Annotated in this window: 55 protein-coding genes (1 of these 55 running past the window's edge); 32 read left to right on the top strand and 23 right to left on the bottom strand. The window is 41.7% G+C overall.

Going from position 1 to position 57,671, the window contains the following annotated elements:
- Positions 1–217 precede the first annotated feature (217 nt).
- Positions 218–940 carry a helix-turn-helix transcriptional regulator gene (locus EXT43_RS11920; protein WP_130167057.1) on the top strand — a complete coding sequence of 241 codons (723 nt, stop codon included), beginning with the start codon at positions 218–220 and terminating at the stop codon, positions 938–940.
- A gap of 23 nt (positions 941–963) precedes the next feature.
- Here the strand turns inward: EXT43_RS11920 and EXT43_RS11925 are convergent, their stop codons facing one another.
- Positions 964–1,428: a sel1 repeat family protein gene (locus EXT43_RS11925; RefSeq protein ID WP_054551621.1), complete on the bottom strand. Its 465-nt coding sequence runs from the start codon at positions 1,426–1,428 to the stop codon at positions 964–966.
- A 121-nt stretch (positions 1,429–1,549) separates the two neighbouring features.
- On the opposite strand from EXT43_RS11925, the gene EXT43_RS11930 reads away from it, so the two are divergent.
- Positions 1,550–2,842 carry an NCS2 family permease gene (locus EXT43_RS11930; RefSeq protein WP_055021512.1) on the top strand — a complete coding sequence of 431 codons (1,293 nt, stop codon included), beginning with the start codon at positions 1,550–1,552 and terminating at the stop codon, positions 2,840–2,842.
- A gap of 26 nt (positions 2,843–2,868) precedes the next feature.
- On the opposite strand, the gene EXT43_RS11935 is transcribed toward EXT43_RS11930, so the two are convergent.
- Positions 2,869–3,627, bottom strand: coding sequence for a hypothetical protein (locus tag EXT43_RS11935; protein WP_130167058.1), 759 nt, complete (start codon positions 3,625–3,627; stop codon positions 2,869–2,871).
- A gap of 297 nt (positions 3,628–3,924) precedes the next feature.
- Between EXT43_RS11935 and cysB the strand changes: the two genes are divergently transcribed.
- Complete coding sequence (cysB, locus tag EXT43_RS11940) at positions 3,925–4,902, top strand: HTH-type transcriptional regulator CysB (RefSeq protein ID WP_054551618.1); 978 nt, start codon at positions 3,925–3,927, stop codon at positions 4,900–4,902.
- Positions 4,903–4,957: 55 nt separating this feature from the next.
- Here the strand turns inward: cysB and EXT43_RS11945 are convergent, their stop codons facing one another.
- The 3 genes from EXT43_RS11945 to pabB form a co-directional block, all read right to left on the bottom strand.
- Positions 4,958–6,334 carry an L-serine ammonia-lyase gene (locus EXT43_RS11945; RefSeq protein ID WP_062566218.1) on the bottom strand — a complete coding sequence of 459 codons (1,377 nt, stop codon included), beginning with the start codon at positions 6,332–6,334 and terminating at the stop codon, positions 4,958–4,960.
- Between the two features lie 101 nt (positions 6,335–6,435).
- Positions 6,436–7,014 (bottom strand): CoA pyrophosphatase, encoded by a 579-nt coding sequence (locus tag EXT43_RS11950; RefSeq protein ID WP_062566219.1) that lies wholly within the window; start codon positions 7,012–7,014, stop codon positions 6,436–6,438.
- A 17-nt stretch (positions 7,015–7,031) separates the two neighbouring features.
- Entirely contained in the window at positions 7,032–8,375 is a 1,344-nt protein-coding gene (gene pabB, locus EXT43_RS11955) for an aminodeoxychorismate synthase component I (protein ID WP_130167059.1), read from the bottom strand.
- A 181-nt stretch (positions 8,376–8,556) separates the two neighbouring features.
- Between pabB and EXT43_RS11960 the strand changes: the two genes are divergently transcribed.
- From EXT43_RS11960 to EXT43_RS11985, 6 genes are all read left to right on the top strand, one after another.
- Entirely contained in the window at positions 8,557–10,083 is a 1,527-nt protein-coding gene (locus EXT43_RS11960; protein WP_054551614.1) for a fumarate hydratase, read from the top strand.
- 400 nt (positions 10,084–10,483) lie between these two features.
- Entirely contained in the window at positions 10,484–11,524 is a 1,041-nt protein-coding gene (locus tag EXT43_RS11965; protein WP_055021514.1) for a Glu/Leu/Phe/Val dehydrogenase, read from the top strand.
- Between the two features lie 154 nt (positions 11,525–11,678).
- Positions 11,679–12,314 (top strand): CatA-like O-acetyltransferase, encoded by a 636-nt coding sequence (locus EXT43_RS11970; RefSeq protein WP_171037147.1) that lies wholly within the window; start codon positions 11,679–11,681, stop codon positions 12,312–12,314.
- Between the two features lie 131 nt (positions 12,315–12,445).
- Entirely contained in the window at positions 12,446–15,352 is a 2,907-nt protein-coding gene (locus EXT43_RS11975) for a ligand-binding sensor domain-containing diguanylate cyclase (protein WP_130167060.1), read from the top strand.
- Positions 15,353–15,442: 90 nt separating this feature from the next.
- Positions 15,443–16,267 (top strand): M90 family metallopeptidase, encoded by an 825-nt coding sequence (locus tag EXT43_RS11980; protein WP_130167061.1) that lies wholly within the window; start codon positions 15,443–15,445, stop codon positions 16,265–16,267.
- A gap of 106 nt (positions 16,268–16,373) precedes the next feature.
- Positions 16,374–19,559: an amidohydrolase family protein gene (locus tag EXT43_RS11985; protein WP_130167062.1), complete on the top strand. Its 3,186-nt coding sequence runs from the start codon at positions 16,374–16,376 to the stop codon at positions 19,557–19,559.
- Between the two features lie 54 nt (positions 19,560–19,613).
- Here the strand turns inward: EXT43_RS11985 and EXT43_RS11990 are convergent, their stop codons facing one another.
- On the bottom strand, positions 19,614–20,156 hold the full coding sequence (locus EXT43_RS11990; RefSeq protein WP_063529263.1) for a TetR/AcrR family transcriptional regulator: 543 nt from the start codon (positions 20,154–20,156) through the stop codon (positions 19,614–19,616).
- Between the two features lie 100 nt (positions 20,157–20,256).
- Between EXT43_RS11990 and EXT43_RS11995 the strand changes: the two genes are divergently transcribed.
- On the top strand, positions 20,257–20,733 hold the full coding sequence (locus tag EXT43_RS11995) for an HPP family protein (RefSeq protein WP_062564238.1): 477 nt from the start codon (positions 20,257–20,259) through the stop codon (positions 20,731–20,733).
- A 30-nt stretch (positions 20,734–20,763) separates the two neighbouring features.
- Here the strand turns inward: EXT43_RS11995 and EXT43_RS12000 are convergent, their stop codons facing one another.
- On the bottom strand, positions 20,764–21,141 hold the full coding sequence (locus EXT43_RS12000; RefSeq protein ID WP_054561783.1) for a hypothetical protein: 378 nt from the start codon (positions 21,139–21,141) through the stop codon (positions 20,764–20,766).
- Between the two features lie 150 nt (positions 21,142–21,291).
- On the opposite strand from EXT43_RS12000, the gene EXT43_RS12005 reads away from it, so the two are divergent.
- Positions 21,292–22,044: a Nif3-like dinuclear metal center hexameric protein gene (locus EXT43_RS12005; protein WP_063529262.1), complete on the top strand. Its 753-nt coding sequence runs from the start codon at positions 21,292–21,294 to the stop codon at positions 22,042–22,044.
- Between the two features lie 5 nt (positions 22,045–22,049).
- On the opposite strand, the gene EXT43_RS12010 is transcribed toward EXT43_RS12005, so the two are convergent.
- Together EXT43_RS12010 and EXT43_RS12015 are read right to left on the bottom strand one after the other, a co-directional pair.
- Complete coding sequence (locus tag EXT43_RS12010; protein WP_063529261.1) at positions 22,050–22,814, bottom strand: YdcF family protein; 765 nt, start codon at positions 22,812–22,814, stop codon at positions 22,050–22,052.
- A 55-nt stretch (positions 22,815–22,869) separates the two neighbouring features.
- Complete coding sequence (locus EXT43_RS12015) at positions 22,870–23,757, bottom strand: LysR substrate-binding domain-containing protein (protein ID WP_054551603.1); 888 nt, start codon at positions 23,755–23,757, stop codon at positions 22,870–22,872.
- Positions 23,758–24,120: 363 nt separating this feature from the next.
- Between EXT43_RS12015 and EXT43_RS12020 the strand changes: the two genes are divergently transcribed.
- The gene (locus EXT43_RS12020) at positions 24,121–24,765 is read left to right on the top strand and encodes an alpha/beta hydrolase (RefSeq protein ID WP_240701496.1); all 645 of its coding nucleotides are present in this window, start codon (positions 24,121–24,123) and stop codon (positions 24,763–24,765) included.
- Positions 24,766–24,907: 142 nt separating this feature from the next.
- A complete protein-coding gene (locus tag EXT43_RS12025) occupies positions 24,908–25,591 on the top strand; it encodes an alpha/beta hydrolase-fold protein (protein WP_205990960.1) in 684 nt (227 codons plus the stop codon).
- Here EXT43_RS12025 and EXT43_RS12030 read toward each other — a convergent pair.
- The 4 genes from EXT43_RS12030 to fadE form a co-directional block, all read right to left on the bottom strand.
- Positions 25,588–26,067 carry a YchJ family protein gene (locus EXT43_RS12030; RefSeq protein ID WP_055196855.1) on the bottom strand — a complete coding sequence of 160 codons (480 nt, stop codon included), beginning with the start codon at positions 26,065–26,067 and terminating at the stop codon, positions 25,588–25,590. The two genes, EXT43_RS12025 and EXT43_RS12030, sit on opposite strands and share 4 nt — an antisense overlap.
- Positions 26,068–26,107: 40 nt before the next feature.
- Positions 26,108–26,545, bottom strand: coding sequence for a SulA-like leucine-rich domain-containing protein (locus EXT43_RS12035; RefSeq protein ID WP_054551944.1), 438 nt, complete (start codon positions 26,543–26,545; stop codon positions 26,108–26,110).
- Between the two features lie 301 nt (positions 26,546–26,846).
- Complete coding sequence (locus EXT43_RS12040; RefSeq protein WP_130167063.1) at positions 26,847–28,772, bottom strand: S9 family peptidase; 1,926 nt, start codon at positions 28,770–28,772, stop codon at positions 26,847–26,849.
- A 199-nt stretch (positions 28,773–28,971) separates the two neighbouring features.
- Positions 28,972–31,428 (bottom strand): acyl-CoA dehydrogenase FadE, encoded by a 2,457-nt coding sequence (gene fadE, locus EXT43_RS12045; protein ID WP_130167064.1) that lies wholly within the window; start codon positions 31,426–31,428, stop codon positions 28,972–28,974.
- 336 nt (positions 31,429–31,764) lie between these two features.
- Between fadE and EXT43_RS12050 the strand changes: the two genes are divergently transcribed.
- A complete protein-coding gene (locus tag EXT43_RS12050; protein ID WP_054561775.1) occupies positions 31,765–32,529 on the top strand; it encodes a class II glutamine amidotransferase in 765 nt (254 codons plus the stop codon).
- Between the two features lie 15 nt (positions 32,530–32,544).
- Here the strand turns inward: EXT43_RS12050 and EXT43_RS12055 are convergent, their stop codons facing one another.
- From EXT43_RS12055 to cmoA, 5 genes are all read right to left on the bottom strand, one after another.
- Positions 32,545–33,360 carry a DUF3108 domain-containing protein gene (locus EXT43_RS12055; protein WP_130167065.1) on the bottom strand — a complete coding sequence of 272 codons (816 nt, stop codon included), beginning with the start codon at positions 33,358–33,360 and terminating at the stop codon, positions 32,545–32,547.
- Positions 33,305–33,952 (bottom strand): phosphoribosylglycinamide formyltransferase, encoded by a 648-nt coding sequence (purN, locus tag EXT43_RS12060; protein ID WP_130167066.1) that lies wholly within the window; start codon positions 33,950–33,952, stop codon positions 33,305–33,307. Before purN ends, EXT43_RS12055 begins: the two co-directional genes overlap by 56 nt.
- The gene (gene purM / locus EXT43_RS12065) at positions 33,952–35,004 is read right to left on the bottom strand and encodes a phosphoribosylformylglycinamidine cyclo-ligase (RefSeq protein WP_054551593.1); all 1,053 of its coding nucleotides are present in this window, start codon (positions 35,002–35,004) and stop codon (positions 33,952–33,954) included. Before purM ends, purN begins: the two co-directional genes overlap by 1 nt.
- Positions 35,005–35,204: 200 nt before the next feature.
- A complete protein-coding gene (gene cmoB / locus EXT43_RS12070; protein ID WP_130167067.1) occupies positions 35,205–36,173 on the bottom strand; it encodes a tRNA 5-methoxyuridine(34)/uridine 5-oxyacetic acid(34) synthase CmoB in 969 nt (322 codons plus the stop codon).
- A 27-nt stretch (positions 36,174–36,200) separates the two neighbouring features.
- Positions 36,201–36,926: a carboxy-S-adenosyl-L-methionine synthase CmoA gene (gene cmoA / locus EXT43_RS12075; RefSeq protein ID WP_130167068.1), complete on the bottom strand. Its 726-nt coding sequence runs from the start codon at positions 36,924–36,926 to the stop codon at positions 36,201–36,203.
- Between the two features lie 118 nt (positions 36,927–37,044).
- Between cmoA and EXT43_RS12080 the strand changes: the two genes are divergently transcribed.
- The 4 genes from EXT43_RS12080 to EXT43_RS12095 all read left to right on the top strand — a co-directional run bounded on the left by EXT43_RS12080 (position 37,045) and on the right by EXT43_RS12095 (position 39,818).
- Positions 37,045–37,725, top strand: coding sequence for a DUF3334 family protein (locus EXT43_RS12080; RefSeq protein ID WP_063705977.1), 681 nt, complete (start codon positions 37,045–37,047; stop codon positions 37,723–37,725).
- A 287-nt stretch (positions 37,726–38,012) separates the two neighbouring features.
- Positions 38,013–38,291: a hypothetical protein gene (locus EXT43_RS12085; protein ID WP_130167069.1), complete on the top strand. Its 279-nt coding sequence runs from the start codon at positions 38,013–38,015 to the stop codon at positions 38,289–38,291.
- Between the two features lie 75 nt (positions 38,292–38,366).
- A complete protein-coding gene (locus EXT43_RS12090) occupies positions 38,367–38,669 on the top strand; it encodes a hypothetical protein (protein ID WP_130167070.1) in 303 nt (100 codons plus the stop codon).
- A gap of 132 nt (positions 38,670–38,801) precedes the next feature.
- Entirely contained in the window at positions 38,802–39,818 is a 1,017-nt protein-coding gene (locus EXT43_RS12095) for a DUF5924 family protein (protein WP_165385102.1), read from the top strand.
- A 79-nt stretch (positions 39,819–39,897) separates the two neighbouring features.
- Here the strand turns inward: EXT43_RS12095 and EXT43_RS12100 are convergent, their stop codons facing one another.
- The gene (locus EXT43_RS12100) at positions 39,898–40,392 is read right to left on the bottom strand and encodes a YgjP-like metallopeptidase domain-containing protein (protein WP_130167071.1); all 495 of its coding nucleotides are present in this window, start codon (positions 40,390–40,392) and stop codon (positions 39,898–39,900) included.
- A 22-nt stretch (positions 40,393–40,414) separates the two neighbouring features.
- Entirely contained in the window at positions 40,415–41,263 is an 849-nt protein-coding gene (locus EXT43_RS12105; protein ID WP_130167072.1) for a DUF72 domain-containing protein, read from the bottom strand.
- Positions 41,264–41,490: 227 nt separating this feature from the next.
- Here EXT43_RS12105 and aspS point away from each other — a divergent pair, with 227 nt between their 5' ends.
- The 5 genes from aspS to EXT43_RS12130 all read left to right on the top strand — a co-directional run bounded on the left by aspS (position 41,491) and on the right by EXT43_RS12130 (position 45,504).
- Positions 41,491–43,260 carry an aspartate--tRNA ligase gene (gene aspS / locus EXT43_RS12110; protein WP_054561766.1) on the top strand — a complete coding sequence of 590 codons (1,770 nt, stop codon included), beginning with the start codon at positions 41,491–41,493 and terminating at the stop codon, positions 43,258–43,260.
- A gap of 109 nt (positions 43,261–43,369) precedes the next feature.
- Positions 43,370–43,576, top strand: coding sequence for a hypothetical protein (locus EXT43_RS12115; RefSeq protein ID WP_058585269.1), 207 nt, complete (start codon positions 43,370–43,372; stop codon positions 43,574–43,576).
- Complete coding sequence (locus EXT43_RS12120) at positions 43,573–44,163, top strand: pentapeptide repeat-containing protein (protein ID WP_240701497.1); 591 nt, start codon at positions 43,573–43,575, stop codon at positions 44,161–44,163. The genes EXT43_RS12115 and EXT43_RS12120 overlap by 4 nt, the downstream gene beginning before the upstream one ends.
- Positions 44,164–44,194: 31 nt before the next feature.
- Positions 44,195–44,779 (top strand): GNAT family protein, encoded by a 585-nt coding sequence (locus EXT43_RS12125; RefSeq protein WP_130167073.1) that lies wholly within the window; start codon positions 44,195–44,197, stop codon positions 44,777–44,779.
- Between the two features lie 20 nt (positions 44,780–44,799).
- Positions 44,800–45,504, top strand: a complete 705-nt coding sequence (locus EXT43_RS12130) for an alpha/beta hydrolase (protein WP_240701498.1) — start codon at positions 44,800–44,802, stop codon at positions 45,502–45,504.
- Between the two features lie 7 nt (positions 45,505–45,511).
- On the opposite strand, the gene EXT43_RS12135 is transcribed toward EXT43_RS12130, so the two are convergent.
- Positions 45,512–46,399, bottom strand: a complete 888-nt coding sequence (locus tag EXT43_RS12135) for an MBL fold metallo-hydrolase (RefSeq protein ID WP_130167075.1) — start codon at positions 46,397–46,399, stop codon at positions 45,512–45,514.
- 238 nt (positions 46,400–46,637) lie between these two features.
- Between EXT43_RS12135 and EXT43_RS12140 the strand changes: the two genes are divergently transcribed.
- Both EXT43_RS12140 and EXT43_RS12145 read left to right on the top strand, forming a co-directional pair.
- Positions 46,638–47,480: a 2OG-Fe(II) oxygenase family protein gene (locus tag EXT43_RS12140; protein WP_054551580.1), complete on the top strand. Its 843-nt coding sequence runs from the start codon at positions 46,638–46,640 to the stop codon at positions 47,478–47,480.
- Positions 47,481–47,654: 174 nt separating this feature from the next.
- Entirely contained in the window at positions 47,655–49,103 is a 1,449-nt protein-coding gene (locus EXT43_RS12145; protein ID WP_062564221.1) for a DEAD/DEAH box helicase, read from the top strand.
- A 53-nt stretch (positions 49,104–49,156) separates the two neighbouring features.
- Here the strand turns inward: EXT43_RS12145 and EXT43_RS12150 are convergent, their stop codons facing one another.
- Complete coding sequence (locus EXT43_RS12150) at positions 49,157–49,909, bottom strand: DUF3307 domain-containing protein (RefSeq protein ID WP_062564220.1); 753 nt, start codon at positions 49,907–49,909, stop codon at positions 49,157–49,159.
- Positions 49,906–50,520 carry a hypothetical protein gene (locus EXT43_RS12155; RefSeq protein WP_062564219.1) on the bottom strand — a complete coding sequence of 205 codons (615 nt, stop codon included), beginning with the start codon at positions 50,518–50,520 and terminating at the stop codon, positions 49,906–49,908. Before EXT43_RS12155 ends, EXT43_RS12150 begins: the two co-directional genes overlap by 4 nt.
- A 155-nt stretch (positions 50,521–50,675) precedes the next feature.
- On the opposite strand from EXT43_RS12155, the gene EXT43_RS12160 reads away from it, so the two are divergent.
- From EXT43_RS12160 to EXT43_RS12190, 7 genes are all read left to right on the top strand, one after another.
- Entirely contained in the window at positions 50,676–51,170 is a 495-nt protein-coding gene (locus tag EXT43_RS12160) for an NYN domain-containing protein (protein WP_062564218.1), read from the top strand.
- A 370-nt stretch (positions 51,171–51,540) separates the two neighbouring features.
- A complete protein-coding gene (locus tag EXT43_RS12165) occupies positions 51,541–52,455 on the top strand; it encodes a BadF/BadG/BcrA/BcrD ATPase family protein (RefSeq protein WP_062564217.1) in 915 nt (304 codons plus the stop codon).
- Complete coding sequence (gene nagA, locus EXT43_RS12170; RefSeq protein ID WP_130167076.1) at positions 52,455–53,567, top strand: N-acetylglucosamine-6-phosphate deacetylase; 1,113 nt, start codon at positions 52,455–52,457, stop codon at positions 53,565–53,567. Before EXT43_RS12165 ends, nagA begins: the two co-directional genes overlap by 1 nt.
- A 63-nt stretch (positions 53,568–53,630) precedes the next feature.
- Positions 53,631–54,761, top strand: coding sequence for a DUF5009 domain-containing protein (locus EXT43_RS12175; RefSeq protein ID WP_054561756.1), 1,131 nt, complete (start codon positions 53,631–53,633; stop codon positions 54,759–54,761).
- A 210-nt stretch (positions 54,762–54,971) separates the two neighbouring features.
- Complete coding sequence (gene nagB, locus EXT43_RS12180; protein WP_130167077.1) at positions 54,972–55,766, top strand: glucosamine-6-phosphate deaminase; 795 nt, start codon at positions 54,972–54,974, stop codon at positions 55,764–55,766.
- 114 nt (positions 55,767–55,880) lie between these two features.
- Positions 55,881–56,798: an NAD(+) diphosphatase gene (gene nudC / locus EXT43_RS12185; RefSeq protein WP_130167078.1), complete on the top strand. Its 918-nt coding sequence runs from the start codon at positions 55,881–55,883 to the stop codon at positions 56,796–56,798.
- A 19-nt stretch (positions 56,799–56,817) separates the two neighbouring features.
- A protein-coding gene (locus EXT43_RS12190) for a cystathionine beta-lyase (RefSeq protein ID WP_054551570.1) crosses the window boundary here: on the top strand, positions 56,818–57,671 show its 5' portion. Its footprint extends 325 nt past the window's final position; 854 of the gene's 1,179 nt are visible here — the first part of the coding sequence; it begins with the start codon at positions 56,818–56,820; its stop codon lies off the right edge, out of view.

The following is a 57,671-nucleotide window of genomic DNA, read 5'->3' on the forward strand; positions in this document are numbered from 1 at the left end:
CGTATCTCGTATCTCGTATCTCGTATCTCGTATCTCGTATCTCGTATCTCGTATCTCGTATCTCGTATCTCGTATCTCGTATCTCGTATCTCGTATCTCGTATCTCGTATCTTTCATCCTATCTTGCTAATATTCTTCATTATTCCTATTTATTCAGCTTTTTATATCTGCATGAATAGCAAAGAATGGCGGCTCCACAACAAAAAGGAAATGCGTTATGAGTACATTCGGAACACAGCTAAAACACTATCGCAGTGAGCTAAAACTGAGCCAACCAGAATTTGCAGAGCAAGTGGGAATAGAGCAAAGTTACCTTTCAAAACTTGAGAACGATAAATCAGTGCCTTCGAATGACACATTTCGTTCAATATTAACGGCGCTCAATCTAACAATCTGCGAATTTATGGAGCCATTAAAACATTCTGTAGATAAAGCTCGGTTGATTAATGTGCCTGACATTGAAGCTTGGTATAAGCAACAAAGTAATAAGCAATTCATTAAACAGCGTTCACTCGTCTATATTGCCATACTGTTAAGTGCGCTAGGCTGTGCCATGTTTTATTTAGGGCATCAAGAAAAGCTATTCAATACAAAGTTCTATGAGTACAAATCATATGGTGTAGTGAAAGATAGTGAACCAGATGGCATTTTTCATGATTGGCGAACGCTACTTGTAGAACAAAGCAGCGAGAAAATAGATGCAAAACGTCGAGAAATGATCAGCAGGCATGATTTTAATTTTATTATCTCAGCGGACTATAAAGGTATTTCGTTTGTAGAATCTGGCGAGCAAGGCAGGCGTTTATATAGCCTTACTTCAAAAACACCAATTATCAAGCCCCATAAAGGCCATGTGTGGCTTGAGTTTATAGGTATCTTATTGTTTGTAGTTGGTGGAGGTCTCATCACATTTGAGAGTAAACTGACAAGACAGCATTAATGAGTTGTAGAACCTGACGCGTGTTAGCTGGCGTCAGGATCTCGAGGAATTAAATGTGCAAATTGCTGCTGGTGGATTTGTTCATATAGGGTAGCTGCATAGCTTTGCGCATCATGTAATCTGCGCGTACTGATGTGTTTTCTAAGATCATCAAGTGCAGCCGTTGCAGGTTCATAACCTTGGCTACTTGCCAGACTTAACCACACCGCGCCATGAAAAACACTGTGCGGTACACCTTGCCCTTTGATGAAAAACAGCCCCATATAAAATTGCGCCCTATGGTTACCTGCCATAGCTGCTAAGCGCATCCATTTTGCAGCAAGGGGAGGCTGTTCATTTTTTAAATAATACAAAGCTTTGTTTAGTACGTTTTCAACAGATTGAGTACTTTTATTTGGCGCCGACCCTTTATCGGGTTGGGTAATAAAGGCAAGTACATTATCAAGCTGTTGCTCTAAATCTAAGCCTACTGGCGAATTATCAGACATAGTTTAGTTATTTTCTTGAAATAAAAGACCTTATTAGTTTAGAACATTGCAAGGTAAAATGTCCTCTTATTGAGATAAAATATGATAAAATTAGTCAATTAATCTCAACTTAAAGTTCAACATGTTCGAAAGACTTTTCAAAATCACTGAAAACAACACCTCTGTGCGCCGCGAGACGATTGCTGGCATCACAACATTCATTACCATGGTTTACATTGTATTTGTTAACCCTGCAATGCTTGCAGAAGCGGGAATGGATCAAGGTGCGGCATTCGTAGCAACTTGTATTGCTGCTGCAATTGGCTGTTTTATTATGGGTTTATGGGCAAACTACCCATTAGCACTGGCTCCGGGTATGGGCTTAAACGCCTTCTTCACTTATGGTGTTGTTTTGGGCATGGGCTATACTTGGGAAGCTGCATTAGGTGCAGTTTTTATGTCTGGCTGTATCTTCTTATTCTTAAGCCTATTTAAGGTGCGTGAGTGGATCATTGATGCCATTCCTCTGGTATTAAAGCGTGCCATTGCCACAGGTATTGGTGCTTTCTTAGCGCTTATTGCATTAAAAAATGCAGGTATTATCGTAGCAAGCCCTGCAACCTTAGTGCAGTTAGGCGATATCACAGCCCCTGGCCCATTACTGGCGATTTTTAGCTTCTTTGTTATTGCAGCACTGTTATACCGCGATATGAAAAGCGGCGTACTTATCAGTATTTTATTAGTAACCGCAATTGCGCTTGGTTTAGACCTTGTGGAGTATCAAGGGATTATTTCAATGCCGCCTTCAATTGCACCAACCTTTATGCAATTGGATTTTGCAGCAGCATTCGAAATCTCAATGCTAACAGTGGTTTTTGCGTTCTTATTTGTTGATTTGTTTGATACTTCAGGCACTTTAGTTGCTGTAACGCAAAAAGCAGGTATTGCTGATGAACAAGGTAAAATGCCTCGTTTAGGTCGCGCACTAAGTGCCGACAGTACAGCTACTATTGCAGGCTCAATGCTTGGTACGTCAACAACAACGTCTTACATTGAATCAGTTGCAGGTGTGTCTGTGGGCGGCCGTACAGGTCTAACTGCTGTGGTTGTAGGCATTTGTTTCTTGTTAATGATGTTCTTTGCGCCACTTGCTGGCATGATCCCAGCTTATGCAACGGCAGGTGCAATTTTATATGTTGCTGTGTTAATGATGCAGAATTTAAAGCTAGTAAATTGGGATGATATGACAGATGCCATTCCAGTGAGCGTTGTATTATTGATGACGCCGTTAACTTTCTCGATTGCGCACGGTATCGCCCTTGGTTTTATCTCGTATACTGCCGTGAAGTTGGTATGTGGTAAAAAAGATGAAATCAGTATTAGTGTGTGGGTATTAACAGCGCTGTTTATTGTTAAGTTTGCGTTTTTATCTTAACTTGCACAAAGCAAAGAAAAAGTGGTTTACCACTTTTTCTTTGGTGCGAATAATACGTCTAAATCGTCCTGCTCTTGTTCTGCTTTCTTCTTTAGTGACGTTGCATTTGATGCTTTCAACTCAGAGCTAATCGTTTCTAAATAGCCTTCAACTTCTTGTCTTTTCGAGTTTACATATTCATCGCTATAGCTAACTGAGGTCAGTGTTGCTAGTGCTTTTTCAAAATACTGTCTGGCAGAGCCCACCATATTTGCTGAGCGAGCTGAAATCCCGCGCTTAATTTGGCTTTCTACATTGATTCTTAACTGCAATTTTTCAAGGCGTTTATCTTCAGCAACAAATACTTGGCTATCTACTTTGCCTTTACCATGCTCTGAGCGAAGTACTGCTCGTAATTTCTTTATACCTTGAATTAGAGCTATTAATTGTTTGTCGTTATCTGGTAGTGCTAATGCATCGCTATTATTTGCTTCGATAGGAGAGGCTAAACGCTCTTTAGATTCTTTTAGTCTGTTTTTTAATTCTTTTGAACTTGGAGAAAGCTCAACCATTGAAACAAGTGCATCATAAATACGGCGCTGAATAATACGCAGAATATTTTCAGACATGGGGATATTGGCACTGTTAAGCAGTACATCTTCTGCCTCTTCAATGATTTTTTTTTGTTTTGTAAGCTCTTTACGGCGCTCTGCTTCTTGTTTTTCTTTATGTTGCTGCACAGCGCTGACCCATAATGCGATCACGATTAATGCAACAATGAGCATGATGATGATAGAAACAATCATTACTAAATCTCAGTTTTAACTATCTAATTTTTTTATCTTACCTTAAAAAGATTAGATCTGAACAGTTTTGCGGTAGTTATCTCGAATAAACTTATTACGATTACTACTTTATAACGAGTATAGCGCTAAACTAGCACCTTTATTGAATATTTTGCGAGTAAACACGGCTACCGAGCAGTAATTTAATGTGTTAGCCTTAGAAACAATCGATATAAATGTATAGCGCGATGAAATATCGCTTGGCATTGCGCTTTGCAGCCTTTATAAATAAACAATAACAACGTTTACAATGCAGCCATGAAACTACAACAACTCAGATATATAGTCGAAGTCCAAAATCATAAACTGAATGTCTCTGCGACAGCCGAAAGTTTATTTACCTCGCAACCGGGGATCTCGAAACAAGTTCGTATGCTTGAAGACGAACTGGGTGTACAGATCTTTGGCCGTAGTGGCAAACACCTTACCCATGTAACCAGTGCCGGTAACGAAATTATTAATATTTCACGAGAAATACTGTCGAAAGTTGAAGGTATTAAAGCGGTTGCCAATGAGCATACCTTGCCTGATCAAGGTAAACTTAACATTGCCACCACTCATACTCAGGCTCGTTACGCATTACCGAATGTTATTCAAGGCTTTATGAAAAAGTACCCGGCAGTGTCTTTGCACATGCATCAGGGTACGCCACAGCAGATTTCTGATGCGGCAGCACGCGGTGATGCTGACTTTGCCATTGCGACTGAGGCGCTGCATTTATATTCTGATTTAGTTATGTTGCCGTGCTATCACTGGAATCGCAGTATTGTTGTGGCAAAAACACACCCGCTTGCGCAAAAGGCTGATAATTTAACGGTTGCCGATGTGGCTAAATACCCACTTATTACTTATGTGTTTGGTTTTACTGGTCGTTCTGAGTTAGATAAGGCCTTCAATGCACATGGTCTTGAGCCGCATATTGTTTTTACTGCAACAGATGCTGATGTAATCAAAACTTATGTTCGTTTAGGGCTAGGTGTGGGTGTTGTTGCGTCAATGGCGATTGATCAAATAACCGATACTGATTTAGTGTGTATTGATGCAAGCCACTTATTTGAAGCGAGCACCACTAAAATTGGTTTCAGAAAGGGCAGCTTTTTACGCAGCTACATGTATGATTTTATAGAGCGTTTTGCACCGCACTTAACGAAAGAGCTGGTTGAGCGAGCAAGCTTATTACGTAACCAAGAAGATGTTGATAAACTCTTCGAAAACATTGAGTTACCAGTAAAATAGAGATAAAAAAGCCGCTTTAAAGCGGCTTTTTATTATGCTGAAAACGTGCTGTAAATTAACACTCGATGATATTAACTGCTAAGCCACCGCGAGCGGTTTCTTTGTATTTCGTTTTCATATCATTACCTGTGTCGAGCATGGTTTTAATTACCTTATCAAGGGTCACTTTTTGCTCGCCAGAACCACGCATTGCAAGGCGTGACGCATTAATTGCTTTAATTGAGCCCATCGCATTACGTTCAATACACGGTACTTGTACAAGGCCGCCAACAGGGTCACAGGTTAGGCCTAGGTTGTGCTCCATGCCGATTTCAGCAGCGTTTTCAACCTGTACAACATTACCACCCATGATTTCAGTTAGTGCACCGGCTGCCATTGAGCAAGCAACGCCCACTTCACCTTGGCAACCTACTTCAGCACCCGAAATTGACGCGTTCTTTTTATATAAAATACCAATTGCTGCCGCCGTTAATAAGTAACGAGTTGCAATATCACGGTCTACTTCTTTAATGAAAGTGTGATAATACATTAATACCGCTGGCAAAATACCTGCAGCACCATTGGTTGGTGCGGTAACAACACGGCCGCCGGCAGCGTTCTCTTCGTTTACTGCAAGGGCAAATAAATCAACCCAATCCATAGCACGTAATGGGTCGTTGTTTACCTCAATATTTAACTTAAGGTGTAAACTAGGGGCGCGACGCTTTACCTTTAACCCGCCTGGTAAGATACCCTCTGTACGCATACCACGTTCAATACAGGCCTTCATTACTTGCCAAATATTAAACAGCTCATCTTTGATGTCTTTCTCACTGCGCAGGGTTTTTTCGTTGTGCATCATAAGCGTTGATACACTAAAACCTGACTCACGGCACAGTTCTAATAACTCTTTTGCCGTGTTAAACGGATAAGGTGCTGGGTTTTCTTCGCGGATTTCGAGTGCTTTTTGCTTTTCGTTCTCGAACTCATCATCACTGACGATAAAGCCGCCACCGATTGAGTAATACACTTTACTGAATAACTTTTCACCATTTTGGCTGGCAATGATTTCCATTGCATTTGAATGTTTTGGTAATGTTTTACGACGATGGAATACAATCGCACCTTGTTTAGGGAAATTGGCTTTATGGCTTTGGTTTAAATAAATAACCTGCTCTTTTTCGATTTTCGCGAGGATATCGTCGACTAAATCAGCATCAATGGTTTCTGGATCATAACCGGCAAGGCCTAAGATCACAGCTTTACCAGAGCCGTGGCCAATACCTGTTTGACCGAGTGAGCCAAATAGCTCAACTTTAATATCGGTGACGTTTGCAAGTAAGTTTTTTTCTTCTAGTTCGTTTACAAATAAACGCGAAGCGCGCATTGGGCCAACAGTGTGAGATGACGATGGGCCAATACCAATACTAAACATATCGAATGCACTGATCATAATTTGCTACTCATTTTTCTATTAACGGCATACTACCTGCCTTTGAACGGTGCCACATGATAACGTTTAAACGTGCCTGTGTAACCCTAAAAGCAGGATAATTAAACTGGTAGGGCGAGCTGTTTTATAAAGTTATTAATTATGCTCGCTGTTGCTCCCCAAAGCAGTCCATGGGGGGTCATCAAACCTTGCAAAGTAATGGTTTTACCATTTCGCTCAAAGGGAAGGGGTTGCCAATTTTGTTGATTACTTAAATAAGATAAGGGCAGTAAAAAGCTGGCAGCCACTTCGTTGGGATCTGCTTGCCACGTTGTGCCTTCACTAAGCACACACACAAAAGGCTCAATAGTGAAACCGGTTAGGGTCGCGTACTGATGTAATTTACCGTGGACAGTCACTTGGTGTGTCGCAATGTTAAGCTCTTCATTAAGCTCTCGAAGAGCGGTGTGCATTAACGTGTCATCTTGTTCTTCATACTTGCCACCCGGTAAGCAAATCTCCCCCGGGTGATGAAGTAAATAACTAGGTCGCTTGCACAGCAACAAATGCGCTTCGTCGTTAACATCAAGCAGAGGTAACATTACGGCACTGGCACGCTTTTCGGCATTAAAGCGAATGGTTGCTGGGCGCTCTGTGGTTTGACTTAAACTAAAACGGGCAATTATTTGCTGGCTATTCAAGGTAGTTACTTCAACTTTTACTTTAATAAAGGCAGTATTTTATTTACTTTATCGTAAGTTTCTTGGTACTCCAAGTCGACCTTTGAATCAGCCACAATGCCACCGCCAGCCCAGCAATAGATTGCACCTTTGTGGCACACTAAAGTACGAATTGTGATACTGGTATCCATGTTGCCACAGGCACTTAAATAACCAATTGAGCCGCAGTACACACTTCGGCGATGAGGTTCGAGTTCTTCAATAATTTCCATAGCGCGAATTTTCGGTGCTCCGGTAATTGAACCACCCGGGAAAGCGGCATGAATTTGGTCAACGGCATCTTTGCCATCCGCTAATTCTGCGCGCACAGTACTTACTAAATGATGTACAGCCGGAAAGCTTTCAATGGCAAATAACGAGGGTACGGTGACACTACCTGGACGAGCCACTTTGCCTAAATCGTTGCGCAGCAGATCAACAATCATGACATTTTCTGCGCGGTCTTTTTCTGATTGCTGTAAACGAGTTGCTTGCGCTTGGTCTTGTTCAGAGTCAGCCAAACGAGGGAGCGTTCCTTTAATTGGCTTGGTTTCTATTTGGCCCTGATTAATCGAAATAAAACGCTCTGGTGAAATAGATAAAATAGCGCCATCAGGGTGATTTATATAGCTTGAAAATGGAGCTTTATTCGCTTCTCGAAGTTGTTTATATGCTTGCCATGTTGAACCTGAAAATTCAGCTTTAAAACGCTGTGCAAGGTTTATCTGGTAGCAGTCACCACTTTTTAAATAAGCTTGAATTTTCTCGAACTTTTCGCTGTAGCTGGCTTTACTCATGTTTGATTGCCAGTCGCTTTGTAGCGCAAACTCTGCATTTGTTGGTGTTTCGTTTAGCTGCTGCTGATATAGCGCTAAGCGATTATGATTTGGCTGACAGACGTAAAACCAGCTTTGCTGTTGCTTATCATAAATAAGCGCATCTGGATAAAGGCCTACAGCCATTTGCGGCATGTTAATGTCGTTTTCGGCAGCACTTGGCATGCTTTCAATCACACGACCTAAGTCATAACCAAAATAGCCAAGCCAACCTCCTGTAAAAGGGAGGTTATTAGGGTTAGCTGTGTGATTAAATTCCTGAAGGCCTTCTTTCATCAAGCTAAAACAATCACTTGATTGCGCCTTGCCGTCGAGAAAGCATGTATTTTCACGCACTTCTAATTGCTTTAATGGCGCAATGGCAATGATATCGAAGCGGCTATTTACATGCTCGCTATTGGCTGAATCGAGCAACACAGCATGGGGCAAATGAGCAAAATGACTAAATAGCGCGATGCAATCACCACTTAAATCTAATTTAATGCACAAATTTTCATCGTTTATCATCTACATTGCCCTGAATAACTAGCCCGAAACGGGCGAGGAGGGTATCATAAGTTAAATTTGATTGGCAGCGTTATGATTTCCTTTATAGTGATGCCATGACTAACCCGTAGAGTAAATCTTCGTCACCGGTTTACTCAGGATCACGTACAGCGCTACGCGATAAAAACTTAAGGAACCCGTAATGAGTACAATTCGTCAGCAAGACTTCATTGATAGCATTGAAGATGCATTGCAATACATTTCTTTTTATCACCCTCTCGATTTCGTACAAGCCTTAGAAAAAGCTTACAACAAAGAGCAAAGCAAAGCGGCAAAAGATGCCATTGCGCAAATTTTAATTAACTCTCGTATGTCTGCTGAAGGTAAACGTCCACTGTGCCAAGATACAGGTATCATTACTTGTTTCGTAAAAGTAGGTATGGATGTTAAGTGGGATAAAACAGACATGACTGTTCAGCAAATGGTTGATGAAGGTACACGTCGCGCATACTTAAACCCAGATAACCCATTACGTGCATCAATTGTTGCAGACCCTGCTGGTACGCGTAAAAACACCAAAGACAATACTCCATCAGTTGTTCATATCGACTTAGTGCCAGGTGCTGAAGTAGAAGTAATGGTGGCAGCGAAGGGCGGCGGCTCAGAAAATAAAACGAAAATGGTTATGCTTAACCCATCTGATGATGTGGCTGCATGGGTTGAAAAAACATTACCAACAATGGGTGCGGGCTGGTGTCCACCTGGCATGCTAGGTATAGGTATTGGTGGTACTGCAGAAAAAGCTGCGGTACTTGCTAAAGAATCATTAATGGATCCGGTTGATATTCACGAGCTGATTGAGCGCGGCGCAGAAACAACTGAAGAAAAAATGCGAATCGATATCTTCGAACGTGCTAATAAATTAGGTATTGGTGCACAAGGCCTAGGTGGTTTAACAACCGTAGTTGATGTGAAAGTTAAAACGGCACCGACTCACGCAGCATCAAAACCAGTGGTTATGATCCCGAACTGTGCGGCAACTCGTCACGTTCATTTCACGTTAGATGGTTCAGGCCCAGCTGATCTTAAAGCGCCTAAACTTGAAGATTGGCCAGAAGTTACATTTGAAGTAGGTGAAGGTACACGTCGTGTTGATTTAAACACACTGACTAAAGAAGACACGCAAGAATGGAAGATGGGTGAAACTGTTCTTCTGTCTGGTACTATCTTAACGGGTCGTGATGCCGCGCATAAACGTCTACAAGATATGATCCAATCAGGTGAAGGTTTACCTGAAGGCGTTGATTTTGATAACAAGTTTATCTACTACGTTGGCCCTGTAGATGCAGTGGGTGATGAAGCGGTAGGTCCTGCTGGCCCTACAACTGCGACTCGTATGGATAAATTCACTGATATGATGTTAGAAAAAACGGGCATTATCGGTATGATTGGTAAAGCAGAGCGTGGTCCTGCTACAGTTGAATCAATCAAAAACAATAAATCTATCTACTTAATGGCAGTAGGTGGTGCAGCATACCTTGTATCTAAAGCAATTAAGAAAGCACGTGTTGTTGCGTTCGAAGATTTAGGTATGGAAGCAATCTACGAGTTTGAAGTAGAAGATATGCCAGTAACGGTTGCTGTTGATAGTGAAGGCGCCAATGCGCATACGCAAGGCCCTGCTATTTGGAAAGCAAAAATCGAAGAACTTGATGGCAAATTAAAGTAACCATCTTGCAACTCTCTTGAAAAACGGCGCACCTGCGCCGTTTTTTTTCAGCTCTGACCAGTCTCAGCTATTTCTCCAACATCTCTTTAAAAGCCGATTTTACTTGGCTTGATCGGCACATTTTTCTTGTCACTTTTTCTTTACGCTATACTTTACCTTTACGTTCACGTAATAAAGTTAGTAATGTTAATATTTTGTTTTGAATTAACAATGCTTAATGCGTACATTGATTGGTATATTTTTTCCATAAAGTGTTAGTTTTTGAGTTGTTATTTCGGCCTGAGAACTTTGCTTAGTTTTATCATCTCATTTAGTGGCAAGGGAGCAAACGAAGTGATAAAGTCTCGGCACTTTCAGCGCTCACACCCCTTAGGGTAAGAAAATTTCGGAGTATTTAACTGTGGCTGTATTTAATAAAGTCGACTTTGATAACCACGAGCAAGTGGTGTTTTGTTCAGATAAAGAATCAGGCCTAAAAGCTATTATCGCGGTACACAATACCAAGTTAGGTCCAGCGGTTGGTGGTTGCAGAATGTGGGACTACACAACTGATGAAGATGCTGTTACTGATGCACTTCGTTTATCAAAAGGTATGACCTACAAAAATGCTGTGGCACGTTTACCATTTGGTGGCGGTAAGTCAGTGATCATCGGTAATGCTAAAGAAATTAAATCAGAGCAACTTTTCCGTGCATTTGGTCGTCAGTTAGAGCGTTTAAGCGGTAGCTACTATTCAGCTGAAGATGTAAACATCACTTGTGATGATGTGGCTATCATGAATAAAGAAACTAACTATGTATTAGGCCTTGAAGGTAAAAGTGGTAACCCTTCACCGTTCACAGCATATGGTACATTCTTAGGTATTAAAGCCGCTTTACAACATCAACGAGGTCATCAAGATCTTGCTGGTATCAAAGTAGCCGTGCAAGGTTTAGGTGCAGTAGCATATGGCCTTTGTAAACACCTACATGAAGCGGGCGCAACATTATTTGTAACAGATATCAACGAGCAAGCTGTTGAGCGTGTTGTAAATGACTTCAATGCAACGGCTGTGGGTATTGATGAAATCTACGACTTAGATGTTGATGTGTATGCACCATGTGCACTTGGCGCAACGGTAAATGACACGACTATCCCGCGTTTAAAAGCAACAATTATTGCAGGTTGTGCGAATAACCAATTAGCAGAGTCTCGTCACGGTGAGATCATCCGCGAAAAAGGTATCTTATACGCACCAGATTACGTAATTAACGCAGGTGGTATCATCAACGTTTACTACGAAACAGCACCAGAAGGTTATAGTGCAGAAGCATCAACGAAACACGTTGAAGGCATTTTTGATACGCTAACAGAAATCTTCGCACGTTCTGAAAAAGAGCAGAAGTCGACGCATTTAATTGCCGATGAACTAGCATTAGAAATCATCGAAAACGGCTTATAATTTAGTAAATCGATAAATTTACAGGTAAAAAGGTGCGCAAGTCGCACCTTTTTTGTCTCTGTTATTTATCGCATCAAGGTGACGAAGTCACGCAGGCTAGGTAAACTCGGTTTTTAAATCTCGAGGACACCTAATGAAAACTCCATCTTGTGAAATCACACCTATTGATATAGCTACTTGGCCTCGCAAACAGCATTTCGCTTTTTTCAAAGAATTTTCTCTGCCATATTTTAATGTATGTGTTTCACTCGACATGGCGGCTCTTTACAACAAGTGCAAAGCAGAACCGTATTCGTTCTTTCACAGCTATGTTTACCTAACACTTGAAGCATGTCATGACTATGCACCAATGCGTCAACGTATTATTGACTCGTTGCCGGTACAGCTGTCATCGGTAAGAGGCAGTGTGGTCGAGCTTGCAGAAGATGAAACATTTCGCTTTAGTTATTTTGAAAAACAAGCGTCGATGGAAGATTTTTCAAAACACGCGATTGCTGTGGGTAAAACAAGTAAAGCAAAACCATTTTTTTCTGATGCATTTGCTGCAACAGAAGGGCAGCCTGACCTTATTCATATCTCAGTACTTCCATGGTTAAACTTTACCGGCTTCTCGCATGCTGTAAGTGAGGGGCATGGCCTTGGTATTCCTAAGTTTGTGTTTGGTCAATATGATTCACAAACTGGCAAGATGCCGCTTTCAATTGATGTGCATCATGCTTTGATGGATGGCTTGCATGTGGCGCGATTTGTGAAAATACTGCAAGAAAAAATTACGAATTTTTGTAATTGATTGTTGCTAAATGTCATTAAAGTGAGTAAAAATTGCAACTAATGTAGTATTATCTGAAGTTAGGGATGACTTTGGCTTCACAGAGCTACATCACTGAATAGAACGATAATAAATATCAGGGTTTTAGTTTTATGGTGCGGGTAGTTAGTTGTATTTTTCTTTTATTGAGTTTCAGCGTTTTTGCTGATTCTGCACGCCTCTCTTTAAGTGATTATTTTACAGAGACTTGGAGCACTCGCGCCGGCCTTCCTCATAATAGCATTAATGGCGTTACACAAACCAAAGATGGTTACATTTGGATAGCGACTTGGGAAGGGCTTGCTCGCTTTAATGGTCGCGAGTTTAAACTCTTTACTCGGACAGAAATTCCTGGCTTACCTGACTCAGGCCTACGCAGCCTGATTCCGATGGATAATGGTGATTTATATATAGTGGGTGCCCGTGGCGGTATTGCGCTTCGCTCACAAGGTGGATGGCGAGCATTACCAAGTTCATCAGCCATGGTCAATCATGCGCTCGTTACTGAACAAGGTGAGCTATGGCTGGCACTTGAAGGGCAAGGCATTGTTTACCGGGCTTCTGAAACTGCCACTGAGCAAAAACTGCTTGATAAGCTAAGCGCATACCGTCTTTTACAAGACAAAACAGGGACTATTTGGGTTGCGACTAGTGATGGCCTTTATCAAATAAAGAATAAGCAAGTCAGTAAGGTCAGTGAAAACTCTGGGCTCCCTAATGCCTCTGTGTTTACCTTATTACTTACTCAGTCGGGCACTTTAATTGTCGGCACTGAAAAAGGGGCATGGCAAAAGCAAAACGATAAGTTTGTTGCTATTGATCCTGTCCTTAACAACGAATCAATTGCCAGCTTACTCGAAGATGCGCAGGGCGATTTGTGGTTTGGCACCATCAATAAAGGGGTGTTCAGACTCAGCAGTTTAGGCCTTGAAAACTTAGCCGCAGATGATGGCTTACCCAACAACCGTATTTTATCTTTACTGCAAGACCGCGAAAAAAGTATTTGGGTTGGCACGAATGCCGGATTATTTCGCTTGCGTGAAGCGCCATTTACAAATTGGAGCCAAAGTCGTGGGCTTGCATCTGACTATGTGCGTACCGTGTTATCGCATTCTAATGGCAGCTTATGGGTGGGCAGTAGTAATGGCTTAAATCGTATTGAAAATGGCAAGCTCACAACCCTTACTCAAGCCTATGAAAAAGATCCACTATCGGTATTAAGTTTAACGGAAGATAAGCAGGGCGGAGTATGGGTAGGTACTTACACTGCCGGTTTAATGAAAGTGGTTAATGGACAAATTTACCCTGTAAAAAACCGCAGTAATGGCCTGATCAGCAACGAAGTTCGCGCTGTGTTTTTTGATAAAGCGGATAACTTATGGATTGGCACCGCTGGTGGTTTAACCAAAATTGACCCTGCAGGGAAAACTGAATTATTCACCACAGAAAATGGCTTAATTGGTGATTTTATTATGGCCATTGTCGAGGACGATCATGGCAGGTTGTGGGTTGGCACGGGAGTGGGTGTGTCCATTTATGACCCAGCTACTGAGCAATTTAAAACTCTCGAGTTTCCAAAGCAGTTCAGTACTGAGTATGCATTCGGCTTTTACTTAGATGGCGATAAAATGTGGCTTGCAACCGATAGAGGCCTCGTTCGTTACAATCTCAGCACAGATAAAATGAGCTTGTTTGGTCGAGACCAAGGTTTACCGGTCGATAAGCTGTTCCAAGTGATTGAGCAAGGTGACTCATTATGGTTGACCAGTAACCGCGGTGTTATTCAGGTGAACAAAGCTCAGTTAGTTGCACTTTTAGATAACCCTGAAAAAGTTCAACCAATGAGTGTTTCGATGCAGCTTTATGATGAAGGCGACGGCATGCTAAGCGCGCAAGCAAATGGCGGTTCAAACCCTGCTGCTGTGCTTCATTCAGATGGTCAAGTATGGGTTGCAACAGCCAAAGGCGTCGCTATTGCGACACCAGAACGCTTAAAAGAAGCCAGTAAACGCCGTTTATCGACGGTTATTGAAAGCTTTGAAGTCGATGGCAAACCCATGACTTTACCTGTTGGTAATGAGGTTTTGAGCTTACCTGCTGGTGTTTCTCGTGTTTCGTTTAACTACGCTGGGCTAAGTTTTATCATGCCTGGGCGGTTAAATTACCAAACTCAACTTAGTGGTTACAATCAACAATGGGTAGACAGGGGGCGCTTGGCCATTACCGAGTACACCAATTTACCCCCGGGTGACTATACCTTTAAAGTGCGCGCAGGTTACCCAAATAGTGACTGGCAAAATAATGAGCAAGTGCTGCGTTTTAAAATTGCCCCTTATTTTTGGCAAAAAACCAGCTTTAAGTTATTTATCTTAATTGCTGTGCTTTTTGCTGCTTATGCTATTTATAAATACCGCTTATATCACTATAAGCGCATCGAAATTGAGTTAACTGAAAAAGTTGAACAGCAAATGCATGATTTACAAACGCAAGCTGATGCTTTTGCTCATTTAGCGAATCATGACCAATTAACGCAATTACCGAATAGACGCGCTTTCGATATGTGGCTGTCTGAAAACTTTAATCAGTTTCAGCGTGACAATAAAACGCTTAGTATTGCCATTATGGATATTGATCACTTCAAACTCATTAATGACAACTTCTCGCACTTAATTGGTGATAAAGTGATTTGTGAAATTGCTCGTTTGCTGCGTATGAATTTTCCTGATGAAGGTTATGCGGCGCGTTGGGGCGGTGAAGAATTTACCTTGTTGTTCCCATACAAAAATGCTGAAGAAGCCGCAAGATTGTGTGAAATTATCCGTTTAGAGATAGCGGGTTACGATTTCTCAGAATTAGCAGATAGCCTTTCTGTAACGGTAAGTTTTGGTGTAGCAGATAACGCGCAAGTTGCTGATTATGACCGCTTGCTATCACATGCCGATAACGCTTTATACAATGCAAAGAATAACGGTCGAAACCAAATTTTTATTTATAATCAAGGCTGTATTACGCTCGATTAATCAGCTTTAAAAATAAAAATGTGTGTAAACAATTGATCTTTTTTTGTTTGCACACATTAAAGTATCAAGATTGTTTTTTAGGCGATAGTAATGCTTAACCTGGTTTTGATACTTTTTTTAATAATTTTTGTTGTGTGTTACTGGCGCTGGGAGGATATCCGTAATCACTTTTGGCAGAAAAAATACCTTAATAATTCCCTCAATGTTCAGCAAAAAAATCTGCTGTTAAAATATATGCCTATCTACCGAAAGATGACGGATGCCGATCGTGAAAAGTTGGAGCGTCACATCGTTTGGTTTTTAAATGAAAAACGCTTTATTGGTTGTGATGGTCTTAAGCTTAATGATGCAATGAAGCTGATTGTAGCGGCAGATGCCTGTGTTTTAGTGCTTAATAAACCGTGGCCATTGTATCGCAATGTAAAAGAGATCCTTTTATACCCAAGCGCGTATTATGCCCCGCAAACTTCTCGTGATAATGCTGGGCTTGTCAGTTATCACAATACCGTGCGTCAAGGTGAATCATGGCCGGGTGGAACCTTGGTATTGAGTTGGCATGATGTCCTTGAGGGGAACCGCTTACCAAGTGATGGTCATAATTTAGTATTTCATGAATTTGCCCATCAGCTCGACCAAGAAACCGGTAAAACCACGGGTACACCACTGCTTTCGAGTAACGAAGATTACCAAAAGTGGGCAAAAGTATTTAGCCGCGCGTTTAATCAACTCAAAACCCATTTAGCTTATGGCATGCCGCATGTTATTCATAGCTATGGCGCGACCAATGAGGCAGAGTTTTTTGCTGTTATCACCGAAACCTTCTTAGAAAAACCCGCTGAACTCAGGCAATTTGACCCAGAAATTTATCATTTACTGGTTGGCTTTTATCAGTTTGATCCGATTGCGTGGCATTAGTCGACTATTTACGTCTGTTTAACACGAATCACTGGAATCTTGCTATGCTATTTGGTGCAATCTTAAAAGTGTGCATATAAGCAAAACAATAAAAAGTGAGATTTCAATGAAGAAAATGCTTCATACAGCGCTCGCTGTATCTATTTCACTTGCTCTAACTGGGCAAGTGGCGGCAGCTGAGCAATCAAATGACGACAAGTGGCAGGTGGACGCACCAAAAGGCCAATTCCTAGACGCTAAAATTAGTGTTGAGCAGGGCACGTGGATGAACGTAGATATTAGCCCTGATGGTAAAACAGTGGTGTTTGACCTACTCGGCGATATTTATACCATGCCAATGTCAGGTGGCACAGCAACGCAATTAACCAGTGATATTGCATGGCAAATGCAACCACGCTTTAGCCCTGATGGTAAGCACATTGCGTTTACTTCAGACCAAGGAGGTGGCGACAATATTTGGGTTATGGATTTAAATGGTGAAAACCAAAAAGCCGTAACGAACGAAACATTTCGTTTGTTAAACAGCCCAGCTTGGAGCCCTGATGGTGACTATTTAGTTGCGCGTAAGCACTTTACAGCAAGCCGCTCTTTAGGGGCTGGTGAGGTATGGCTTTACCACAAAGCGGGTGGTAAAGGTGTACAGCTAACCGCACGCGAAAACGACCAAAAAGACTTAGGCGAGCCAATGTTCTCACCGGATGGTCGTTATGTTTATTTTTCTCATGATGCAACGCCGGGTAAAACATTCCATTACTCTAAAGATTCTGTAGCGGGTATTTATAAAATTAAACGCTATGACCGTGAAACCGGCGAGATTGAAACAATTATAGATGGTATGGGTGGGGCTATTCGACCAACACCTTCACCAGATGGTAAAAAGCTTGCGTATATTAAGCGCGATGATTTCCAAACAAGCTTGTACTTATATGATCTTCACACCGGTGAGCATACCAAGCTGTATGGCGAGCTTGAGCGAGATATGCAAGAGACATGGGCTATTCATGGCGTATACCCAACAATTGCTTGGACGCCAGATAACGAACAACTGGTCTTTTGGGCGGGTGGTACCATTCATAAGCTAGACGTGGATGATAAGTCTGTCTCGACTATTCCGTTTAAAGTGGAGACCAATAAGCAAATTCAAAAAGCCGTGCGTTTTACACAAAACATCGATAGCGATAATTTTGATGTGAAAATGCTGCGTAATGTACAAATTTCACCGGATGGTGAAACGGCTATATTTGAAGCGCTAGGTCATATTTATAAACGTGATTTAGAGTCTGGCAAAGTAAAACGCCTGACTAAGCAAGACGACCACTTTGAATTATTCCCGCAGTTCTCTCGTGATGGTAAGAAGATTGTTTACACCACATGGGATGATAACGAACAGGGCTCAGTACGTGTTGTATCTGCGCGCAGTGGCCGTGGCGATACCATTACTAAGGAGCCGGGTAAATATGTAGAGCCAACTTTCAGCCCTGATGGCAAAACAGTTGTTTACCGTAAAGCGTCTGGCGGCAGTATCCTTAACCCAACATGGTCATTAGAGCCAGGCATTTACTCAGTAAGTGCTAAAGGCGGTAAAGCGACGCTAATCACTAAATCAGGATATCAGCCGCAATTTGGTGCAGCGAATGACCGTATTTATGTGATGAGCCCTTGGCCGAAACCAACATTAAGTGTTGTTGAGCTTGAATCAAAGCAAGTTCGTAAACTTTACGAATCAGAACATGCTACAGAGTTTAGAGTATCACCAGATGGCCAATACTTAGCGTTTGCAGAGCGTTTTAAAGTATTTGTAACGCCATTTGTTGAGCGTGGCAAAACCATTAATATTGGCCCGAAAGATAGCCAATTCCCAATTGAGCAGCTTTCTGTTCGCGCGGGTGAAAACATCAGCTGGAGTGGCACAAGCGATAAACTTTATTGGAGCTTAGGCCCAGAGTTATATCATGCAAGCCTAGCGGGTTTATTTGATATTAACCAAAATGCAGAGACTGACTTTAAAGTTAAAAGCGGCGACAACATCGGTTTTACAAAAACCATGGCGGAGCCTAAATCAGTATTCGCGTTAACTGGTGCGCGTATTATCACCATGAACGGTGAGCAGGTTATTGAAAACGGCGTTATTGTTACTGATGGTAAGCATATTAAAGCAGTTGGTAGTAAAGACAGTGTTGCAATTCCTAAAGGTGCAGAAGTAATTGATGTAACTGGCAAGACGATTATGCCGGGTATTGTTGATGCGCATGCGCACGGCTCGCAAGGCAGCGATGAGATCATTCCACAGCAAAACTGGAAGAACTTAGCTGGCTTAGCGTTAGGTGTGACAACGATTCACGATCCATCAAACGACACCACAGAGATTTTTGCTGCAAGCGAAATGCAAAAAGCAGGCATGATTGTCGGCCCTCGTATTTTCTCAACGGGTACCATTTTATATGGTGCAAATATGCCAGGTTATACATCGCATATTGACTCGTTAGAAGATGCAAAATTCCATCTTGAGCGTTTAAAGAAAGTAGGTGCGTTTAGTGTTAAATCATATAACCAACCTCGTCGTGAACAGCGCCAGCAAGTTATTGAAGCAGGCCGTGAGCTTGAAATGATGGTTGTGCCAGAGGGCGGTTCATTACTGCAGCACAACTTAACTATGGTAGTTGATGGTCATACGGGTATTGAACACTCAATTCCTGTTGCTAATATTTACGATGATATTCGCCAGCTTTGGTCTCAAAGCGATGTGGGTTATACGCCGACACTCGGTGTAGCTTACGGTGGTATTTGGGGTGAAAATTATTGGTACGACAAGACGGATGTGTGGAATCACCCACGCTTAAGTAAGTTTGTACCAAAGAATCAGCTTTTACCTCGCTCAATGCGTCGTGTTAAGGCGCCCGATCATCACTATAACCACTTTAACAATGCCCGTGTTGCTAAAGAGCTGCAAGACTTAGGTGTTTTAGTAAACCTTGGTGCTCACGGTCAACGTGAAGGTTTAGCGGCACACTGGGAAATTTGGATGTTTGCGCAAGGTGGTATGACACCACTTGAAGCAATTCGTGCAGCAACGTTAGATCCTGCTAAATACATTGGCCTTGATAACAATATCGGTTCTCTTGAGCCGGGTAAACTTGCCGATTTAATTGTTATTGACGGTAACCCGCTAACTAACATTCGTGATACAGATAAAATCGATTACACCATGATCAATGGTCGTCTATTTGATGCTGCAACCATGAACGAAGTGGGTGAGAAAAAACGCGAAAAGTTATATTTTGAAAAAATCTAACATAGCAAAAATCTAAACTGAAAGCGGCCATTGTGCCGCTTTTTTATTGTTTATTTATTGCTTTAAATGAGGAAACTGTTTAATTCCTACCAGTTTTGCTTGGCAGATCATGCCCTCTATAAGCGTCATCAAATAGTGGCTGTGCGAGTCTAGCTGCGAGCTTTCCATGTTTTCACACGCTGATAGACGCTGTTTAATTAACTGTTGTACTGCCATTTTATGCTCTTTGCAGGCTTGATTTATCGGGCTTGCAGGATCAGCAAACTCAGCGGCAGTGTTAATAAATAAACAGCCATTAAAATCACCTAACTCAGTCACCTCAGAATTAAACCAAGCTTCATGGCAGCTGATCAAAGCTACTTTAAATTCTTCAACAGTAGTTAGCTTGCTGGTGGCATGCGTTAACCAATTTAAAAACCTGTTATGTCGCTCACTAAGGCACGCTAATAATAACTCATCTTTACTTGCGAAATGATGGTACATGGTTTTTTTGGCGACACCCGCCACACTAATAATTTCGTTTATTCCCACACTATGAATGCCTTTTTGATAAAAAAGTGACAGGGCGGTCAAAATAATATGTGTTCGTTTATCCATAACAAGGCCTCATTAGATGACTAATGATAGCTTGACAGAAGTAGACCGACTTGTCTACTATTTGCTGGGTAGACAAGTCGGTCTACCTATTGGAGGTTTTATGGAGAATAAAGTAAGCAAGGCGGCCATTGCGGGTATATTTGCTTGTATGGCAATTTTTGTATTGGCCTATTTACAGCAATTAGGAATTTATGGGGTGTGGTTGATGGCCCCATTTGGGGCAACTGCGGTTCTGGTATTTGGTGTGCCACACAGCCCTTTAGCTAAAGCGAAGAATGTTATTGGTGGGCACTTTTTAACTGCACTAATCGGCGTTGTATTTGTAAATTATGTCGGTGTAGGGCCTGTTGAAATTGCTATAGCTACAGGGTTGGCAATTAGCCTAATGATGTTGACGGACACAGTACATCCAGCGGCAGGCGCAAACCCAATTTTGATAATGCAATCTATGCAAAGCTGGGACTTTTTAGTGATGCCTGTATTGATTGGAACCGTATTTATTGTGTTGTTTGGCTATTTAAGCCAATGGGTTATAACTAGCCAAATGAACAGCCATAAAAAAACCGCTAACGAGTAGCGGTTTTTAAAATTGCTAAGTGTAATTTGATTACACAACACCACGCGGTAAACGACAATCGTGGTCTTTTTCAGCTAGGTTAACAATCCAAAGCTCTTCAGCTTTGTAACCATCATCGTTTGCTGTAACAACAGTGAACGATGCTTTCTTAGCTGTTTTAGCCGGTGCAGCGGTTTTAGTTTTGGTTTTTTTCGCTGGTGCTTTAGGTGCTTCTTCTGCTTTAGGCTCAGCTGTTTTACCAGAAGTGAGCTCTTCAGTCAGCGCTGCAACATCAGCAAGGCGCATATTTTTGCCACCGTCGATGCTATACCAACCAGGTTTTGTTGTGATTTCAGGTTTCTTACCATTCGCTGCTTCGTATGCTGCTTCGAAGGCATTTAACACTTCTGTTTTGTCTAGTTTGCTCATCAGAGACCCTATACGTTGTAAACACAGATTAAGAATATATATTTATACCTATTTTCAGCTTACTTTTCAATTTTTTGCGATTTTCCTTCCATTTTTCACTCATAAACGCCAAAATTTGCACAAAATAGAGGGTTGAAGGACGATTTTTATATGCAACGCAAACAATTTACTCAATTATTAAACGACATTCTTAAACCTGATTCTATCGCTGACTTTTGCCCAAATGGCTTACAAGTTGAGGGTGCGAGCGACGTAAAAAAGATAGTGACGGGTGTCACAGCTAGCCAAGCATTGATTGATGCTGCTATTGCAGAAAATGCAGATACTATTTTGGTACATCACGGCTATTTCTGGAAAGGGGAATCGCAGCCAATCACGGGCATGAAAAAGCGCCGTATTGCAGCGCTTTTAAATAATGATATTAACTTATATGGCTATCATTTACCGCTAGATATACACCCTGAAATTGGTAATAACGCGCAACTGGCTAAGTTACTCGATATTGAGTTCACAGGTGGGCTTGAATCTGGTCCAAATAGTGTGCCGGTAAAAGGCCGTTTAAAAACACCTTTAAGTGGTGAAGAATTTAGCGCCAAAATAACCCAAGTACTTAATCGTGCACCATTAACTAGTTTGGTAAGAAAAGAGAAAATCGAAACCATCGCTTGGTGCACAGGTGGCGGACAAGGGTATATTGATTTTGCGGCTGCTCAAGGAATTGATGCTTATCTTACAGGTGAAGCCTCTGAGCAAACGATTCATAGTTCACGCGAGCAAGATATCGACTTTTTTGCAGCTGGTCACCATGCTACTGAGCGTTATGGCATTAAAGCCTTAGGCGAGCTTTTAGCTGAGCAGCACGGTTTTGATGTAACGTTTATCGATATCGACAATCCAGTCTGATTGTTCTACAGCGCCTCTGGATCAATCCAGCGGCGCACACTCACCCATGCACTGCCAATTTTCTCATGCGCTACTCTGGTCACTGCAACAAGTACTGCAATGTTAGGTATAAACTGTTTGTACGTTGGATACTGACTAAAATCTTTAAAGTCGGTTGCCGCTGGGATCACATCAATGCCTTGTGCATTAAATAAGTCTTTCGCTCGCGGCATGTGGCTCGCTGAGGTGACTAAGGCAGTTTTTTTATCGACTAAATAAATGGCAAGTCGTTTCGCTTCTTCTGCGGTATCCATAGCGAGAGGGTTTTGTTTAATTCTTGTTGCTGAGATACCAAGCGCTTTTGCTGTTTCTAACATGAGCTGGCTATTGGTGGTATTAGCAAAACCGCCTCCTGATACATAGAGGATGGCATTTGGGTAGTGGTGGGCAAGCTTAACACCTTCAAGTAATCGAGCAAGCGCACAATCGCCTAGCTGGTGGTTTGCTTGAAGGTGTGGGTTGGGCATTATAGAGCAGCCAAGTACCACAATATTATCGAGTTTAGGCTGTTTCGCTTGGTTAAATTGCCAGGCTGGGTTATTGCTTGCAGCTATCAGTGATTGACCAATAAATGGCGTGCTTATCAGCATTAAAGTTAAAATGCTAACAAAGCCAAAATAGAGTGCTTTGCGTTTATGTGTAATGGCTAAAAATACCATCACTAAAGTAAGCAGCCCGAGCAATGGCAGGGGCATTAATAATGAGCCAATGATCTTTTTAATTTCAAACATGTATCAACACTATTGTCTTTAACAGATGCAGCTATGTTAGTTATTTTGCATTGCTTTAGCGACCGTTATTTTGCTTACATGTATTTAAAAAGTGGCGATAAACTGGGTTATCTTTCATATTCTTTTTCATTGCTAAATACATAGGGCGAGTAAGGCCTAGTGCACCTAACGGAATAGACTTAATGAGCCCTTGGCTTTCATAAGGGGTGACTAGCCAGTCTGGTAATGCTGCAACCCCCATACCTGCACTCACTAATTGAAATATCAATAAGCCTTGGTCAACCGTTTTAAGCGTGCCATCAAAGCGTGCATTTTGAATAAAATGTTTAAAGATGTCTTGGCGCTCACGGGGAATAGGGTACGAAATAATTGTTTCGTTTTTTAAATCAAGGGCGGTGACATAGGCTTTTTTTGCCAACTCATGATCCGGTGCAACGATTAGTTTTAATTTAAAATCAAATAAGTGAGCATACTCAAGTTGATCGGGTTCACGAATATCAGAAGTCAGCACTAGGTCTAATTCATCATTAATTAAATCTGGAATGGCGTCGTAACTAAAGCCGCGCTCGTAATCAATTTTAATATCAGGCCAAAAATTATTGAATTCTTTGATGGTTGGGAGCAACCAATGAAAGCAGGCATGACACTCAACGCTTAAACGTAAATTTGAGATTGGCTGGTTAAGGCTTTCTTTTAACCGACATTTTGTTGCCTCAACACGAGGTAATACTTCATTAGCAAGCTCCAGAAGTAGCATACCTTGCGGAGTAAAACGCACAGGCTGTGTTTTACGTTCGAACAGCTGGCAATCTAACTTATTCTCGAGATCTTTAATTTGATGCGATAAAGCCGATTGAGTTAAAAACAACTCACGGGCGGTATTGACCAAAGAGCCTGTTTCTTTAAGGGTCGCTATGGTTTTTAGGTGCTTTATATCAATCATCTTTAAAAAATCTCATGGAAAATGTGAGTCTAACTCAGATTACGAACATACTACGCCTTAGAATTTATTTTTTCAACGTCTAGACGTCTAAAACATGCAGTTATTTTAACTGCTTTTTTACAATACGCCTTTTTATAAATAATTGACAGCGTTGTCATGTGGAATTTTATAGTTTAACTATAAAATTCCATGAATTTACCTCAAGTTGAAACTTGCAGTTTAAATCGTGATACAGCTTGCGATTAGTAACTTGATATTTAATTAAAATTACTGAGAGTAGGGTTTAGTTTTTTGCTAAGATATTATTTTTTAAGGTGTTATTATCTTCTATTAGGTGTAATGTGATTTTTTAAAGGAATGCTTGTGATACGTACCGTAATTTTACTCTGTGCATGCTGGGTTTTGCCTGTTTGCGCTGGCACTATTTACAGCCAGTTTCCAACAGAGATTGACCCGCATGGTCACTACGTTTTTTATTCACATGGTTTTATCGTTGAAGGGACAAACCCTAAGCCTGTTCACAAAACCTTTGGGGTTTATGATTTTGTGGCTGTAAAAGAAGCACTGGCAGATGAGAGTTATCATTTAATTGCGTATCACAGGCCAAAAGACACTGAACCTTTTGCGTTTGCGAAGAAACTCGCTGCAGATATTGAAGCATTGATCAGTGCCGGTGTTGCCGAGTCGAACATTAGTTTAGTTGGTTTTTCACGGGGCGGTGCATTGTCGATCCTAGCAGCTAATGAACTTAAACGTACACATATCAACTTAATTATATTGGCAGGATGTGCAGGCCTTATAAAAAATCACACATCAGTTAAGGCTTATGGCAAGGTGTATTCTATCTTTGAGCGCTCAGATCAGGTTGGCTCTTGCCAATTTTTAATTGATAGAAGTGACGTAACCAAGTTCGAAGAAATAAGCATTAATACAGGGCTCTCCCATGGTGCATTTTATAAACCAAAAGATGAGTGGCTGTTACCAATTAAGAAGTGGCTAAAGGATTAATTATGCCTTATATATTGCTCGTTTTTGTGATCAGTGTTTTGGGCGTGAGCGATGTAAGCCATGCTGAGCCGTTTACTTTGCCACGTACTAATACTGTGTTACTTAAAGATAAACATACCGAAAACCAATACCCATTACGATTATGTTGCCACGCAGCTACCAAAAGCAAAACCAGAAGCGCTACCCAGTTGTTTACCTGTTAGATGCAAACTACAGTTTGCCAATTACCTCTGGTGCTAGTCGCTTTATGATGAATTCTGGGGCTATAGAAGAGGTAATTATCGTTGCAGTAGGATATCAAAAAGGTGTATCTGGACTTAATAGCCGTATTTATGACTATACGCCATTTGAAGATAAAAATTGGCAGCGTAAAACTGGCGTAGCAAGTCAGTATCTAAACTACCTAAAACATACTGTATTGCCTTATATTGAGGCCGACTTCAGAACAACCCAAAAAAGTACGTTAGTCGGTAACTCACTTGGCGGTTTATTTGCGGCTTATACCTTATTCACTGAGCCTTCGCTTTTTTCAAATTATATTATCGGCAGTCCTTCAGTGTGGTTTAAGCAGCACAGCCTTTTAGCTTTGCATGTCGTACCCGCAGGTAAAGCAACTAAAGTGTATATTGGTATCGGCGAACTTGAAGAAAGCGAAGGTGAAAAAATGGTGTCGGGCGCAAGGCAATTAGCAGCTAAAATTACTAAACAAAGCGGCGCGCTGGTTACAACAAATTTATTTGTTATTCCTCAGGCACGCCATGCAACTGTATTCCCAACAACGATTACCCAAGCCTTAGACTGGATTTACCAGGTTAATGATAATTAAAGAGCGTGGCACTTTTTATATTTTTTGCCGCTCCCACAAGGGCACTCGTCGTTACGGCCAATTTTAATATCTGCAACTGGCGTTATATCACCGTCTAGGTAACGCCAAAGGCCATCTTCTTTAATAAAACGTGACTTCTCGTGTAACTCACAATACAAGTTTTGGTAAAAGTAATTAGCTTTAAATTCTACAAAACCTTCTTGATCATTATGTTCAGTATCTAAAACACTTAGTTTGGTAAAACGGCAGCTATTAGCAAAATCTTTAATTTCGCGAACCGGGTTCGCGGCTTGCTGGCTTTGTGCATAAGTACTAAATACATATTTTGCATCTTTTAGCGCGTATGCACTAAAACGAGAACGCATAAGTTGCTCTGGGGTATCAGCTTGGCTTGCACCTGTATGAAAAGGCTGGCAGCAAAGCTCGTAAGTCGATTCGCTGCCACAAGGACAAAGGGAGTGTGTGAGTGATGTCATAACAACTTACCTAAAACTATAAATTGTTATTTTAACAAGCCTATTGTGGCTGCGGTACTAAATTGTTTAATTGAGCGCTTTTTGTAAAACAATAAAATTTAGCAGATGCCTGCTCAAGGTTTAAGTTCATCGAATCAAGTTGATGATTGTTTACAATATCTGTCCATGTGATCACAGCAGCAAAATTACCGTTATGTAATGCTGAACTAAGAACATACTCAAGATTAACTAAATGTTTTTGTCTGATCACAAGAAGTTTGCTGGTATCAATCGAACATGAATCTAGTAAGGCTTTACTAGGAACATGATCAGGAGCAATTAATAGTGTCCATGCATTTTGGCTATTGTAATGATGCAATACTTTTAATAGCTCAAAAGTTGCTGAAATTTCGTCTTCAATTTGAATTAAATTAACAGACGCTTTGTCGTTATCTTGTTGGTAGCTTTTAACTGTTCTTAAGGTAATTGGCTGTAACATAACTTTCACTCACTGGTTGTTTATACAGTATGTGTATACAGTAGTTTATACAGTGTTTTTGCGCAAGTACTTTTTTGCTATTTTTTAACCAATGATTCAGTTTTATTTTAATTAAAATAATTTAATTGTTATAAAACAGTGATTTGTGATTTTAATTTGAAGGTGGGGAAAAGGTGAAAAATTTACCATTAAAGCTATACAGTGTTTTATACAGTGCTGTATAAACTGCTGAATTTTGATTCTATACAGGTGTTTTGCATAAAAAAGCCGGTATAGATACCGGCTTTTTTATGCAATTTTGCTACTTATCTAAGTAGGTATTTAAAAACTCAAGGTATGCATTTGAGGCTTTTATGCGGTTTTCTTTTTTAGTAAAACCATGGCCTTCATCATCGAATAATACATATTCAACAGGCACACCATTTGCCTTTACAGCGGCAACAAGTTCATCGCTTTCAACTTGTAAAACGCGTGGGTCGTTAGCACCTTGGATCACCATTAATGGCTTGGTGATGTTTTTAGCATGAAATAGTGGCGAAATGGCACGGTGACGTTCACCATCTGTCGCTGGGTCGCCCATTTCATCATACAGTGCCTTTTTAAAGCTTTCCCACCATGGTGGAATCGAGTTTAAGGTTCTAACCCAGTTTGTTACACCAAATATATTAATGCCTACTTTGAACTCTTCAGGTTCAAAGGCAAGTGCTGCGGCGGTCATAAAGCCACCATAGCTGCCCCCCATGATGCCAATTTTATCAGCATCAACCCAATCTAGGCTTTGTAGGTGTTTTTTACCGTAAACAATATCTTGTAAATCGTCAGTGCCGTGTTTTTTATCATCTAAATGGAAGAAGGTTTTACCATAGCCTGAGCTGCCACGGTTATTAACTGCAAAAATGGCATAACCATGATTGACTAGATGCTGCTGCATTGCACTATATCCTGTGCGACTTTGGCCGCCAGGACCGCCGTGCACCCAAACTAAAGCTGGTACTTTGTTGTTGCTATTAGCTTGCTTAGGCTTATATAAAACCCCAGGGATCTCTAAACCATCAAAGCTTTTAAAGCGCACAATTGTGCTTTCAACCAAGTCATTTTGATCAATGGCATCACTTAATGTGTTGGTTAATTGTTTAGCTTTTGATTCACCGAGTTGCCACACAAATAGGTTACTTGGCGAGGTATCTGAATTTAAATAAAATGCCATGGTCTTTTCATCAGCTGAAAAGTTCACACCACGTAAGTTACCAGCTGGCAGCGATGGCATGGCAATACCTTTACCTGTTGTGGTATCAATTATCGACACTTTAGTGCTTGCGTCAGCATTAACACCGCTTACTTGATAACGGCCAGATTTAGAGAAGTAAATAAAACTCACATCCCACTCATCTTTGAGGGCAGGGCTGTGCTCGCCGGTCGTTAAGTCATAGCGCCACACCTCTGCAAATTCACCTTTGGCATCGGTTGAGTAATATAATGATTTACTGTCTCTTGAGAAGGTTTCTGGGCCATATTTAGCGTCGTCGTCATGACGGGTAATGAGCTCTGGTTTCAGTGTTTTTTTACGCGTATCGAGAATAAAAACATCGCTGTCTTTGTTCGAATTGTTTTTCGATAAAGCAATAAAGCGGCCGTCAGGGCTGATCGCACCGACATCTAGCCCCATAGTATTTTGATAAACAGGCGTTACTTCATAGCTATTAGCATCAACACGATATAGGTCCATAAACTTAGCATCACGCTGATTGCTGGTTATAAAAAAGTGTTTACCGTCTTCTGTGAAGCCTGCAAATCCTGCACGGGTTTCTTCACCTGGCGTAAGATCTTTAACTGTGCCATCTGTTTCGCGAACGTAGATGTGATAACGCTCGTTACCGCCTGAGTCTTTAGTAAATAGTACGCGCTCATCTTTAGGGAAATAAGCCACAGCATAAGTACTGTCTTCAAAGTCTGTTAAGCGGGTTTTTTTGGCGGTTTTTATATCTACTTCGTACAGGCTATAAATGCCGCTTTCGTCACTGCTAACGAGTATTTTGTCGCCTTTCGGTGAAAAGCTGCTGCCCATAATTGAGGTTGTATCAAAAAAGGTTTCAGCATCATACTGTTTAACAGTTTGGCTTTGTTGCACGCTTTCGGTGCTACTTGTTGGTGGGGTTGATTGAGAACATCCTGCAAGCGCAAGGCTAAGCGCGCATGCAATGGCAGCTAGTTGAAAACTCGGTTTCATTGTAATTATTCCTTGTTAATTTTTCGTTATCAAGTGTTGCCTGTTCATAATCTAAACGCAAGTTTTACCCGTTCGATATTTGTTACAAATCATGTAATCAATTAGGGACAAAAAATGTGCTAGAGGGTTTTTAAACAAAAAAACCAGCGCAATTTGCGCTGGTTTGGTTTTTCATAACAATTGGAATTGTTTTGCTAGCTTAAGCGGCGTCTGCTTTTTTTTCGCTCTCGCCGCGGGCAACATTACCTGCAACTAAGTCTGCTGGGTCAAAGTCGTCAACGTTAATAACGTCAAGACGGGCTTTTTCAACAGCAGCTAGTTTGTCGGCTTCAGCTTGGCTTAAAATGCCTGCTTCTAGGCCCATTTGCGCTACTTTATCAAGCTGGAAGAAAGGCAGTTTTACGCCTTTTTCACGGCATACCTTGTCAAACAGAGGCTCAACTTCAAGAATGTCTTTAAGCGTTTGCTCTTGACGACCAACAAGGTTAAGTGGCTCGTTTTTAAGATAAATGTAGTTAGCTAAACGGTTACGAGTTTCGCTTGGTACTTGTAATAAGTGAGCTAGTTTGTGCTCAAGCTTATCCGTAGGCTTACGTACTGGACGACCGAATGGGAATAACATGATTTTTAGCATTGCACGTAGTGGTGCAGATGGCATGTTATTGATTAAGTCAGCGAGTGCACGTTGGCAGTGGTAAAGGTGATCTTGGCAGCTCCATTGAACAAGCGCAAAATCTTCTTTTTTACGGCCTTCGTCGTTGTAACGTTTAAGTGTTGCAGATACAAGGTATAAGTAGCTTAGTAAGTCACCTAAACGTGCAGAGATACGCTCTTTACGTTTTAATGAACCACCAAATACCGCCATGCTGATATCTGACATTAATGCTAATGATGCACTGAAACGTGACGCAACACGATAAAACTCAGCTGTTTCGTCTTTGTACGGTGTACTTGTGAAGCGAGCATTAGTTAGTGCTAACCACTTAGTACGAACAAGGTTCGAAATAGTAAAGCCAACGTGACCCATTAATGCTTTATCGAATACTGCAAGCGCTTCTTCGCGGTCTTCAATAGCACAAGCACCTAGCTCAGTTAACACGAATGGATGACAACGAATTGCACCTTGACCATAAATGATCATGTTACGCGTTAAGATGTTTGCACCTTCAACGGTAATTGCAATTGGCGCACCTTGGTAACCGCGACCTAAGTAGTTGTTTGGACCAAGCATGATGCCTTTACCACCATGAACATCCATGCCGTGAATCGTTGCTTCACGCATTTGCTCAGTTAAGTGGTATTTGATAATCGCAGAGACAACCGATGGTTTTTCACCAAGGTCAACAGCCCCTGTAGACATGCTAACAGCAGCATCTGAGCTATATGCGTAACCTGCAAGTTTTGCCATTGATTCTTCAACACCTTCCATTTGACCAATTGGTAAACGGAATTGACGACGAATACGGCTGTAAGAGCCTGTTGCAAGCGCAATTGTTTTAATGCCACCTGTTGAGTTAGACGGCAATGTAATTGCACGACCAACAGATAAACATTCAACAAGCATACGCCAGCCTTGGCCGGCCATTTTCGGGCCACCAATGATGTAATCAAGTGGTACGAAGATGTCTTTCCCGCGAGTAGGACCATTTTGGAATGGAACGTTTAGCGGGAAGTGACGACGGCCAATTTCGACCCCTGGAGTATCTGTTGGGATCAGCGCACAGGTAATACCTGGCTCTTTATCATCACCTAGTAAACCGTCAGGATCTTGTAGTTTAAATGCAAGACCAAGTACAGTCGCAACAGGAGCAAGAGTAATGTAACGCTTGTTCCATGTTAGGCTAATACCAACAACTTCTTCGCCGTTCCATTGACCTTTACAAACAACACCGTAATCAGGAATTGCACTTGCGTCAGAACCAGCTTCTGGTGATGTTAAAGCAAAACATGGGATCTCTTGACCACTTGCTAATCGTGGTAAGTAATGATCTTTTTGCTCTTTAGTACCATAGTGTTGAAGTAATTCGCCCGGACCTAATGAGTTAGGTACACCTACGATAGAAGAAAGTAGCGTCGATTTACTGGTAAGCTTTTGCAGTACACATGATTGTGCATAAGCAGAAAACTCTAAACCGCCAAATTCTTTTTTGATGATCATGGCAAAGAATTTATTATCTTTTAGATATTGCCAAACATCTTGCGGTAAATCAGTTAGTTCGTGAGTTGCGTGCCAGTCATCTAGCATGCTACACACTTCTTCAACTGGGCCATCAATAAACGCTTGCTCTTCGATAGTCAGTTTAGGTGCTGGGTATTGGTGCAATTTGTTCCAGTCAGGACGACCACAAAACAGATCCGCTTCCCACCACGTAGTACCGGCATCGATTGCTGATTTTTCAGTATCCGACATAGTCGGGGTTACTTTTTTGAAAGCAGCGAAGATAGGTTTGATGATGTATTGTTGACGAACGCCAGTCACAGAAAGTGGCACAGCGATAAGTAAGAATAGTAGCCAACTAATTGCGCCAAACGCGCCAGCAAATGTGCCAACAAGTAAAGTCGCAACGGCAATACCTAAGCAGGTATTCCAGCTTGCTCTGTGGTAACTCGCAATACTAAGCAGCACGAGTAAACCAAGTAAAAATATGAGAGTCATTGATTATTCCTTAATAGAGGTCAGACCACCTCTTTTAGATTAGCGCTAGAAAAGCGAATTATCAAGAGGGGAACAAGGATTAAAACGGCTTGTTTGGTGAGTTTTATTATTTTAAAAATGGCTATCAGTGCAAAAACATTTACAGCAGATGAGGAATTGTTGAGTAATTACTTATAATCAGCACCATGACGGCAGAGATTAGTTGCGAATTGCTCAGATAGTTCTGAAAATCTCAGCATAGCAGTTGCCATCCTTAGCGGTATGTTTAACAATGAGCGCAGGCAGGGATCAGCCCATCATGCCTTCCTTCGATTAGTTTTATAGGTTAAGAGTTCTATGTGTGAGTTGCTTGGCATGTCGGCCAATGTACCAACGGATATTTGTTTCAGTTTTTCAGGATTATTAGAGCGCGGTGGTAATACTGGCCCGCATAAAGATGGCTGGGGCATCACCTTTTATGAAGGTAAAGGCTGTCGTACATTTAAAGATCCTGAGCCAAGTTGCCAATCAGAAATTGCCAAACTCGTTAAAGCCTATCCAATAAAAAGTATTTCGGTGATAAGCCATATTCGCCAAGGTAATCGTGGTCGTGTCTGTCTTGAGAACACCCACCCATTTACTCGTGAGTTATGGGGACGCGAGATTACGTATGCCCACAATGGGCAATTATCGAATTATCATGATTTAAAACCAGATTACTATCGACCTGTGGGGAATACCGACAGTGAACTGGCGTTTTGTTGGCTGCTCGATAAAATTCGCGAAAAATACCCAAAGCGTCCATCAAATATGGCGTCTGTATTTCGTTATGCTGCCAAGCTTGCCCACACACTGCGTGAAAAAGGCGTATTTAATATGCTGCTTACCGATGGTGTTTTCGTTTTAGCTTATTGCACCAATAACCTACATTGGATCACACGCCGTGCGCCGTTTGGCAAAGCGACATTAATTGATGCAGACATGGTGGTTGATTTTCAAAAAGAAACCACACCGAACGATGTGGTTACTGTGATTGCAACAAGGCCACTCACTAATGATGAACGCTGGCAGAAAATGGAGCCAGGTGAGTTTGCCCTGTTTAAAATGGGCGAAAAGATTTAAATAAAAGATGAAGCGCTACTCAGGCGCTTCATTACTCACTTCTTGTTGCACTTCATTTGGAACACTAACAGGCGTGGTCACGGTAAATGAATTAAGTTGCACTTCAAATTGCTCTACGCCTTTTTCACCTTTCCACATACGAACTAGCATGTAGTCCATTTCTGGGGCAAACCAAGCGAGTGCTTGACGCTTGTCGTTATCGTATAAACGTTTTACTTTAATCGCTTCTACATTGCCGATGGGCAATGAAATCATTTCTGTGCCGACAACTTCAAAGTTGTAGTTACGTAAATTGCCTTTTTTATCAACAAGTGGATAAGATAATTGCGTTTTGCCTTGTTTTAGCTCTTCGCGAACTTGCACTTGATAAGACAGTGAGTCTTGAAATTCATCTGACCAATCAATTTTAAGAGGATATTTACTTTGGCTGCTTTGAACTTGTTTTTGCGCCGCATCAAATTTCAAGCTGTATTCTTTATCAGGCCCTGTGCCTGAGCGCTCCATGGTGTAGCTCATTGGAGAAATTTTCTGATCGTGATAAGTAAACATGGATGTTTCTTTTCGTGAGTCCGAAAAAATCATCCATTCGATTTCACTGTGATAGGTGATAACGTAGTTACCGTCAGCGGCTTTTTTCAGCTCGCGTACTGCTTTACCATGGGTTTCGCCTTTACGAAGTACATCGTATTTGGCTTGGTATTGAGTGAGATCGCCAGCTAAAACACTGGTAGGAAGTAATAAAGTGCCCACACAAGCGAGTAGGGCACTTAGATTTTTATTCTGGGTAGTGCGCGCCGTGTGCAGGAAGTTTCTTTTCGTCAAAAACTGCATAATCTGCTTCCATCTTGAGTCGTTGTTCACTGAACCACTTGACCACCAATGGATAGATTATATGTTCTTGCTGATGAACACGTTGTGCGAGTGTCTCTGCGGTATCGTTTTCGAGTACCGGCACTTTGGCTTGAAGAACAACGGGACCGCCGTCTAGCTCTTCTGTGACAAAGTGAACACTAACACCATGAACGTCATCTTTTGCATCTATCGCTCGTTGGTGGGTATTCAGCCCTTGGTACTTAGGCAACAAAGAAGGGTGAATGTTCAACATTTTTCCCTTAAATTTTTGCACTAAGCTAGGAGTAAGAATACGCATAAAACCAGCTAATACAACTAGATTTGGTTCAAAATTGTCAATAATGTCCATTAACTCAGCATCATAGGCCTCGCGCGAGTCAAAATCTTTATGGCTAAGTACACGTGTTTGTATACCTGCATTTTTTGCTCGTTCAAGGCCATAGGCGTCGGCTTTATTACTAATTACAGCGGCGATTTCGGCCTTAATATCACCACGCGCACACGCGTCGATGATGGCTTGAAGGTTTGAACCGCTACCAGAAATTAATACAACAAGACGACAAGGGGTCATTAGTCACGACCACCTAAAATTTCTACTTGCTCTTCGCCTGCTTTCGCATCTTGGATCTCACCGATATGCCATGCATTTTCGCCAAGATCTTTAAGGATTGTTAAGCTTTGCTCAAGTTTGTCAGCTGGAACAACTAAAACCATGCCTACACCACAGTTGAATGTACGGTACATTTCGTGTGTTGTGATGTTGCCGTTTTCTTGTAACCAGTTGAAAACAACAGGCCATTCCCAGCTATCACCTTTGATTACTGCTTTTGCAGATTCAGGAAGTACGCGCGGGATGTTTTCCCAGAAACCACCACCCGTGATGTGAGATAACGCGTGAACATCAACCTGCTTGAATAGCTCAAGTAGTTGTTTAACATAGATGCGTGTTGGCTCTAAAAGGTGATCGCCTAGTGTTTTGCCTTCAAGCTCTGCGCTTGTGTCTGCGCCAGATACTTCAAGAACTTTACGAATTAATGAGAAGCCGTTTGAGTGAGGACCACTTGATGCAAGTGCGATTAATTGGTCGCCTGCAGCAACTTTAGTACCGTCGATAATTTTTGATTTTTCTACAACACCAGTACAGAAACCAGCCATGTCGTAGTCTTCGCCGTCGTACATACCTGGCATTTCAGCAGTTTCACCACCGATTAAAGCGCAGCCAGAAAGCTCACAGCCTTTACCAATACCTGTTACAACATCAGCCGCAGTATCTACGTCTAATTTACCCGTTGCATAGTAATCAAGGAAAAATAGAGGCTCTGCACCTTGTACAATAAGGTCGTTTACACACATAGCAACAAGGTCGATACCCACTGTGTCGTGCTTTTTAAGATCGATTGCTAAACGTAGTTTTGTACCAACACCGTCTGTGCCAGCAACCAGTACAGGCTCTTTATAGCCAGTTGGTAGTTCGCAAAGTGCGCCAAAACCACCGATACCGCCCATTACTTCAGGACGTCTGGTTTTTTTAACTACGCCTTTAATACGCTCAACAAGTGCATTACCGGCATCGATATCTACGCCCGCGTCTTTATAGCTAAGAGACTGTTTTTGTTCGCTCACAGGTTTTCCTCAAAAAAGTTGCATGTGGGTTGCTTAGAAACGCGCGTATTTTACAACAATTGCACTGGCGCGGCTAGTTGAAAAATCACTTTAACCGACTTGACAAGGACAGTTGTCCGGTTTTTTGTTTTCAAGTTCCAAGGCAAAAGTATCAGGCAAATGAACTTTTAACCTTGAAACTCGAAACTTCTCACTATTTGTTAAGCTTTCGCGGTTAAAATAGCGCGAAGAGGGGCAGGGTAACCTTCAATGGTTTTGCTGGTGTCATTTGGGTCTAAAAAGTCGACTAATGATTCGTTTTCCATCCACTGGGTTTTACGTTGTTCTTCAAGCGTTGTGATTGCGCAGTCTTTAACTTGTACATCTTTAAAGCCAACGCGCTCCATCCATAGTTTTAATGCCGCGGTGCTTGGGATAAACCATACATTACGCATTTTCGCATAGCGGTCAGTTGGCACTAAAACTGTGTGCTCATCACCTTCAACAACCAGTGTTTCAAGGACTAACTCACCACCAGGGCGAAGCTGTGCTTTTAATTGCGCTAAAAAGTCGATAGGTGAACGACGATGATATAAAACACCCATTGAAAATACTGTATCGAATGCTTTTAGCTCTGGCAGAGCTTCAACACCTAATGGTAATAAATGCACGTTTTCATCTTGGTGATAATGCTTTATCGCTTGGAATTGGCATAAGAACAAATCAGATGGATCGATACCCACCACAAAATTTGCGCCTTCACCACGCATGCGCCACAAGTGATAACCTGAGCCACAGCCAATATCAAGCACAGTGCGGCCTTTTAACGGTTCGATATGAGGCAGTAAACGATCCCATTTCCAATCACTGCGCCACTCAGTATCAATTTCGATACCGTGTAAGCTAAATGGCCCTTTACGCCATGGCATCATGCGCTTTAATAAATGCGTTAACTGTTTTTGCTGACCTTCAGATAGCTCATCACCGGTGCCAATTTGTACTTTATCCTGAAGATTCACATGGTTTGTGCTTACGTCAGGTAAGTTTTTCAGCACTTTTTGCCATTTCGGTAAATCACCGTGGCTGGCTTCTAGTTCCCAGTGCTTTAATTGACCTGGCAAAGTTTCGAGCCAGTGGCTAAGAGGGCTTTGTGCAATCGCAGCGTAAAATTGGTTAAACCATTGAGACATGAAATACTCTTTATATCGTTGTGATGATTACTTGATTGCAATCATCGAGCAGAAGTTAAAACATTGATACCACACTTGCGTTTGGCTAAAACCAATTTCACTTAATCGGTTTAAGTGGGTAGATAAATGATCAGGGCGCATGACATTTTCGATAGCCGTACGCTTTTGGCTGATCTCAAGCTCCGAATAGCCGTTATGACGTTTAAAATCATGGTGTAAATCAATGAGCAAATTATCGCATTGCTCATTTTCGCCTCTAACTTTTTCGCTCAGCAGCAAAACACCGCCTGGTTTTAAATTTGCGTAAATCTTTTCAAGCACCGCTTGGCGCTTTTCAGGTGGAATAAACTGTAGTGTAAAGTTCATCGCGACCACAGAGGCATTCTCGATAGCTAAATCGTTGATATCACCCAGTGTAACCGTGACCGGCACGTCAGAGCGAAAACCTTGTAAATGTAATTTACAGCGCTCAACCATCGCTTCTGAATTATCAACAGCAATGATATTACAGTTATCAGTGCGAATATTGCGGCGCATACTTAACGTTACAGCACCAAGTGAACAGCCTAAGTCGTATAGGTTTGAATTGCTTTGCGCGTACTCACCAGCCAGCTTACCCATGGTGCTAACAATAGTTGCATAACCTGGCACCGAGCGCTGGATCATATCAGGGAAAACTTCTACTACATGTTGGTCAAAGCTAAAGTCTTTAACCGCTTGCTCAGTGGCATAAATACTGTCTTTTTGCGTCACGTGAACAGTCTCTTTAAAAAATAATACCGCTATTTTAGCATTTTTAACTGGATAGTCAGTGATAAATTCAGTAGCTTGGCTAGAATTATCAATAACAAGTACAAAAAAGAGAAGTTTAATGACAAAAAGCAAAGTGATCAGTACAGAAGATATCTTATCAACTCTGTGTCATTCAGTGACTGGAGTTCTGTCTTCAGCAAGCGGTAACGGTATTAGTTATTCTGCCATGGTTCAAAAAATCACCCGCACCTGTATGCGTCCAGATATTGGCTGTTTTGTATTGTTCGATGGTGGCTTTACCGGTCTTGTGGTAACAAACTTCACAGCGCAAGCAGCCATGGAAATTTACCATGACTACATGCGCAACATGGGTATGCCAGAAGACGAAATTGCACAAAGCCATTTATCAGATGATGTGGCAAACGTACTCGGCGAGCTGATGAACCAAATCGTTGGTGACTTTACGTCAAAAGTACGCGACCAACTGCATACTTCTATTACGCAAAACCAACCTAAGATGATGGCGATTAACAAACAGGTGCAAATTTCTGTTGATACCACCATGGATAGACCACAAGCACGCCGTGTGACATTCACTACAGCGAAGCAAAATATCTTCTATCTAGAGCTTGCGATGGATAAAACTGAATTTATCAAACTACATGACTTTGATATTTCAGAAGCCGTTGACCCAGATGACATCATCGAAAATGAAGCTAAACAAAAAGCTGAAAAGCAAAAAGCATCATCACAAGCAGACGATGCAGATGATGACTTTATGGCAGAACTTGGTTTGTAACAGCTTACGTAGGTTGGGTAGAGCGTAGCGAAACCCAACGGCATGAGCTGTCAGCCATCAGCTTTCAGCCGTCAGATAAAAAATAGAGGCGCGGGTCAGACCGCGCTTTTTTGTTTTTAAAAGGCTATAGCACTTAGTGTTTTATGTTGAGTTTATTTCAACGCTGAAATTCAATTGAGGGTACTAAGCCCTAAGTTTGAAATATGGTTTTGCAGCTTTCGTTAAGTTAATGTTTTGGTGTGTAATACATAAATTAATCTACTGAAATAACTCAATAGGCAATTGAATTGAAATTTAATCACATATACCAAGATGTTATAGTCGATGAAGTGAAGTTAAAACGCTCTGGGAGTGAATTTCAAGTGTTTGTGACATTCCAAACTCAATCGGAGACTTTACATGTTGTACTTAATGGAGTCCGAGAGATTGATAATATTTCTGATTTGTTAGAAGCAAAACAACTTTGGCTTGAAGATAGCGAATCTAATCAAGCTGAGTATGGAAAATTTAACCTTGGTATTTCACATGAGAGTTACACGGAAATTTGCTTTGACTCATTAGGTTAAGGGCCTTGTAAGCTACCTTGGTATAAAAAATAGTGCTTGGTAGCAATTGCTTACATTCTTAGGTTGAGGAAAATAGTGCTACAAGAATTAGAAAATTGGAGAAATTCAAAATCTAAAATTTTGACAATTGAAAATCTCAAGGTGGTTCTTTCTGCTCAATTGGGTGAGCCAACTAAAGCTCAATACATTGAAATTAAGGGCAATGGCCTTATAGCAAGAGCAACACTTTGGGAAAATGGTAACCTTGTATTAAAAGCAGTTAGTTGCCAGTCTGATAAGCAGGTAATTTTAAAACATCTGAATTCATGTGAGGCATGGCAAATTGACGATGAACTTAACTGGTGGTTGAGTCAAATTGTTATTTACGAACCTTCATAATCGATGCGGTTGAGTAACTAGTCTTGGCTCAAAACTTACAGTTTAAAACTTAGAACTTAAAGCTCGTTTTAAAGCCTACATTCATCCAATTTATGCTTTACTCATAAAGCCTTAAATGGATTTGATGATTGCATGAATTACTTAAAAAACTTTATAACTAAATTTGTTTTCATGATGCAGAAGCGGCCGGGGTTGATGGCGGTGTTGGCTTTTTGCAGTGGTGTGGCAAGCTATGTCTTTGTTGAACGAAAAGAATCGTTTTCGCAACTTATCTCTATTTTGTTATTAGTCACTTGGTTGTGGTTGTTAATAGATAACTGGCTAAGAGATAAAGTAGAGGAGCGTTTTGGAGTGGCGGTGTCGCCCAACGTGATGCGCTTTGCGCTGCAAGTTGTGCAGCAAGAAAGTTTGTTTTTTGCTTTACCATTCTTCTTGGCGGTGACTACTTGGGACCATGGTCAGGCCGCGTTTACCGCTTTAATTATTCTTTGCGCGTTCGTTTCTGTTGTTGATCCTCTCTATTATAAAAAGCTTGCAAGGCACAGTGTCTGGTTTAGTGTGTTTCATAGCTTTTCTTTGTTTGTCGTGCTGTCGGTTACCTTGCCTATTTTATTAAAGTTAACGACCAGCCAAAGTTTTGAAATTGCACTAATAACAGCGGTTATTTTAACGGTCCCCAGTCTTGGCAATTTGATGCCCAATGCTAAATGGTGGCGTTTCCCGTTATTGGTGTTATTGCTTTGTGCTTTAAGTGCAGGGCTTTGGCAATTACGTAGTTTTGTGCCACCTGCAGCACTGCGTTTAACCGATATGAGTATGTCATATCAGTTAGATCCACAAGCTCGTAAACCGCTTTCGCCAATAACAGAACTCACTGAGCAGAGCTTACATGAAAACGGTCTATATAGTTTTAGTGCGGTAAAAGCACCGCGAGGTTTAAATGAAAAAATCTTCCACGTTTGGGTGCATAATCGAAAAGAAGTTGACCGCATAGCCTTGGATATTTCTGGTGGTCGTAAAGAGGGCTATCGAGCGTGGAGCCATAAAACGAATTTCCCTGCAAATGCCGCAGGAAAATGGGTCGTTAAAGTGGTTACCGAATCTGGGCAGCTAATAGGGCAAAGAAGGTTTGAGGTTACAGAAATATAGCGCTAAGTTACAAGCTGAAAGCTTCAAGTTTAAGAAGTGCTAGCTTAAAGCTTAAGACTTACAGCTATAAGCTTTGCGCTTAGTACGGATTTTTCCCTTCACCTACCAACACACTGAATATTCTTAAATCCAGTTCTAGTTGATGGTATTGCGGCTCCATGTGGCAGCAAAGTTGATAGAAGGCTTTGTTGTGGTCTTTTTCCTTAAAATGAGCCAGCTCGTGTACGACGAGTGCTTTGAGAAGTGGCTCAGGTGCGCGAAGTAGGTCGCTATTAATGGCAAGATCGTGTTTTCTGGTTTTACCTTGCATACGAAAAGTATGGGTCCCCAAGGCATTTGTGACCATATCGCCTTGCTTTTTGAATGCGGCACGGCCAAAAGGCAGGGCATTTTTAAGGTAGCGCTTTTTTAGTTCAGTGGCGTAATTGTATAAAGCTTTATCGCTGGTAATACTATGCGCATCAGGGTATTTGCCTTTAAGGTATTTTGCGGCTCTGTCACCATTAAATAGCTGTAACACTTGCTCAATGATATGGGGCGGGTAACCTTGAAAATAACGGCTGTAATCTTTCATATTTTCTCTGATAAATCGGGCGCTAAAATAAACTGCTTTGGCTTGCTTCGCGTTCACCTATAAAAGGCGTTATTACGGGGTGATTGTAACCTAAATCTTGGCAAAACTGTCTTGCTAAAAGTGGTGACTGGCGATTATCTGCGGTATGAAAAAACAAATAGGGTGATTTTCCTTCATCAAGCCATTGCTTTACTTTTTTCAGCCATGGCTGGTAATACGACTTGTATTCATGTTCAAGACTGGCAATCACAAAGCGCAGCATAGGCTGATTTCCTGTTGCAATGGCATGCACAGGTAAATAAGGTTTTTTCTTTTGCGCATCAATGAGTGCATCGGTATCGGCGGGTACAGCAAATAAAGCGCGGGTATCCATACTGATGCGATCTATATTATTTTCAATTAACAGCTGATTTAAACGAATCTCAGCATCATCCTTATTAAAAAAGCCGGGGTGACGTACTTCTACACCGTAACTAAGTTGCTTGGGGAGTTGTGCAATAAAATTAGCAAGCAGGGGTAGAGCATCTGGGCCAAAGGCGCGGGGTAGCTGCAACATAATTTGCCCCGTTTTAGCAAAAATTGGCTCAAATAAGTTTAGCCATGCATTAAGCTCACTATTTATATTCGTCAGCTGTAATTCGTGACTAAAACGCCGATGAAACTTAAACGTAAATTTAAAGTCTTCGGGTACCGCATCATGCCAGCGTAATAATGACTCATGACTTGGATCAGCATAAAAACTGGTGTTGCCCTCGACTGAATTAAAGCATTGCGCATACTCACTGAGCATGTCGGCGCTTTTACAGTGACTAGAGAGCAAATTTCCTTTCCATGCGGTGCTAGACCACTGCGGACAACCTAAATACAGCATTAAATCAACCAATAAATTTCAACTTTAGCTAGTGTATCAAAAGAAATGTTTGCTCAGAAGTCGGGGTATATATTTAGTCCCCGACAGGTACTGCTGGCACTCGCATTTTGCGATGGTTTGGGTATAATGCTTTGCCTTAAATGATTACTATGTATAGTGGCTTTTGCTCTCAAAATAGCGAACTCTTAAGAGCAGGCGGCTATAAGTCTTTAACTGACAGGAATACTATGCGCTCTATATATTGCGGACAGCTAAATAAATCTCACGTAGATCAAGAAGTTGAACTATGTGGTTGGATCAACAAACGCCGTGACCTTGGTGGCCTTATCTTCGTCGATTTACGTGACAGAGAAGGTTTAGTACAAGTTGTTTTTGATCCTGAAGTAGAAGGATTAATGGATACTGCGAATAAACTACGTCAAGAGTTTTGTGTGCAGTTAAAAGGTGTTGTTCGCGCACGCCCTGATAGCCAAGTAAATAAAGACATGGCAACAGGTGAAGTTGAAATTTTAGGCACAAGCTTAACTATCATCAACCGTTCAGAGCCATTACCACTTGACTTTAATCAGCAAAACTCTGAAGAGCGCCGCTTAAAATACCGTTACCTTGATTTACGTCGTCTTGAAATGAGCGACCGTATCAAACTTCGTGCAAAAGCGAGCAGCTTTGTGCGTCGTTTCTTAGATGACAATGGTTTCTTAGATATCGAAACACCGGTACTAACAAAAGCAACACCTGAAGGTGCCCGTGACTACTTAGTACCTAGCCGTGTTCACAAGGGTAGCTTCTACGCTTTACCTCAGTCACCACAGTTATTTAAACAATTATTAATGATGTCGGGCTTTGACCGTTACTATCAAATTGTTAAATGTTTCCGTGACGAAGACTTACGTGCTGACCGTCAGCCAGAATTCACACAAATCGATTTAGAGACGTCATTTATGAGCTCTGATGAAGTGCGTGCAATGACTGAGAAAATGATCCGTGAAATGTGGCAATCATTATTAGACGTTGACTTAGGCGACTTCCCAGTAATGCCATACAGCGAAGCAATGAGTTTATATGGTTCTGATAAACCAGACCTACGTAACCCAATGCAACTTGTAGACGTTGCTGATTTAGTAAAAGACGTTGAGTTTAAAGTATTCTCTGGTCCTGCTAATGACGAAAAAGGCCGTGTTGCTGTATTAACTGTACCAGGCGGTGCTGAGCTTTCTCGTAAACAAATCGACGATTACACTAAATTCATTGGTATCTATGGCGCGAAAGGCCTTGCATGGATGAAAGTGAACGACCGTGCTGCGGGCGTTGAAGGTGTACAGTCACCAATCGCTAAGTTCTTAAACGAAGAAGTGATCAACCAATTACTTGAGCGTACTAACGCACAATCTGGCGACATCATTTTATTTGGTGCTGACAAGCGCAACGTTGTAAACGAAGCAATGGGTGCGCTTCGTCTTAAGATTGGTGTTGATTTAGGCATTACTGATCTTGATAGCTGGAAACCATTATGGGTTGTTGACTTCCCTATGTTCGAAGAAGACGACGAAGGTACATTGCATGCGGTTCACCACCCATTCACTGCACCGAAAGGTATTTCTCCTGAAGAGCTTGAAGCAAACCCAGCTGGTGCACTATCAGATGCATACGACATGGTATTAAACGGCTACGAAGTTGGTGGTGGTTCGGTACGTATTCACAATGCAGAAATGCAAGAAACAGCATTCAGAATTTTAGGTATCGAAGCGCAAGAGCAACAAGACAAGTTTGGTTTCTTACTTGATGCACTTAAATACGGTACGCCACCGCATGCAGGTCTTGCGTTTGGTCTTGACCGCTTAGTTATGTTGTTATGCGGTACTGATAACATTCGTGACGTTATTGCTTTCCCTAAAACAACTCAAGCGTCATGTTTATTAACAGATGCACCAAGCAAAGCAAATGCAGATGCATTAACTGAGCTTGCAATTGATGTTGTAGCGAAAGACGCTGAATAATTCATAATAGCCTGAATTATAAGACTTAATGAATAATAACCCTAAGGTGTATGCCTTAGGGTTTTTTTGTGCTTAAATGAATATTTAGTATGTTCTTCAAGGAGAGAGAATGAATATCAATGCAACTTTAATCGGGCAAATAATTGTTATTTTAATTCCTGTGTTTGCCGCTATCAGCTATTACTTAGGTAAGCGCAAAACCTCAACACCAATCGTGGTGGCCGTTATTGGTGGGTTACTAGCGCTAATTCCATTGTTTGGTCTTATTTTTATTGCAGTACTTGCGCTTAAACAAGATATTGAGACCACCGCGTGATCGCAAGCCACTCGCTTTATTTTGAACACACCTTTGAAGTAAACCTTGCAGGGCAAACATTTTCGCATTGCGAATTTGAGCAATGTGAATTTATTGACTGTGACTTTAGCAATAGTCAGTTTGAAAACTGTCGGTTCATAGAGTGTGAGTTTAAAAACTGTAATTTAGCTGCGCTTGGGCTTAGATACACCTCGCTTGAAGAAGTAAGCTTTAAACAGTGTAAATTAACCAGTGTGCGCTTTACTGATGTTGATTGGCCGCTACTTGCCAGCCGTGCCCCAGTGAGTTTTGTTGGCTCTGAACTTAGCCACAGCAGCTTTTTTGAACTTAGTTTAAAAGCTTTAAAAATGCGCAGCTGTTTTGCCAAAGATGTTGATTTTAGACATGCAGATTTATCTTCAGCTGATTTTACTGATACGGACTTTCGTGACAGCTTGTTCCAACAAACCAACCTCAGTAAGGCTAATTTTATTGGTGCCAGCCACTTCGCCATTGATATAACAGCTAACAATATCAGTAAGGCCAAATTTGAACGTTATGCTGCTTTGGATTTATTAGCAGGGCTCGATATAGAGCTGGTGGATTAAATATTATTGCTAATTAAAGTTAAGGAAAGTTATGGATTTAAGTCCCATCACCTTAGAAGGTCAATTTGTTAAATTAGTGCCGTTAACGCTTGAGCACCGTGATGCTTTAGTTAACGCCGCTTCAGATGGAAAGCTTTGGGAGCTTTGGTTTACCTCGGTGCCCAATGAAGAACGTGTTGACGATTATTTAAGTATGGCGTTTGAACAACAGTCACTTGGTCGCGCATTACCATTTGCTGTCATCGATAAACACACCGATGAGGTGATAGGCTCAACTCGCTTTTGTAATATCGACAGTAAAAACCGCCGTTTAGAAATTGGCTATACCTGGTATGCCAAGCGTTTTCAGCGTACTGGGGTTAATACTGATTGTAAAAAACTGCTGCTGAGTTATGCATTTGAAACACTTAATGTGATTGCCGTTGAGTTTCGTACTCATTGGCATAACCAGGCTTCGCGCAATGCCATTGCTCGCTTAGGAGCAAAACAAGATGGGGTGCTTCGTAATCACCAAATTATGGCCGATGGATGCGTACGCGACACCGTGGTGTTTTCAATTATTGATGGTGAGTGGCCTATGGTTAAACGTAGCTTAGAATTCAAATTATCATGTTAAATATTAAAAAGGCGGCGCTAATGCTTGCTTTAACTCTTTGCGGGCAAACAGCCTTTGCAAATCAAACAGAGACACTGTTTGATACTGAGCGGGCACGCCATATTCCGGTGACCATTACAGAAGCCGATAGCAAATGTACGATAAAGAAGAAATGCCCCGTGGCGTTTATTGGGGCAGGCTATGGTATGGCACATACAGACTATCAATTTGCCCAGCAGGCCTTTCATCAGCATGGTTATTTAACGGTTGAAGTTGCTCATGAGTTAAAAGGTGATCCGAGTTTAAACCCGGAGCCACCATACATGACCACACGCATGGAAAACTGGCACCGTGGTGTACAAACCCTTGATTTTTTAGCCGTAGAACTTGCAAAGCGTTATCCTGAGTATGACTTTAATAAGCTCACTTTATTTGGGCACTCAAATGGGGGAGATATTGCAGCATTATATGCGGCTATTTATCCCGCTAAGGTAGCTAAGCTGATCACCCTTGATCATCGCCGTATGCTGATCCCGCGAAACAAAAATATTGCTGTACTGACACTACGCGGTAGCGATTACCCAGCAGATGACAACGTATTGCTAACGCCGCAAGAGCTCGCTGTATACCCAGTGACGCAAATTAAGCTTAAAGATTCGCGCCATAACGATATGTATGATGGTGGCCCAAAATCGCTTGTTGCACGTATGAGTAAAGAACTTAACGCGTTTTTATCTCGCTATTGATGCTCAGTTAAAACTGAGCATCAATGTCGCTGCGAAAATTAAAATAACCCATCTCGACAAGGTTGTTATACACACCCTCAATATTCAGTGGTAGCCATTGCTGGTACATTTTTAAATGGCTGTATTTAGGTAAGCTTATTTCTTTTTGTAAGGTCGCAAGATTTTTACCTTTTAACATGCCATCGCGCACAGCAGTGTGTAAGTCTTGAATATAGTGTAAATAAGAGACAACATCATCGCGGTTGCCAGTATCTGCATGGCCACCTATAAATGCAGCAAACGCAGGTTCATTTAGTACTGCTTTGGTTGAATGCAGCATGCCGTTAATATCGTAACCAATCAGGTTTTTATATGGCATGCGGCCAAGCACAATCCAATCAACAACATAAAGTACATTGGCAGGCATAAAACGCATACTGACATTGCCGCGGCCATTATTGGGCCCGTAGTAATTAAGAAGCACGTAGCTATCACCTAAATCGACTTTGAGTGTATCGGTAAATGTAAGATCAGGCAGGGCAGTTGGCACTTTATTTAATTTAAGGTCCTCAGCTGCAAATTGATGAGCGACGACCGTGGTGTTGTTATCGATTAGCTCATTACCGCCCATTGCATGGTCAACATGGCTATGGCTGTACAACATGTACTTGATATCGGCATTAAAGGTTTTCTTGATATAGCTTTTTAAGTATTTTGCGGCATCGCTATTAATAGGATCAGTCACTAAGGCCTGGTTATCAACAATCATAAAAGCGCTGTGATAATGGCCAGCACTAAAGCGATATACGTTGTCTTTAATATTTTCGACTTTATAGTTTGCTTGTTCTGCACAGATGGCCTGATTGGTTACAAGTATCAGCGCACTGAAAAGTAAGATTTGCAGATTTTTGAACATTAGCGATCCTTTTGCGTTGAAATGTGTCTAATTAACCATATCAAAGTTTAGGTAATAGTACATATTATACTACTTAAGGGGTTAGTTGATCTGTATCAAAGTTAAGGAGCTAAGCAAGGTGGGGCGGACATAAGTCCTTATGTTTTTGCCTGTGTTTCTCTATCCTCGCGAAGCGCTATAATGAAGAAATGCTATGCTTAGCACAGACTTCTAGAACCTTATTCACTGGAAAAGACAAATGCAACATTTACCTACCGTTGATTATAAAGCGAGCGATGCGGCCGCTCAATTTGTTGAGTCACTAAGAAACACAGGTTTCGGTGTATTAAAAAATCACCCAATCCCTCAGTCATTAGTTGAGTCTATTTACAAAAATTGGCAAGAATTCTTTAATTCTGAGCAAAAGCACGAGTTTTTATTTTCAAAAGAAACACAAGATGGTTACTTCCCACCATCAGTGTCAGAAGTTGCAAAAGGCTTTACCGTTAAAGATATTAAAGAGTATTACCACGTTTATCCAAAAGGCCGTGTTCCAGCACAGCTAGAAGAAGAAATCCGTGAGTACTACCGTTTAGCGAATGAGTTTGCAGCAACATTATTAAGCTGGGTTCAAGCTGAAGCTCCAGAAGAAGTGCGTGCTAAGTTCTCTATCGACCTTAAAGATATGATTGCTAACTCTGAGCAAACACTCCTGCGTATTCTTCATTACCCTCCAATGACAGGTGATGAAGAGCCAGGTGCAATCCGTGCAGCAGCACATGGCGACATCAACTTATTAACTGTATTACCTGCGGCAAATGAGCCAGGTTTACAAGTACAAAAAACAGATGGCGGTTGGTTAGACGTACCATGTGATTTTGGTAACCTGATCATCAATATTGGTGACATGCTTCAAGAAGCGTCAGGTGGTTACTTCCCATCAACGATTCACCGCGTGATCAACCCAACGGGTAAAGCGTCAACGAAATCACGTATCTCGTTACCACTATTCTTACACCCGCGTCCTGATGTTGTGCTTTCTGAGCGCTACACAGCAGACAGCTACTTACAAGAGCGTTTACGCGAACTTGGTGTTAAGTAAAGATTGGGTATATGAGAACAAAGCGGCATTAAAGCCGCTTTTTTTATGCCTTAAATTAGTCTGCTAAGTTCAGCATTAAGTGTTAGTTTGCAAATAATTCCATGCATTATTGACTATCCTAGGTATAATGCGCGCACTTCGCCGAATCGGCTGAATTTTTTAAAGAGAGATAGTATGAGTTTTGATGGGTTAGGTTTATCACCAGCTTTAGTAAATGCAGTTTTAGAAAAGGGCTATGAAGCACCAACGCCTATTCAATCACAAGCTATCCCTGCGATCATTGAAGGCCGCGATGTTATGGCCGCAGCGCAAACTGGTACAGGTAAAACAGCAGGTTTTACGCTGCCGTTAATTGAGCGTTTGTCAAAAGGCCCTAAAGCGGGTGGCAATAAAGTACGCGCATTAGTATTGGCACCAACTCGCGAGCTGGCTCTACAAGTAAGCGAAAATGTTGAGCAATATGCTAAGCATTCAAATGTTAGCTCATTTGTTGTTTATGGCGGCGTTAAAATTAATCCGCAAATGATGCGCCTTCGTAAAGGTGTTGATATTTTAGTTGCCACACCTGGTCGTTTATTAGATCTACACAATCAAAATGCTGTTAAGTTTGATGATTTAGAAGTGCTGATCCTTGATGAAGCCGACCGTATGCTTGATATGGGCTTTATTCATGACATCAAACGTATCATTGCTAAATTGCCTGCTAAACGTCAGAACCTGATGTTCTCAGCGACGTTCTCTGATGAAATTCGTGAACTTGCAAAAGGGCTCATTAACGACCCCGTTGAAATTTCAGTTGCGGCAAAAAACACCACAGCTAAAACGGTTACTCAATCTGTTTATGCGCTAGATAAATCACGTAAAACAGCATTGCTTAGCCATTTGATCCGTACTAATGATTGGCAACAAGTATTAGTATTTTGCCGTACCAAGCATGGTGCAAACCGTTTAGTTAAGCAGCTTGAACGCGATGATATTGTTGGCGCTGCCATTCACGGTAATAAATCGCAAGGCGCTCGCGTTAAGGCACTCGAAGGCTTTAAATCGGGTGAAGTGCGCGTACTAGTTGCAACCGATATCGTTGCCCGTGGCCTAGATATTGTTGAGCTACCTCACGTTGTTAACTACGATTTACCGAATATTTATGAAGATTACGTTCACCGTATTGGCCGTACAGGCCGAGCGGGTGCATCGGGTCATGCTATATCGTTTGTAACAGCAGATGATGCCGACGATTTGTATGGTATTGAGCGCTTTATTGGTGAGCTTATTCCGCGTGCAACCGAAGCAGGTTTTGAGCCAAGCAAACCAGTTGCTGAAAAGCCACTAGATACGCGTCCAATCAAGCCGAAAAAACCAAAGAAACCGAAAAAGCCAAAAGCACCAGCTCAAGATGGTCAAGGTGCAGCAAAACCTGCACAAAAGCCAAAACCTAAATCGCAAAAGCGACCTTCACAAGGTAAGTGGCAGGGTAAGGGTAAAGAGCAGGGCCAAAACCCAAAAGGCGCTAACAACGGGAATAAATCGAATAACAATAAACCAGCAGGTAATAAACCTGTGGGTAATCGCCAGCGTGTATCGGGACCATCTCGCCCAAGACGTAAACCCGCTGGGGATAGTTAATAACAGTAAAAATAAAAAAACGCGCAATTGCGCGTTTTTGTTTTTCTAAGCGATTAAACGAGTTTAATGCAATATAAGGTAGCGACACCAATAAAGAGTGTCACGGTGACACTTAACAAAGTGCCCAGCATGACATATTCAGTGAGTTGTTTTTCGCTACTTTCTTTTAAATCACCAAATCGAAAGATAGACTTGGCCGCCAGCAGAAAACCCACGCCGCCGTATTCACCTAGCAAGATAAAGCTCAGCATCAACACTCGCTCGAGCAAGCCAATAAAATGCCCCGCAGCAGGAATACTGCCTTCATTGTTTATCTGAATATTGATTTTCTCCAGCATCATGCGAATAAACACAGAGCTTGGGTTGAGCACCAATAAATAAGCTGCAATAACAAATAAGGTATCGAGGGCAATCAGCTTCTGCCACGCTAAGCTATAAAACTCATTCTTATCACTAAGCCAAACGCTTAGCATTACAATCACAACAAGATGTGCCAACTGGTCGAGTAAAAACGGCACTACGCCTTTATTTGAATACGACTTTGCCAAGTCAATGACATAGTGGCTTAGCACAATCGCAACCGTTGCTAACAATACACGAGAGAACTCTTGCCAGCCGTATGTGTATTCCCACAGAGTGAGTACAGCTAAAGAGGTCACACCGTGTGTTAATACGTGCAAATAGAGCTTACTGGCACGAAAGTGACGGTTGTTTCTATCGTGTACCCAGCTCATTGGCTGCCAATAAAAGTCAGCAAGTAAGTGACCTAGCACTAACCCGGTGAGTAATAGAGCAAAACTGGTCATAACAATCCTTTGAGTGTGGTTTGGCTGTAATTTATAAAACGCTCGATAAGTTGATAATGGGCTAGGTTGAGTAACTTAGTGACATTCTCTCGGCTAGTATTAAGCTCTTTGGCAAGCTCTGCATGGCTATTGTTCTCGGCGGTTAAATAATAAAACAGGGCATTAGCCTGCTTTTGACTCATTTTTTCAAGCAGGACTTCGACAAGCGCAATATTAAGCGCAAAGCCTTCTTCAAGGGCGTTATTTTCAATATTTAACACTAAGCGTTGCTGGCCGATGTTATCTAAACCACGGCCAGATAATGTATAAGCACTGCCTGTGGCTGTTTTTATATCGGCGCGTGGGTTGTCGAGTGAGCCAATAGCCAAGCTTTGTCGCAGCTCATAATTGGCTGCCTTCATTTGCAAATACAGCAAGATGGCAGCATGACATACCAGCTCAGGCTCTGTTAGCTGTACTTGCAATGCATCGCCACGGTAAATGGTAAAGCTTGCGTTAAAGCGCTTAGCAACAAAGCGTAAGCTTTGATCAAGCTGATAAAGCATGGCGTCGTATTCTTGTTGTGGAATTTTTTGTGATTTAATTAAATCACCGCTGATCACCGCAATCATTATGATCCCTTAGGTTAAGTAACTTAATTTAGTTACATTGCGATAAGTAACCAAATTTGGTTACTTTGTTTTATGTAACCAATTTAGGTTACTTTTTCGTAAATATCAACCTAGATATGCTACAGTGAACACAAATCACTAAAAACAGAAAAGTTATGTCAGCAGTTGATAAGCCAAGAGTCGGTATTTTTGTAGATGTACAAAACATTTATTACACCTGTAGAGAAAGCTACAAGAAAAATTTTGACTACAATGCCTTTTGGGCGCAAATGAGCGAACGCTACCAAATCGATTGCGCCATAGCGTATGCAATATATCGTGGGGATGAAAAGCAATCGCAGTTTCAAAATATTTTGCGCGCAATTGGCTTTGAGGTAAAACTAAAACCTTTTATTCAGCGCAGAGATGGCAGTGCGAAAGGGGATTGGGATGTTGGCATTACCATTGACATGCTAGAACATGCTAAGCAGCTCGATAAAATGGTATTACTTTCGGGTGATGGTGATTTTGCATTATTACTTGGTCACTTAGCGAATAAGTATCAGCTACCATGTGATGTCTACGGGGCAGAGCACCTTACCGCTGATATTTTAAAGCAATCTGCTGCTGAATTTCATTGTATTGATGATTCTCTGCTACTATCAAGGTAAAAAAATATTCCTATAAAAATAAAATGTTTAACTAAAGTATTATTTCGGCTAAGCTAACATTAGCTACACTTGATGATAAATAAAGGAATAGTCACGCGCAACACACTAAATTATGCAAAAAAGCATAAATAAAGGTGTTATAGGACATTGTTGATGTGGTTTCTAATTTTCTTGTCTGTTAAATAAAGCGTTTTAATTCAATAAATTAAAAATAAATATGAAAGTTATACGAATTTTTATAAAAAATATAATGACAACGCTGTCATTTGTTGTGTAACATTAAATCAACAAAGGTTGAGATGATTTCGCATTCTGATAAGAAAAATAATGCGATTTAGACAAAAACTAAACGAAGGCTAGGGGTCGTTAAATGATGGCGAAGAGTGTGAATGAGGACCAATTGTTTATTGGTATCGATGGTGGCGGAACGAAATGTCGAGCAACTATCTACTCTGTTAAACAAGGTGTATTAGGAACTGGCCTAGGTGGTCCTGCAAATCCATTACATGGTTTGGAACGTACTCTCGAATCAATTATGGTCTCAACACAATTAGCACTTCGTGATGCGGGTTTACCGCTTGAAACCGTTCATCAGCTTTATGCCGGGTTAGGTTTAGCAGGTGTAAACCTACCAAGCTTGTACGACAAGATTATGGAATGGGAGCATCCATTTAAACAAATGTTCCTCACCACTGACTTACACACAGCCTGTATCGGCGCACACGAAGGGAGTGATGGTGCGGTGATCATCACAGGCACTGGCTCTTGTGGTTTTTCTTGTGTAAATGGTCGCACAACTAATTTTGGCGGTCATGGCTTTGCTCTAGGAGATAAAGGCAGTGGTGCATGGATGGGTCTTGAAGCAATAAAAGCGACCTTATTAGACCTTGATGGCCTAGGTGAATCAACAAATCTGACTAAAGTGATCACCGAGCATTTTGCAGCTGACAATGCGATGGCGATTGTTGAAAAAATGTCTGGTCAGCCTTCGAGTAGTTTTGCCAAATTAGCCCGCTATGTATTTGAAGCAGCCAATAACAATGACAAAGTTGCGGTTTCGATTGTTAAAGAGGGTGCTGATTACGTTAGTAAATTAGCTCAGCGTTTATTAGAGAATAACCCGCCACGTTTATCTATGATTGGTGGCTTAGCTGAGCCATTAAATAAGTGGCTTGCAGAGGATATTGCGAAACGCGTTGAATCTCCTATTCAACCACCGGAAATGGGCGCTGTGTATTTTGCTCAGCAATCTGTGCTTGAACAAAACCAAGAGGTAAGTTTGTAATGACGATTTATCATGCAAGTTCATTGTTTACCGGTGACGAATTTTTATCTGACGTATATTTTAGCGTCGACAATGGTGTGTTTAAGTTTGTTGAAGCAGATGCTAATGCCGTTGCATTAAAGGGGTTAGTGGCACCCGGTTTTATTGATGTACAAGTGAATGGCGGTGGCGGAGCGTTTTTTAACGCTGAACAAACGCCAGATTGCTTAGATAGAATAGCCAAAGCACATGGTCAGTTTGGTTCAACAGCGATTATGCCCACGCTGATTACCGACAAAGTCGAAGTCATGGCAAAAGCGGCCGATGCTACTGCACAAGCAATTGCTGAAGGTGTTCCGGGCGTAATGGGTGTGCACTTCGAAGGACCGCACCTTTCATTAGGGAAAAAAGGCACCCACAGCGAGCAATTTATTCGCCCTATTACAGAGCAAGAATTTGCAATTTATGCCCGCCAAGACTTAGGCATTAAAATGGTAACCCTAGCGCCTGAAAATGTCAGTGCTGATGATATCGCACGCTTAGTCGAGTGTGGTGTAAAAGTGTGTATTGGCCACACCAATGCGGATTTTGCGACCACCAATGCTGCACTTGCTGCAGGGGCTGATGGTTTTACCCACTTATTTAATGCCATGTCAGCATTTACATCACGAGAGCCGGGTGTTGTGGGTGCTGCGCTTTGGGATGATAACAGTTGGTGCGGTTTAATTGTTGATGGTCACCATGTTCACCCATCATCAGCAAAATTAGCAATTCGCAGCAAACAGCGCGGAAAAATTATGTTAGTCACAGATGCTATGCCACCTGTAGGGACTGACGATATGGAGTTTGATTTCTTTGATGGCCGTAAAGTTATTCGTACTGGCGATCGATTAAATTCAACGACCGGTGAATTAGCAGGCAGCGTACTTGATATGGCAAGTGCGGTGCGCAACACAGTGAACACATTGGATGTTAGCCTTGCTGAGAGCTTACGTATGGCATCACTTTATCCTGCACAATATTTAGGTTTACATAAAAAAGGTCGCTTACTGAGCGGGTTTGACGCTGACTTTGTGGTGTTAGACGCACAGCAAAATGTACAAGCCACCTTTATTGCTGGAAAAGCGCTATAACAAGCTTCCCTGGTAAAAACCCCGCCGTTGTATCGCGGGGCTTTTTCTATTTAAGGTAATACAATGACAACAACACAACCAACAAGAAAACGTTTGGCATCGCTGGATGCACTGCGCGGCATGGATATGTTTTGGATATTAGGCGGACAGTCACTATTCGCAGCGCTCTTCGTTTTAACAGGCTGGACTGGCTGGAAAGTTTTTGAAGCACACACCGTGCACAGCGTTTGGCATGGCTTCACATTTTACGATCTGATTTTCCCATTGTTTATATTCTTATCGGGTGTGGCGATGGGGCTAGCCCCCAAACGCATTGACCATTTACCGTTTGATGAGCGCAAAGTGTATTACCGCAAGGCGGGTAAACGTCTTTTACTATTGTGTTTATTAGGTATTTTGTATAACCACGGCTGGGGCACAGGGATGCCAATGGCGTTGGATGAAATTCGTTATGCCAGTGTGCTTGGCCGCATCGCTATTGCGTGGTTCTTCTGTGCAATGTTGGTTTGGCATACCAGTTTACGAACACAAATTATTACCGCAGCAGCTATTTTAGTGGGTTATTGGCTACTACTTTGTTTTGTTCCAGTGCCGGGTGGCAGTGCTGGCGACCTTTCAGCGGCAGGAAGTTGGAATGCATGGTTTGATGCGCACTTACTACCGGGTATTAGTTATCAAAACCGTGTGGTAGACCCTGAAGGTGTGTTGTCGAATATCCCAGCAATAGTTAATGCATTAATGGGCGTGTTTGCAGGTCAATTAGTGGCTCGTGCTCAGCAAATTGGCGAGTGGAAAATGACCGCCTTATTATTCGCTGCAGGTGTGGTAAGTGTATGCTTAGGCTGGTTATGGGATTTACAATTCCCAGTAAATAAAGAACTTTGGACTAGCTCATTTGTGCTTGTAACCGTTGGCTGGAGTGCCATATTGCTCGCCGTATTTTATGCACTGGTGGATATTCTGCCAGGGCAACGCGCCGCGTATCCTTTTGTGATCATAGGTGCAAACTCTATTATTATTTACTTAGCGTCAAGTCTTGTGAATTGGGGCTATGTCAGCCAAAGCGTATTTGGTGGGGTGGTTCGAGCTGTGCCAGAGGCATGGCAACCCCTGATGGCGGTAATTGCATTATTAGCAGTACAAATGCTGGTATTGCATTGGATGTATCGCCGTAAGATCTTTGTTAGTGTTTAATAATTATTAGACACTAGCAAAAAGAGTAATTTTTTATTCACTTTTACTTTACAAAGATAAAACTAGAAGTGATAATGACAGCGTTGTCATAATGGTTATAGCTACTGCATCGTATCCTGGCAGTGGTTTGATCTAAAACCCAGCTCGATTGCACGTGGGGTTGGGTTTTAGGTCCCATTTTTTTCCAACTTATAATTAGAGCTAATCGATATGCAAATAGTGATTCTTGATGATGCAGCCCAAGTTGCAGCGTATGGTGCCAACATCTTTGCGAAACAATTACTAAAAAAACCAGCCTCGGTTCTTGGGCTTGCCACAGGGTCAACACCTGTTGCTTTGTATCAACAACTGATCGAAAAAAATAAAGCTGGCGATATTTCGTTTAGCCAAGCGACAACATTTAACTTAGATGAATACTTAGGTTTAACTGGCGATCATCCACAAAGTTATCGTTACTTTATGAATGAACAACTATTTAACCATGTTGATATCGATAAACAAAACACCCATGTACCGCCGGGTGATGCAGTAAACCCGCTTATTGCTTGTACTGAATATGAGCAAAAAATCACTAACGCTGGTGGTGTTGACGTACAACTACTTGGTATTGGCCGTAATGGTCACATTGGCTTTAACGAACCTTCATCTGGTTTGACATCACGCACCCGTGTTAAAACACTGACCAAAGCGACAATTGAAGACAATGCGCGATTTTTTGCTGAGGGTGAGTATCAACCGCATTTATCAATCACTATGGGTATTGGCACTATTTTAGAAGCCAAAAAAGTAGTGCTTTTAGCAACCGGTGCAAGTAAATCTGATGCCGTTCATGCCATGGTAGAAGGCCCGTTAATGGCTAAATGCCCAGCTTCAGCACTGCAACTTCATAAAGATGCGGTGATCATCATTGATAAAGCTGCAGCGAGTAAGTTAGAAGATTTAGAGTTCTATCAGCATATTGAAGCTGAGAACCAAAAACTACAAGCGCACCTAGCGACCTTGTAAAATTGTGAGAGAGAATAAAAAAGCCCAGTTTGGGCTTTTTTTATGCCTGTAATAAATTGGGTTTATCATCCGCTTATGGTAGTTTTAGCGAGTAAACTATTTTCAAGGAATGCCATGCTGAATTACTCTCAAATGCCATTGGATCGTGCATCAAATCGTCGTAAAGATCCAAAGTGGTTAAAGGCTCAAATGAACTCTCAGAGTCGCTGGTTATTGGTCAATAACAATCAAAGTTTATTTGTTAAAGACAGTCCTGAAGTGTGTTATTTACGCTTATCTCAAGTGGATCATCTCGATTTATCAAAAAGCATTTTGTTGGGTTTAGACGATGATGATGTGGCTCATTTTGCTTTAGATGTCAGCCATGTTCCAGACTCACTCATTGAGCCTATGCTCAATGGCGCTGAATTTGTAGATATTCGCAAGTTAGGCCCACAAGTTGAGCTAAAACAAGGCTCGATTGCCGCATTGGCAAGGGGCTTGTGTTTTTGGCACGCAACGCACCGTTTTTGTGGTCGTTGTGGTCATGAAAATAACATGGTTGAAGCAGGGCATTCACGTTTATGTGAGAACCAAACTTGCCAGCATCAAACTTTTCCGCGAACCGATCCTGCGGTGATTATGATAGTCACAAAAACCTTTTCAGATGGGGTTGAGCGCTGCTTGCTAGGCCGTCAAGCAAGCTGGCCTGACGGTGTTTTTTCAACTCTTGCCGGTTTTGTTGACCCAGGTGAAACACTAGAGCAGGCCGTTGCCCGCGAAGTCATGGAAGAAGCTGGTGTTGCGGTGACAGATATTCAATATATCGCTTCACAGCCTTGGCCATTTCCATCATCAATTATGTTTGGCTTTATGGCCACAGCAGTTTCAGAAGATATTCAGGTAGATAAAGACGAGTTAGACGATGCAAGATGGTTTAGCCGTGCTGAACTTAATGAATTCGGCCAATGGCATGAGCAGGGCAGTCATCTTAAACTAACCCGACAAGATTCTATTTCTCGATTTTTGGTTGAGCACTGGCGCAACCTGTAAAGCACAGCTTGGACAAATTATGACAAAGACAAATAAAAATACCCAAATCGTCTCTGCAGGGCGTAAAAAAGCGTACACACAAGGGGTTGTGAACCCTGTGGTGCAACGTGCATCAACGGTAGTATTCGATTCAGTGGCTGATTTAAAAGCAGCGGCGAAGAAACGAGGCGACAAAACTTTATTTTATGGCCGTCGCGGTACGACGACACACTTTGCTCTGCAAGAAGCAATTGCTGAACTTGAGGGCGGCGAAGGCTGTGCGCTATATCCATCAGGTGCGGCTGCAATAAGCAATGCGCTACTCTCGTTTGTGAAAACGGGCGATCATATTTTAATGGTGGATACCGCTTACGAGCCGACCCGTGATTTTTGCGACAAAATACTGGCTGGATTAGGAATTGAAACAACTTATTACCCGCCGGGAATTGGTGCAGGGATTAGTGAGCTTATTAAAGATAACACTCGCGTATTGTTTTTAGAATCACCTGGCTCAATCACCATGGAAGTGCAAGATGTGCCAGCCATGGTTGCTAAGGCAAATGAGCGTGGTGTAATGACCATGCTAGATAACACCTGGGGTAATGGCCTGCATTTTAGACCGCTTGAGCATGGCGTAGATATTAGTATTCAAGCAGCGACAAAATATATAGTTGGTCACTCTGATGTGATGATGGGGGTGGCGGTAGCCAATAAAAAGTATTGGCCAACCCTTCGCGAAAATTCATACTTACTTGGTCAATGTACCTCTGCTGATGATGCTTATTTAGCGCTACGTGGTCTGCGTACGATGGCTGTGCGTTTAAAGCAGCATGAACAAGCCGCCATCGAAGTGGCTAAATGGCTTGAAACACACCCATTGGTTGATCATATTCG

This window comes from Pseudoalteromonas sp. CO109Y (assembly GCF_004208935.1).
Lineage (GTDB): Bacteria > Pseudomonadota > Gammaproteobacteria > Enterobacterales > Alteromonadaceae > Pseudoalteromonas > Pseudoalteromonas shioyasakiensis.

Bases quoted from the DNA above. Each gene is read 5' to 3' on its own strand.
- aspS (WP_054561766.1), top strand. From the start codon at position 41,491: ATGCGCTCTATATATTGCGGACAGCTAAATAAATCTCACGTAGATCAA.
- EXT43_RS12150 (WP_062564220.1), bottom strand. From the start codon at position 49,909: ATGACCAGTTTTGCTCTATTACTCACCGGGTTAGTGCTAGGTCACTTA.
- EXT43_RS12100 (WP_130167071.1), bottom strand. From the start codon at position 40,392: ATGAAAGATTACAGCCGTTATTTTCAAGGTTACCCGCCCCATATCATT.
- EXT43_RS12165 (WP_062564217.1), top strand. From the start codon at position 51,541: ATGATGGCGAAGAGTGTGAATGAGGACCAATTGTTTATTGGTATCGAT.
- EXT43_RS12130 (WP_240701498.1), top strand. From the start codon at position 44,800: ATGCTTGCTTTAACTCTTTGCGGGCAAACAGCCTTTGCAAATCAAACA.
- EXT43_RS12000 (WP_054561783.1), bottom strand. From the start codon at position 21,141: ATGAGCAAACTAGACAAAACAGAAGTGTTAAATGCCTTCGAAGCAGCA.
- nudC (WP_130167078.1), top strand. From the start codon at position 55,881: ATGCTGAATTACTCTCAAATGCCATTGGATCGTGCATCAAATCGTCGT.
- EXT43_RS12175 (WP_054561756.1), top strand. From the start codon at position 53,631: ATGACAACAACACAACCAACAAGAAAACGTTTGGCATCGCTGGATGCA.
- EXT43_RS12135 (WP_130167075.1), bottom strand. From the start codon at position 46,399: ATGTTCAAAAATCTGCAAATCTTACTTTTCAGTGCGCTGATACTTGTA.
- EXT43_RS11990 (WP_063529263.1), bottom strand. From the start codon at position 20,156: ATGGATAAACGAACACATATTATTTTGACCGCCCTGTCACTTTTTTAT.
- EXT43_RS11995 (WP_062564238.1), top strand. From the start codon at position 20,257: ATGGAGAATAAAGTAAGCAAGGCGGCCATTGCGGGTATATTTGCTTGT.
- EXT43_RS11960 (WP_054551614.1), top strand. From the start codon at position 8,557: ATGAGTACAATTCGTCAGCAAGACTTCATTGATAGCATTGAAGATGCA.
- EXT43_RS12105 (WP_130167072.1), bottom strand. From the start codon at position 41,263: ATGCTGTATTTAGGTTGTCCGCAGTGGTCTAGCACCGCATGGAAAGGA.
- fadE (WP_130167064.1), bottom strand. From the start codon at position 31,428: ATGACTCTCATATTTTTACTTGGTTTACTCGTGCTGCTTAGTATTGCG.
- EXT43_RS12025 (WP_205990960.1), top strand. From the start codon at position 24,908: ATGTTGCCACGCAGCTACCAAAAGCAAAACCAGAAGCGCTACCCAGTT.
- EXT43_RS11945 (WP_062566218.1), bottom strand. From the start codon at position 6,334: ATGATCAGTGCATTCGATATGTTTAGTATTGGTATTGGCCCATCGTCA.
- EXT43_RS12055 (WP_130167065.1), bottom strand. From the start codon at position 33,360: ATGCAGTTTTTGACGAAAAGAAACTTCCTGCACACGGCGCGCACTACC.
- EXT43_RS12050 (WP_054561775.1), top strand. From the start codon at position 31,765: ATGTGTGAGTTGCTTGGCATGTCGGCCAATGTACCAACGGATATTTGT.
- EXT43_RS12125 (WP_130167073.1), top strand. From the start codon at position 44,195: ATGGATTTAAGTCCCATCACCTTAGAAGGTCAATTTGTTAAATTAGTG.
- EXT43_RS12010 (WP_063529261.1), bottom strand. From the start codon at position 22,814: ATGTTTGAAATTAAAAAGATCATTGGCTCATTATTAATGCCCCTGCCA.
- pabB (WP_130167059.1), bottom strand. From the start codon at position 8,375: ATGATAAACGATGAAAATTTGTGCATTAAATTAGATTTAAGTGGTGAT.
- EXT43_RS12140 (WP_054551580.1), top strand. From the start codon at position 46,638: ATGCAACATTTACCTACCGTTGATTATAAAGCGAGCGATGCGGCCGCT.
- EXT43_RS12040 (WP_130167063.1), bottom strand. From the start codon at position 28,772: ATGAAACCGAGTTTTCAACTAGCTGCCATTGCATGCGCGCTTAGCCTT.
- EXT43_RS12115 (WP_058585269.1), top strand. From the start codon at position 43,370: ATGAATATCAATGCAACTTTAATCGGGCAAATAATTGTTATTTTAATT.
- EXT43_RS11935 (WP_130167058.1), bottom strand. From the start codon at position 3,627: ATGATTGTTTCTATCATCATCATGCTCATTGTTGCATTAATCGTGATC.
- EXT43_RS12160 (WP_062564218.1), top strand. From the start codon at position 50,676: ATGTCAGCAGTTGATAAGCCAAGAGTCGGTATTTTTGTAGATGTACAA.
- EXT43_RS11980 (WP_130167061.1), top strand. From the start codon at position 15,443: ATGCTTAACCTGGTTTTGATACTTTTTTTAATAATTTTTGTTGTGTGT.
- EXT43_RS12015 (WP_054551603.1), bottom strand. From the start codon at position 23,757: ATGATTGATATAAAGCACCTAAAAACCATAGCGACCCTTAAAGAAACA.
- cysB (WP_054551618.1), top strand. From the start codon at position 3,925: ATGAAACTACAACAACTCAGATATATAGTCGAAGTCCAAAATCATAAA.
- nagA (WP_130167076.1), top strand. From the start codon at position 52,455: ATGACGATTTATCATGCAAGTTCATTGTTTACCGGTGACGAATTTTTA.
- EXT43_RS12035 (WP_054551944.1), bottom strand. From the start codon at position 26,545: ATGTTACAGCCAATTACCTTAAGAACAGTTAAAAGCTACCAACAAGAT.
- EXT43_RS12095 (WP_165385102.1), top strand. From the start codon at position 38,802: ATGAATTACTTAAAAAACTTTATAACTAAATTTGTTTTCATGATGCAG.
- EXT43_RS12145 (WP_062564221.1), top strand. From the start codon at position 47,655: ATGAGTTTTGATGGGTTAGGTTTATCACCAGCTTTAGTAAATGCAGTT.
- EXT43_RS11975 (WP_130167060.1), top strand. From the start codon at position 12,446: ATGGTGCGGGTAGTTAGTTGTATTTTTCTTTTATTGAGTTTCAGCGTT.
- EXT43_RS11985 (WP_130167062.1), top strand. From the start codon at position 16,374: ATGAAGAAAATGCTTCATACAGCGCTCGCTGTATCTATTTCACTTGCT.
- cmoB (WP_130167067.1), bottom strand. From the start codon at position 36,173: ATGTCTCAATGGTTTAACCAATTTTACGCTGCGATTGCACAAAGCCCT.
- purN (WP_130167066.1), bottom strand. From the start codon at position 33,952: ATGACCCCTTGTCGTCTTGTTGTATTAATTTCTGGTAGCGGTTCAAAC.
- EXT43_RS11925 (WP_054551621.1), bottom strand. From the start codon at position 1,428: ATGTCTGATAATTCGCCAGTAGGCTTAGATTTAGAGCAACAGCTTGAT.
- EXT43_RS11930 (WP_055021512.1), top strand. From the start codon at position 1,550: ATGTTCGAAAGACTTTTCAAAATCACTGAAAACAACACCTCTGTGCGC.
- EXT43_RS12155 (WP_062564219.1), bottom strand. From the start codon at position 50,520: ATGATTGCGGTGATCAGCGGTGATTTAATTAAATCACAAAAAATTCCA.
- nagB (WP_130167077.1), top strand. From the start codon at position 54,972: ATGCAAATAGTGATTCTTGATGATGCAGCCCAAGTTGCAGCGTATGGT.
- EXT43_RS12080 (WP_063705977.1), top strand. From the start codon at position 37,045: ATGACAAAAAGCAAAGTGATCAGTACAGAAGATATCTTATCAACTCTG.
- EXT43_RS11920 (WP_130167057.1), top strand. From the start codon at position 218: ATGAGTACATTCGGAACACAGCTAAAACACTATCGCAGTGAGCTAAAA.
- EXT43_RS12005 (WP_063529262.1), top strand. From the start codon at position 21,292: ATGCAACGCAAACAATTTACTCAATTATTAAACGACATTCTTAAACCT.
- EXT43_RS12030 (WP_055196855.1), bottom strand. From the start codon at position 26,067: ATGACATCACTCACACACTCCCTTTGTCCTTGTGGCAGCGAATCGACT.